Raw genomic sequence first — 57,671 nt, forward strand, 5'->3', positions numbered from 1 at the left:
TACAACTACTACCCCGGTAAATTGAAATTTATCAAAATTCAATTATGCTCATTCTACGAATATACTTATAAACTTCTAAATATAACGCCGTACTTTATTCATATAATTTATGTACTCTTCCCCGAATTTCTTTATGCACCATCTTTCTTCTGATAGGATAATCCAGTGAGCTGATATTTGAAAAACTAATAGTATTACAAGCAATATCAATGACTGAGTAAGCAGAACACAACCAGAAAAATAAACAAAATATGCCACATACATCGGATTGCGGGAAATCCGATAGAGTCCTTTAAGATTGATACCATTCTCCGAAGGTGTAGCAAAATTTGATACGGATATAAGACACAATAATACTCCTAATCCATACATCACCAAACCTACATAAAACCAGTATGAATCAGTCGTGATCTTCAGGAAGCACAGATATATAAAAATCAGTATGTTTGAAATCTGATAAAACCAGTATGCCGCTTTTTCTATTCCAATCAGTGGAGCGAAAAAAGCTGCACGTTTTAACGCCTTCTTGTCTAATATGCTTAAAATTCCAAACCTTATAATTATAAGTGGTATTACTGCGAAAAATGCATTCATATACCCACTCCTTCTTAAAATGAATAACAATATAAATAGTTAAGTAGTTCACAAAACTTTCTGTTTGTTTCATAAAAATTGACTGGAATATTCAATACTTCACAGTTAAATACCAGCGCTCCATGAGGAAATTATTTACCTGTTCTCTGTTATCTTCATTTATATCTATAAATTTCATTCTGTTATCTCCACAAATGTAAAATTTACGCACTGACCTTCTCGTCAACTACTGTTGAAACTATGCCCGCCTTATGACTCCCATCATAACATATAAATATTGGCTTGACGCTATTCAAAAAATCGCAGGGCATATCCGTCAGGGGTATTTATTGTGCACATTTTTGCTCCCCATGGTTGCATTTGAATCTCTGAAATATCTTTATATTTTTTTGCTTTGACATACTTATATAACGCTTCAATTCCTTGAACCTGCATGAATGCTACAACGCCACCCTTGGATTCTCCGCAAAACATATGGATACCTGTAAATGGTGCAATATGCAGTATTTCAACTTCTTTAGGTATGTTGTAAACACAGCCGTAAACACCCTTTCCATCCGTGCTCCGTTCATCAATTTCATAATACCAACCAAGAATCTCTTCAAACCATTTTGCAGTCTCGTCCATGTCCTGCGTGTAATATACCGGTCCTGTTTCCTTAACAACATAGCCTCTGTCAGCAAAAACTTTTAAACTATCCATTTTATTCCTCCGCTTCATAAACTTAACATTTAAACTAAAGATGTTCGCCAAATTTCTTAATATCATTCAGTTTTGTATAACAATCAGTTATACAAACAAGCACCAATTAACACCAAATTTATCTATAAAACCAACCATACATGAACTAAAAAAACATGATCCTAAGGGAAACAAAATTTTGCGTCTTTCTCTAACACTCGGAATGCTTTTTCAACAAGTTCTTTATCGGCTTCATTAAATTGCAAGCAAAATTGCATAGTATTTCCGGTTATATTCTTTTCTTCTGTAGACTCGGACAATGCCAATATTTGTCAAATATATCTAATTCAGCATGCAAATAACTTCCGTCTTCATTTTTATGCTCACTTATTAATTTAGCATCAAATGCTCTTTGATATAATTTTACTGCTTCAACACTACCCTTAGCATATACTTGCATCATTGATCTTATCATATACTCTCTCCTAATTTATTTAGCGCAAACTGTTCATCCTGATATCATCTAATTCTTCTGCTGTTACAAATCTTTTGTTTTCATTGTCATCTCATAGCAAAATCCGTTTTAATAACCTCTTGATAAGCCTTATTATCATAATGCTTTAGTATAAACAATCCTCTGTATGTATTAAATCTTCCTTTTGTGCCGGATTCAAGCGGAAAATGAATTTTTCCCGGATAGGCCTTTCCTCTGTTAATATAACCTTTTTTTAAAGCGTCTTTAACCATATTCAGTGCTTCCTGCATTCCGTTGTCATATGGATGTCCAATTTGTACAAAATACTCTAAGGCGCGAAAACAGTCATATTTCCAACGGCACGGATAGTGAAAGCTGATCGTATCAGAATGGATGCTTTTCCCGGTCTTAAACGATTTGAACAGTTGACGATTCAACAGATATTCCTGACCCAAAGCTGCCTGTCGCTTGATTTCATCCAAGCGATAAGTATATCCATATCTTTCATAATCAGCAAAAGCTTCCAACACAGAAATAGTTGTATGCACAGAACCCACGACAGAACGATTATGAACAGAATCCCATGCGCAATTCCACCCGCCATCGTTCATTTGATGCTCAAGAATGTAATCAACAATTTCATTTACCCTGAAATCATTTATTTTTCCATAGCAAACAAGGCTTAACAACATGGCTGACATACACATATCCTGATACCTTGTTTTAGAAATTTTGCCATGGTTATACCAGAGACCGTTCAGCACTTTTTTCGTGGCATCCTGATAACACGGGTTATCATAATAAATCTTCATATACTTTAACTCCAGCAATGTGTAAGTACTTGATATCCATTTAGGGGAATAAATACCTCCTCCCCACTCTTGTTCTAAAGTATCATATAAATCCAGATATCTGGCGATATATCCCCCGTTGTTATGATCAAAAGAACAATCCAGCAAATAGTTATTCGTCAAATACTGAATAACTATATCTCCCTCTAATAACCAATCAATTATTTTCATAAGCATTCCTCACTTACATTTTATATTCGGAACGGAACGATACCATATTGGAACCTCCATAATTATTAAAATCAACAGTATGCCAATCAATAACGAATCCATCCCTTTATTTATTGACTCAACCTTTTTAAAAGTATTGTATAGGGGTATTTCCCTCATACGATTCCCTCCTAACCTGTATACTATTCTGTTCTCTCAAAGTATTTGTTATCTGCCTATTTCTTTTCCCAAATAAGTGAATAGCGCCAAAATAGTTTACGTTTCACTTCTGCATCCGGAATATACTGTGCAGCGAGTGAGCGTATCTCCTTGAGTGTCATATAGCTGTCATGTTCTTCATGCCTTCTCCATACCTCCGTGGCATGAAGGTCATCCTTGTGCAGTTTTCCGTTTTTAAACACATTCATAATTACATTAGGCAGAGCCGCAAATCCCCAAATCAAATAGTCAGCAAGTGAGTCTGCTTTTGCTAAATCAAGCAAAAGCAGCTTACCGCCGAAACGCAGCTTATCCTTCGCAAACTTAAGCAGCCAATCATATGGCAAATGATGTGCTGTAGCTGTTGAGATTATAATATCGAGCGATGATGAAGCATAATCCATATCCAGAATATTGCCGCAAATATACTCAATATTTTCGGCAGCATTATTTGCACGGGCATATTCAATCATTTTATCAGCGATATCCACTGCTACCACCTTTTTTGCTGTTTTAGATAATAAAACAGACAACTCTCCTTTACCACATCCGATATCAAGACATGTCTCTGTCCCCGTAGGTACATACCTCAGTAGGTAAGGAAAATAGCAATTATTATGATTCCATTTCGGTTCATTATCCAGACCGGCAATTTCATTGAAATCCTTTTTGACTATATCATAATTTTCCATTACTAAACATCCTCCGCAAATCTCCAACAAATATCTTTCCAATAAATAATAAGTATATATGCTAATTTGATGAATTTAGTTTCGATAAAAAGTTTTTTTAATTCTAAACTAAGATAAATACTTGATTTTAAGTATCTATTCTTTTTAAATCTGTCAGTGCCTTATTTCTGTAATTCAAATCCTCTCTTGTACTAAACCCTTTGTGCTCCCAAAATGTGTTCCCTATATCATTATTTTTAAAAACTACAAGTGCAACCTTGTGAATACCTTCGCCTTTCAAGGCTTTTAATGCAGTGTCAATCAAGGCGGAGCCAATACCTTTGTTTCTATCTGCAATTGAAACCGCTGTATGGTGAATATAACCACGCCGACCATCGTTACCGGATAATATTACTCCTACGATTTTGCCGGATACAAGCGCAACAAAACAAGTATTTGGATTTCGCTTCAGGTATTTATCAATACCTGATTTTGAATCATCTATGTCGTTCAGACCCATTCCGGGCGTTGACATCCATAGTTCATATATTTCTTCATAATCATTAATAGTTAGTTTCCTTATTTCCATATTTTCACCTGTATAATTAGCTATCTTGATCAAATATCTTTGAAATCAATATCATACCTTGTGCCGTGACTAAAAAGAACTGCGTCTGTCAATCTGATACGTAGAATAATCGTATTAGGATTATTTTCATCTGTATGTCCATTGGAATACCATGCTGAAAATACTTTTCTCAGCTTTGTGGCAATTTCTATGTTTAGTTCATCACAAATATATCCCATGTTTTCACCAACACCATGAGCCGTAAACCATTCACCGCATATTGCAACCGTAGAATTTGCTTCTATCTGCTTAATCTTATTGGAGAGTGCATATGTGATTGTGTAAAATGCTCCATTTTCATAGTAACTGTTTACAATGCGTACAGCAGGAATATTACCGTCAATAGTAGCGAGTGAAATGAGTGTATCATGCCCGAATCGTTCATCCATAATTTCAAGTGATTTGGTAAGTTCGGTTTTCTTCATACTTATTTCTCCTTATCTTAATATAAATAATTCTTAATTCAAATTTTCAATATCTTAAATCTGTCAAGCTGATAAATTTAAATTTTCCGTCTCCTATTATAACACAATATTTCTTATCATCAGACCAGCCTTTTGTAGTTAGCATTAATGATTTGAAATTGAATACTAATATTTATATTCATCTACCCTATTTACCGATATGTTGCAACTAATTTCTTTTAAAATTAATTAGGTTGTTCATTTACTTTTTATTGGGTTTGCGTTTCAGCAACAGCAGTTTTTCTATGTCCGGAAAAAATGAATCATCGGTTAAATCAAGCAATAACCATTTCCCATCATGATAAGTTTTCGTTTCATCGTATAGTTTCTGAACTGCTTTAGAATACTCATTTCTATGGGCTTCAAATCTAACCCGTTCTTCCCGACCCAATATAACTAACAAACTGAAGCGATTTTCCATTGCATAGAAAGTACAGAGCGTCTTCCCGCCTCTGCGATATTTGTATTCATATACCCAATCTCTGTACCCCTTATTCCAAAGATGCTCCATATCATATTTTACATCAATGAAATTACATAATCTTGTCCACACATTAAATAAAGGCTGACCTATTAAGGCTATCATTTCTTTATCATTTGGTATATTATCTAACATATTCACCCCTCCCCTCATTTCAACCTGTTTTTTTGCTTATGAGCCGTAATTATTGTATAACTATAAGAATTTACTGTTATTTTACAATCACCTGCGTCTATGTACCAATTCTTGCCTTTCCTGATCATACTGCTATCAGGCTCTTCAATTTTATTCTTGCACCAACTGACAACATCGTCTACACCTAAACAAAGATTTCTTTTAATTCGTTCTATTCCTAAATCAGTTGTATGCAACTTATCCATGTTTAAAATCAGTTCACTTTTATCATTCATTTTTTGCACCATTTATTAACCTTTTAAATTCTTATTTGTCTATCAACTTTAACATCTGTTATTTTATTACTGCTTCTATTATCGCTCTGCAAACTCCACAAGGAGAATAATAATCAGAAGCATCAATAATAATACCGTTGTTTTCTGCTTCCTTTAACAGTCCCCTTATACCATTTTCCAACAATGCTTTTGTATATGGATTATTATACGGATTATATTCTTTTATAATATCAAGTATATTGTTCTCCATAATGTTTCCAATAGGAAAATTTACTTCCCCTCCTCTGAGTATGATTCACTTCCAACTTGATACACATACTCGGTTAGTTTCGTAACATTTATATCTCTAATTGTTCTAATCAAGATTAAGCTCGAAATATGGTTCATCTACAAAGCCTGTATCTTCATACTGCCTGAAACCACATTGAACAAGACCACATTTTTTTGTCATATTTAATGAAGCCTGATTGTCAGGGTGTACTGAAGCGTATATACATGTAGCCCTTTTGCCGTCCTTGAGCCATTCAACGTATGCCTTCAGAGCTTCTGTACCATATCCCTGATGCTGGTATTCTTTTGCAAGGTGAATAATCAGCTCAACATGAAATGGGTCATCCTCGTCAAGCTTTCCTCCACAAATGCCCAATAGCTTATCGTCTTTTATTACCGCAAAAATTGTGTTGCCGTACGTGTTATACTGACTGCGACCGTATTCTATAATTTGAGGAATTTTCTCTTTTGTAATCACGCCTCCACAGAAGTGCATTGTCTCACTGTTGCCCCAAACGTTGTTGAAAAGCTCGTCCAAATCCCCTTGCTCAATTAACCTAAAGCTTAATCTTTCTGATTCAAATATCATTGCTTTCTCCTATAAATTCCGTTTTATATGTCAGTGTGCCAAATTTGAAATTTATCTTCATGTTATTCTTATTAGTTCTGTGAAAATAATTTACATGGAATGGTTAAAAACACATCATTATTAATCTTAAACCCATTTTTCTCGTAATAATTTGATATTTTTCAACTCGCTATCGAAAGGAAAAACCAAAGTAATATGCGGCAATACCAAATCTGCCAATGGATCATATTTTTTACGAATATCATTAATAACATCAATATTTTCAAATTCAGGAAAAATCATAATAGTTCTTATACTCATAGTTGGTCTCCTTTATATTTAACCTCAAATATTGACCCTTCTCTTCGATAGCCAAGCTTTTCATAATATATGTCTACATCACTCATCACATATACAGATTGATCTGAAAAATCCTTGCACGCCTGTTCCATAAGCATTTTTCCAATTTGCTTTCCTCGATAAGTTTTTCTTACAAGCAAATCGTACACATAAATACCAAAACCGTCATCTTCACGACAGCGGGCATATCCGCATAGTATACTGCGATCATAAGCTAAATAAGTAACACTTGATTCCAATGCCCTTAAATATTTGGCATGTCCCTTTGCACCGTGATAATCGCTCCATTCATCTCCCTCTTCCTTTAACATGTCAAATAAGGGCATTTCATCTGCTGTAGAATATCTTTTTATAATCATTTGAACCTCCTTTGATATTCGCGAATATGAATAACTTGTGTTCATATTCCAATTTATATCATAAAAGCTGACAGGAATATTATAGATTACATCAAAATGTTTAAATATCATGTTCATGATAGATTAAAATTTGGTTGATTAGTATTCTGTCTGTTATATAATCAACCGGACAAATTGTAATTTCCGTAAAGAATGTACTTATTTGCTGAAGATTGAACCTCTATCTCTATATAGCGTTTTTGAAGTCAGGTTAATTAACAATTCCTCAGCTGCCGAAATGCTCGCTATACAACAAATAATAATTGCTGTTATTTCTTTTCCGAAAACAGAAAATAGAAAAGGAAAGAAAAATAATACTATACCTGTGACTTTATTGGCATAAGTATGTAAAAAAGCAAGCTGATGATACCTTGCAAAACCAAAAATTATTGAAAGCAAGCGTACTACAGCAATAACAACTATCCAGCAGATAATCCACAATGGAAAGTTTATAATTGGTATAAAAATTAACAACACAATACTAATAAATATCAAATCAGCAATACTATCTAATACCTGCCCGAATTTGCTGGAAACATCCATTTTTCTTGCAATATATCCATCTAAAACGTCACTAACTCCACACATAAAATAAAAGAAAAAGAAAAATGCTGAAAATGGTTTTACAAGCAACAAACTGACAGATGCGAATATTCTAATAATTGTAATGCAGTTAGGAACGTTTTTAATAGATTTCACCCCCGGTAATTATAAATAAAAGAAAATTCGTATTTAATTTCATATAAATCTTTTCCGCCAATATTTATTATTTGTTCAATATTGGTATTTCGCATACCCATTTTTTCATAGAATTTTCTTGCTCTAAAATTATCTTTTAGCACCCAGAGATAGAATTTGGCATATCCTAATTCCTCAAGTTTTTTTGCAGCAGAAGAAAATAAAATTTGACCAAACCCTTTCATCCAAAAATCCGGCAAAACATAAATAGCTCGCAACTCTCCTACATTTTCACAGCCCTCATCTCTGGCTTTCCCAAAGTTTACTAACCCAACTATAGTTCCATTATCCTCAATAACAAGAATATCTTTTGCCTTTATTTTATTTGGAGTACAGTTCTCTATAGTCAATGAATTCAGATATTCATCCGATATTATATTTTTATATGCTTCTTTCCACGAAAGACAATATATTATACCCAATGCATTACAATCTTGTTCGGTGGCTTGTCGTATCATTGTATCACACTCCTTAAAAAGTATAAATAATCCTATTTGCTCCTTATATTTTCATACTTATTCTTAACTATAATATCAAATTGTAATTTGTTTACTTCGTGTTATACTCATAATAGGCATTCCAATTGACAGTCATACGGCTCCTTTTCTACATGAGATTGATTATATTCAAGTGCTTCGACACAGCCCATTGCCCGATAAAACAACTGGCTTTCAACCGAAGAATGAGCTGAAATATACAGCTTTTTTGCGCCATATTTTTGCGCCCATTCCTTTGATAGCCTAAATAGTTTATTTCCAATACCCTTGCCCCGCATATCCTCCGAGACATGTATGCTTGATAAATCAAGGTATTCTTTATTTTTCCCAAACAAAACAGGCTCTACAGACGAAAATCCCTTCAATGCACCGTTTATGAATGCTCCAAATACAACACCGCCTTTTATTATCGTATTTATTAAGCAATCAATTAATTCACTATATTCGTCTTCATTCCAGTCATCTGTAAATACAACGTCTTTAATACACCACTTTCCATCAACTTTACGCCAGCACTTTGATACTGCTTGATGTCGTTGGAAATGAGAAAACAACTCACAATTTATCATTTCTGCTTTTAACTTTATTATCTTCACACTTTTCCTCTCAAAATATAAATAATCAGTAATTTAAATTTCTGCCTATAAATAGCAGGCTCACCATTGTCATGTGCTTTTATTGAATATGAATTAATATTCATAAGATTATTTTACTCCTCTAAAACTTAGATTTTTCATAGTTGTAAGGTACGCTCGTTCCTACTACTACATCTTCAATCTTATCAATAATCAGCCAATCGTCCATATTATCCTGATGATCAAATGCAAGCGGCGGCTCGATTTGCTGAACATCTCCGAATTCAACCAGACATAAGCATTTCTTGTGCCAGCGCTCTTTTTGTTTTTCAGTCAGGTTTAACTTGTCCTGATTGTCATTCAGTGTCTTTATAATCTCATCCTCAGTCAGTTTCACATAATTTTGAACATTTCTTACCATGGCAAATGAAGAAATATTCGATGTTCCTTTTTCCATAAAGTAGACCGGCTCACCTTCAAACACCCTGCTGTGAGGTATCTTGCGGCCGGCCGCTCCTCTTACTACCATTGTCTTGCTTCCGGATAAAATTTTATCTAAAACACGTTCACCTTTTTTCCCTGTATTATCACAATACACTAAATGTACCATTTTGTTCTCCTCTCATTCTTCTTAATTAATTACTGTTTTCTTTATGTATTTCATTGCATATACAAATAATCTGTAATAGATTTTACTTTTATTCAAAAGGGCATCATAAGTCCCTCTTCATTTGTTCCAGATAAAACGACTTATTGTTAACTGCACGCATAGTAGCTAAGATTCCATCTAAGTGATCGTACTCATGCTGTAATAGCTCTGAGAGATCGCCCTCCAGGTGCATTTTTTGAGGATTAAAATTCTCATCCAAATAAAAAATATCCGCATGTTTATACCGCTCTACCTTAACTATCAGCCCGGGAAAAGACATACAATCATCTTTCAATATATATTTTTCATTATCCGGAAAACTAATCACCGGGTTTACGAAAATATAGGGTTTATCTGTAAACATATATAGCAGCCTTTTCTTAATTCCTATCTGCGGTGCCGCAACTGCACGTCCTGCCCCATATTTTTTACGATAATTCATAAGAGTATCATGTAAATCTTTTACCCACTCCGGCAAAAAAGCAAGCTCCGCCTCCGTAATTTCTTCACTTATTTCATATAGCTGTGGATTGCCAAGTCTCAATATTTCTCTTATCATATACTTCATTATCTCCTTTTTTTTTACGTCTATGAGTTAAAAGCTTCTCTCTATAATTGAGTTTATTCTTCCATTAAGCAACTCAAGATCAAATTTAGAATTATTAAATTTATATTTGGTTAAATTAAGCGAATCATAAATCTCTTTCTCCAAAATATCTCTTGCTTTAAGAACTTTTGCCCTTTCAGATACAGCTTTCATAAAAGATTCCCTGATAGAGTTTTGTTCTACATATATTAATATTGGTTCTAATGGACCATCATGAGGATTAGACCCAGTCAGTGATCTCCAATATCCAATTACCTGTGTCACTGATACACAGTAATCATAATTTCCAACTTTACATGCTCCTAATATAAACAATCTGCAGTTGAAACTGCCAGGCGAATTTCTGCTTATCATCCTATTTATATGCAAATTGAAATTTGTAGTAAGGAGTTCGTGCATATAATTTCCTTGCCGATAATTGCTTCATCAATTAAATCTATTGCTGCAATAATATCTTTTGCATCTTTCAGCATCTGCGAAAGTCAAATCGAACTAATTTTTTTTTGTTAGGCAATACCGTCTCTTCATTGCAAACCATATTATAACCAATATCATTCATAGCTTTTATCGTAGCTTGTTCATCTATTTGATGATGTACACATTCCAAGTTGTCAAACACATGAATATACGGTGAATCTGATACAAACCCTGCATCAATATTGATTTGAATAACGCAGGAAACGTGTTCGGGTGCAACCCCTACAATCACTCTCTGGAAGCACTCATAACCGATATACTCAATTAATAGGTTTGCTATGATTAGCTGGGCATGTGGCAGATAACAGTTCTCACTTAGCAAATCAATACATATAGGTTGCATTATTTTTTTTAGATATGGATAACGTTCTTTACACGCTTTTAAATATTCTGAATTGATGTCCACCGCAAACAGTTTATCTACGCTTTGCGGTTTAATGTGTTCCAGTCCATTTCCGCCTGCTACGCCTAAAACCATAATGGTTTTGACAGGAAATTGAAGGAATTGTTTTTTCATAATTTGATTCAGTGCCTGCAACTGTAAGATTGAATCTAATTTCATATGGTTTTCATAATCTGATAGCTTGATTTCTTTCCATGGATTGCTCATATTTCACCTCGATAAGTTCCTATAAATATTATATAATTCTCACCACTGTCTATTAACTACATCTATGCTTCATAGTACAGGGAATTTTGAATCAAAATACACGTCAAATGAAAACCATTGATAATAAACACAAATATTCCTTGTATTTCCATTTGGATTTTGTTTAATAATTCTAAGTTTCCTCTTCATTCTTACTTCTCCCTCTTTGTCTAATATAAATAACTCTTAGTTCAAATTTTTCAATACCAACTTAAGTCTGTCAATCTGCCAAATTGGAATTTGAATAATTATTTTTCAATTTTTATTCTCATACCGTTCCCATTATAACCGAAGGGTACGGCTTCAAATCCGCAACTTTCATAAAATTTTTCCATACCTTTTATCGATATCAAGTTAATAGTACTATACTCTCCAGCAATTGTATTTTCTTTTATCTCATCTATTATAGAATTTACAAGCTTTTTTCCTATTCCTTTTTTCTGATATTTTGAATTTACCACTACATCAACTAAAAGATATGACATGCCATCTCCAATTGCTCTAGCCATTCCAACTGCAAAATTATCATATATAGCTTTTTTCACAATAGTGCTATTTTTTATAGCTTTTTCTACAACGATTGGATTTTTAGGTTCCCATCCAACTTGTTTTCTTAAATTATTATATTCATCAATATTTAAACTATCTCTTATCTCAATTCCTATTTCATTCATAAAATCACCTCGCTAAATTCCAATTTATCTATTCTCTCAACATCTTTGTATCTAACTATTTTTTTTCTGTCTGCGGCAGTTATTAAGTATTACTTAATAACTGCGTTTTCTTAAAACTCATTGTCAGTAAATATTCTTCAAATATTCTGCCGTTGAGCTGTAGATAGTAATTTCGTTTTCTTTTTTCCTCTTCATTACAACATCACTCCCGGAAAATCCACCATCAAGAACATTTGTTCTTTTATATTGTATGTTATGTTTTATAATTAGTCAAGTTTTTGAAGTTGCATAAAAGTATTCAGTTAGTCCACAAACATTACGAAATTAGAATTTACTATTAAAAATACCTATAATACTTTATCTCAACAATATTAGTACTCTCAACAAATCTTTTTTCTCCGGAATACTTATATCCATGCTTTTCGTAGAATAAAATAGCATTTCTGTTTTCTTCAACAACCCATAGATATATTATATTAATTCCTTTTTTTAGCTCTTGGTCATGAAAAAAATCTATCAGTTTTTGTCCAATTCCTTGATTTTGAAAAAAGAGCTCAACATATAACTCTTTTAGTTCTGTTATTTTATGTGTTCTATCAGTACTTGAATTCAAAATTCCTTTTACTATTCCATCATCATCAAATACTAAAATGTTTTCTAATAAAGTTAAATTATTTAAAAATTCCTTTGCTGTATCAATAACATTCAGCCGATTAAACGAAAATAAATCATCCTGAAATATTTGACGGTAATGACATCGTTTCGTGAAAACCAGTATTTCTGCAATCCTTGTAATGTCCTTTTCAAATGCTTTTCTAATCACTATTTCACCTCATTAATTCACAATTATACTGTTTTTCATTAAGCAAGAGATTTGAGCATAATAAGGCAAGGATTTTCATCATCCCACATCTCTCATAGGCAGTATTTTTACACGTAAAAGTTCCTTTTGTTTCGTAAGCTATTCAATTGAATTAACATTATCACCAATAGCCTCAACATTGAACACAACAGGTCGTATACCATCTGTACAGCACACTATAGTTTGTCCATCCTTGTTGTTCCATGGCTTAAAAGTAGAACCGGAGGACATTGCACTAATACTGCCATATATGTCAATCCATGCCCAAGGGCAAAACCCTTCCGGCATTTTCGCACTGCCTTCAAAGATAAATTCATTTCCTACATCCAGTAATGGACATGGTCCCACTTCTTTTCCATCTGTCAAGTACTCATCCGCAAGATCCGGATAGAATTTCTTGCATAGCACAGTAATTCTCACTTTTTTCATATACTTTTCCTCAAATCGAACAAAAAATTTGCAAATTCTCCTTAACATATCCGTATGTTAAAATGGAATTTATCTTATATTTTTCTTACCCGGACAATAATCACATCCGGTTTTTCTTTTATCCCATAGCTTTCCTCATAAAATCCGTCTATCACAAAGCCACTTTGAAAGCAAAGATCAAATATTTCTTGTAACGAGCGGTGATAATAGCACTGCTCTTTGGGTTGACCATTAATTGCTATGCCGTAATAACTATGTGCAGTTGAATATTTCTCTGTTAATGTCATAAAGCAAGGGTGTTGTGTTGCAAATACAAAGATGCCGTCCTCAGAAAGCAGCTCATTAACACATCGAAATAATTTTGTGATATCGGCAATATCCATAATTGCCATATTAGAAACTGCTTTCGTATATGGTCTGGTTCTTCTCAGCGATAATAATGCCTGCTCATCTGTTGCGTCAATAACGCAAAACTCTATTTTCTTACTGTATTTTGACTGCCTTTTTTGAGCAAGAGCAATCATCTTTTCGCTGTAATCAAAGGCAACTATGTCTGCCCCTTGTTCCGCAATATAGGCAGAGTAATTTCCATTTCCACAAGCAACATCCAATATAAAATCGTCTTCTTTTATATTCAAAAGCTCACTTACCTTGGGTCTGACAACCTCCCTATGGAATTGATTCGACTGTTCTCCCATACAGTCGTCCCAAAATTCGGCATTGGCTTCCCATGCTTCTAAGCTCTCGTCAACAGAATACCTTTTCATATTTTCATCCCCCTAAGTTAAATTCTAATTTATCAATTTCGTAGAATGCTCATAACATTATTCGGAAGAATGTTACAAACTTCAAATGCGCTTCACACATAGCGCCAACTTCTATATACAGTTGGACGCTATTGTCAGCAGTATCCAGTGGAACATTTGTAAAATAATTATCACTTAAAATTGGGAATTTATAGCTAATGTTATTCTTTATAATCAAATTTATTTTTAATAAAATAAATATATTTCATCATATTTTCATCTTCTTGTTTATTGTAGGTGTAATTAAAAAAGCTTGACACTTCTAATGCTAATAATCTAAAAAGCTCACAAGCGGTAAGAACAGATTCCCATATATTGTGGTAATCACTGTTAGAATAAGTTAATGTATACATTTCATAGAGGTTTATAGGTAAATATCTTTTATAATACTTACCCATTTTGCCTGCTGAAACGTTAAAATCGTTTTTTATTCCGATATACCACTCTACCATTTGATTTAACATATCACGCACATAACGGGAAAACATGTCCATGACATATGGCAGTTCGTCACGTGCAGTTCCTTTGGCAACATTGTTAAGACACCACCAAAATTCATTGCAAGTATTATGATATATTTCAGGAGTCGGTCTTTTTATAAAGAAAAATGATGGATTTGCTTCAATATCAGGTAAAAAACCTTTTTTATCAAGTAGAATTATAGCAGGTTCGCCACTGTAAATGTATGGGTATTTTTCGATTGTTAAATCAATTCGGTTTCCGTCGTGAAATAGCATAAGATAAGTAAAATGTCCGTCATTTGCCGGTGGTAAAAGCGGGTGTGTACTAAGCTCAGGTAATTGCATTACAGATGGTTTGCCAAAGTTTTCTTCTATCCACTCTAAATTATTGAAAAACGGCTCAACACTATCCACATAATATGTAATATCGTAATCCTGATATATATCCGTATGACAATCAGGATTTGCGCGGGAGCCAACCAAAACTACAGCTTTTATACGCTCATCAGAATTTGCAACACTAATGATTAAATCAAACATTTCTCTTTCTGTTCTCATTTTATATCTCCGTAAATATTTATTGAACCCTTTTATAATGTTTCCAAAAATCAATAGTTTCTTCTAAATCTGTGTCATCCTCAAATAATTCTAATTCTTTTGCAACTTCAATTGCAAAATCAACATAACCATTGGCTCTTGAAGTAATAACTTTGCTATCATTTATTACATCCTCATCTGTAGAATGCGTAGATTTTATATCTTGCAATATCCCGGCTTCATCCAACAAATCAACCCCTGCGCATATCCCGGCAATTAGAACATTCTTCTTTTTCAGTTCTTGTAATACGCTTTTAACTTCTTTGTTGTTGATAATTGATACATCTCCGCCAGGTATGATAAAACTTCTCACTTCACTTAAGTTTACTTTATTTAATGATGTATCAACATTAACAGAATATCCTTCTGTAGTACGTATTGCTTTTCCATCCAATGAGCATAATATAACTTCACATTTTGTAAAACTCATAAAATAATTCAGAATAACAATTTCATAAAAACAACTTGTATCGTATACCAAAAAAATATCTTTCATCTATTATCTCTCCTCAGATTATTTGAATCTGCCCTTTAGTTTTAACTATAATATCAAATTGGAGTTTACTTTTTAACTGATTTTTTGCGGAGTTTAAGTATAAGACCCTGCTGAACCGCAATATCTTGAAAAAGTGAAACTATTTTTTCTGCCTTCTTTTTTGTTGTAAGGTTATTGAATAAAGTATTTTCAGCAACATGTTTCATCACATTTTCTATATCCTTCAATGGTAAAAGATTTATAGCAACACAATAGAATGTTTTTCTGCGCCCATCATTATAATCTGACAGCAACATTTTCAGAATTTTGACCTTTTTGCGTTGTTCCTCACAGTAGGATTCTATTCCCATTTCCTGTGCCTTTATAGTATCTTTTAGCTGTCGTTGATGTGTAATAAACGAATCATATTCCTCTATATCTTTATATCTCCAGCAGGGATATTCAGGACAAAGAAAGCAGAATTCAACTTTACCATGTTGCAAGCTGCATTTTGCTATTGCACAAGATTGGTTGCCGACACCACCGCCACAGCCAGGGCAATATCCATCTAAGTACATAGAACATAACCCGCAGTTAAGACCGCAAAGAGAAAAAGACAAGTTTGTTCTGTTAAAATCTTTCATTTTTAAGTACCTCTCAAATTTCCTGTTTATCTCATAAAAACCGACTATAATATTAAATTTTCTCATTCCATAAGGAGTATCAAAAATCAGTTTAACAACTTCACAAGTATTATTATTACTATTATACTATGGAAGAAGTTGGATTGATAGAAATTTTTCATTAAAATGAATTTAACGATTAAAAAATGTTCACTATTATTGCTTTTGTGCTGTCTATAAGATACAATCATATAGAAATTCAAATTGTGAAAATAAAAATTCGAGGTGAATGATATGGATAAATTCAAAAAAGAAGAATTAACTGATGCGCTGCAAATCGTATCATCTACTATCAGTAAATGTGAAAAAATGCAGCTAAAATTTGAGGAGGGTACCTCTCAACACACACTCCTTAAGAACAGAATCAAAGCAATGTATATTTCAAAATCATTGCTGACAGATGAAAATGTTACGGATACTTATACAAAAGATGAATTAATAGAATCACTTAAACCAGTATCTTCTGTTATAAATAAATGTGAAAAGGCAAAATTAAAATTAGCTGGAGACACCTCTCATTATAAACGCCTTACAAGCATAATAAATGCAATGTTTATCTCAAAATCATTAATAACTGAAGAAATAAATAACAGAGACTAATATTAATTTATAGTTATATCTCTTGGATGAGGAGGAATATCTATTCTTTCCTCAATAATAGGTTCCCTCCTTATTTCTGAAATTGGAATCATTTCTATATAAAAATCGGTCGTTGTGTTAGAAAATAAACGTATGTTATATATAATATTAGCAAAATACCCAAAGGCCTCTACTCGTATATTGTAAGTAGAAAAGTTATATTCAGGTCCTTGAATTTGAGTTCCTAATTCATATAAAACAGGTAATTCTATTCTTAACGGATTTAATGTGGATATTAAATACATAATCGGAATATCTCTCTGCATACCATCAGTTACATATATTGTTACACCGAAATTAGATATTTCAGTTTCACCATTTTGAGTAAAAATATTTAATCTCAAAAACGCATATTCCTTGGAATTTTCCAATATACATACATATTGTTTTGGAAGTATGTTGTATGGAGAATATAAGTTATTACATTGCTTCATATAATAATCTAACAATTTTTGTTGATACATATCTTTCAATATATCCTTTCTTTGATTTTTTAAATTAAAAAGGTGTTACAGTAGTATTATATGCAATAAGGATATTTTGTTTATGATATAATTTTTTCTTTATGCTCATCAATAAAACGAGAGTACAAAATGTAATTTTATACTCTCATAGCTATTTTAAACCTCTATAACTTTTACTAAAACTCTTTTTTCTTATAGATTGACATTGATACTAAAATTGATAATACATATGTTATTATAGCTGCTATAGGCAGATATCTTAAAAACATTTCTATTGTTTCTTGCTCAGGTGCCGGAATTCCTAATTTAGGCAGCATTACTATAATGGCTACCGGTGTAAAAAATACTATCATCATGAGTATACGTCCTTTTTCAACACCGAATTTTAAAATTATCGGCAGGACAAAAGATATCATTATGATACCAACCGAGAAAGTTGTTAAATTAATCATAAGATTTTCATATAAAATAATTTCGGTAAATATAATGTTAGTTATCAATGCTAAAGTAAAAGCTGCAATTAGAAATATCAATCCTAAAACGTATTTACTCAGAACTATTGTGCCTCTCATCAGGGGCATCGTCAAAGCATATCTATCCCATTTATTTTTTTCGTCGTATGACAATGCAGTTATAGGAATCATAACAGCAAGCATAACTATCATTCCACCAAACATATCCTGATTTCCGCCTGCCATACCTACTATAAAGTAAAATAACAATATTAATAAATAAACCTTCGAAAGCTTCTTTAAATTTATTAAATCTTTAATAATAAGACCTATCATAAAACCTGCTCCTTTACATGAAATAACATTATATCTTCAATATTAGCTTTATCTATAACATAATTTCCCTTAACTTTGTTCTTAAATACTAATGTCTCAACACCGAATTTGTTTTTTCTTACCCCTTTGACCGCAGAGGTATCTATTTTTTCTAATTCCTCTTCTGAACATTTTAATATGCCGTATTTCTCTAATAATTCATCTTTAGGCTCTGAAAATACGATTTTACCCTTATGAATAAATGTTATATAATCACAGATTTTTTCTAAATCACTGATAATATGAGATGAAATAAATATAGAATTTGATTCATCCTGTATAAATTCTAAAAAAATATCTAAGATTTCTTCTCTTACTATTGGATCTAATCCACTTGTAGCTTCATCCATTATCAATATTTTAGAATCATGAGACAATGAAACAGCTATAGAAAACTTCATTTTCATTCCTCTTGAATAATCCTTTATGCTTTTATCTTCGGCAATTGAAAATTGCTTAAGTAATTTAAAAAATTTATCTTCATCCCATGTTTTATAAATTCTTTTCATGAATTTATTAATTTCTTTTGCATTTAAATTATCAGGAAAGCTTGATTCATCCATTACGACACCAATATTTTCTTTAATTGAATTAAAGTCAATTTTATTGTCCTGCCCTAACACAGTTATTTGACCTCTATCACGGTTTATTAAATCCATTATAAGCTTAATAGTTGTACTTTTTCCGGCTCCGTTTTCTCCTACAAAACCCATTATACAGCCCTGCGGCAGTTTAATATTAATATTGTCTAACTTGAAATCTTTATATTCTTTTGTTACATTAATTAACTGCAGTGCATATTCCATAATCATTCTCCTTCATAAATCAAAGTCATCATTTCAATCAATTCATCCAGCCTTAGACCGCAATTATTTGCCAAGCTAATAATTTCCTGCATATAATTTTCTATTTCTTTAAGCTGCTGTTCTCTGATTAAATCAATATTTTTACTCGCAACAAAACTTCCCTTTCCTGTAAAAGATACTATAAAGCCCTCTCTTTCAAGTTCTTCATATGCACGTTTTGTTGTGATTACACTGATTCTGAGTTCCTTCGCCAATATTCTCATGGATGGCAAAGCATCACCCTCATTCAATTCGCCTGATATGATAAGTGATTTTAGCTGAGAAACTATTTGTTCATAAATTGGTTGACCGCTTGAATTACTTATTATAATATTCATAAGCTAACTCCATTATTATTGTATATATCCATTATACACATTATACAGCCTTTGTCAACAATAAGCAGGGGAATGCATCAAATTTATTTGCTCGCTTTTGCTCGCATAAATTTGACATTCTGTGCATTTGACCTACCACCATTTGAACTGCGCTGTCGCTTGTACAAATGGGGTTAGGGCATAAAAAAATAGCAATTTTATTTGCTATCTTTCATGCTGTAATTTTATTGATTTTCTGTTTCTTTTAATGCTTCTTTTCTTGAAAGCTTGATTTTGCCTTGTTGGTCAATTTCAATTACTTTTACAAGGATTTCGTCTCCAACATTTAATACATCTTCTACTTTTGCAACTCTCTTGTCAGAAATCTGAGAAATGTGAAGAAGTCCGTCCTTGTTGTCTGTAAGTTCTACGAAAGCTCCGAATGCAGCTATTCTTACAACTTTTCCAAGTAATATTTCACCAACTTCTATTTCTTTAACAATATTTTCAATTATTTTCTTAGCTTTGTATGCATTTTCAACATTTTCAGCAGCAATTAATACTGATCCGTTATCATCAATATCAATTTTAACTCCTGTTTCTTCAATGATTTTGTTGATAACTTTTCCGCCGGCACCGATTACGTCTCTGATTTTATCAGGTTTAATAGTCATTGAAATAATTTTAGGTGCATACTTGCTTACTTCTTCTCTCGGTTTATCTATGCATTGAAGCATCTTGTCAAGTATGAACAATCTACCAACATGTGCTTTTTCTAAAGCGTTTGTTAAAATATTCTTGTCTATTCCATGAACCTTAATGTCCATTTGAATAGCCGTTATACCTTCTTTAGTTCCTGCAACCTTAAAGTCCATGTCACCAAGGAAGTCTTCCATACCTTGTATATCGGTTAAAACAACTACGTTGTCGCCTTCCTTCATTAAGCCCATTGCAACTCCTGCAACCGGCGCTTTAATAGGAACTCCTGCATCCATCAATGACAAGGTGCTTCCGCATACTGATGCCTGGGATGTTGAACCGTTAGAGCTTAATACTTCAGAAACCAATCTTATTGTATATGGGAATACTTCTACAGATGGTATAACCGGCTCTAATGCTCTTTCAGCCAATGCTCCGTGACCGATTTCTCTTCTTCCCGGACCTCTTGAAGGTCGAGTTTCTCCCACTGAATATGAAGGGAAATTGTAGTGGTGCATATATCTTTTTGAAGTTTCTTCGGATATTCCGTCTAAGGTCTGCTCATCACTTGATACACCAAGTGTGGCAACTGTAAGCACCTGTGTCTGGCCTCTTGTGAATATTGCTGAACCGTGAGTTCTTGGAAGCATTCCGACTTCACATGTTATTTTTCTTATTTCGTCAATTGTTCTGTTGTCAGGTCTGATACCTCTTAAAAGAATATTTTCTCTTACCTTTTCTTTTATTATGGAGTATAGAGCATCTTCTATATCCGATTCGTTCTCAGGGTATTTTTCTAAGAATATTTCTTTAGCTGCTGCCTTGAAGTTATCAATTTTTTCTTGTCTTGTAAGCTTATCTTCTTCGATGATTGCTTCATTGATTATAGGTGTTGCATATTGTCTGATTTCCTGTTCAATTGTTTCATCACATACAAATTTAACATAATCTGATTTTTCTTTACCGACTTGTGCTCTTATTTCTTCAATAAAATAACAAATCTTTTTTATTTCTTCATGAGCAAACAGAATTGCCTCGAGCATTTTTTCTTCGGTAATTTCATTTGCCCCTGCTTCAACCATCATTATTGCATCTTTTGTACCTGATACTGTTAAATTTAAATCTGTTAATTCTCTTTCCCTGCTGTTTGGATTAACTACAAACTCGTTATTTATAAGCCCTAAGTTTACGGCTCCCGTAGGTCCTTCAAAGGGTATATCGGATATGGATAATGCAATAGATGATCCAATCATTCCTGCTATTTCAGGAGAACAATCCTGATCTACAGATAATACCGTTACTGTTACTGACACGTCATTTCTGTATCCTTTCGGGAATAATGGTCTAAGTGGTCTGTCGATTAACCTTGATGTAAGTATTGCCTTTTCTCCCGGTTTTCCTTCTCTTTTTATAAATCCACCGGGTATTTTTCCTACAGAGTAAAGCTTCTCCTCAAAATCTACACTCAATGGGAAAAAATCTATTCCTTGCCTCGGCTCTTTAGATGCTGTTACATTTGCCATTATTACGGTATCGCCATACCTTACTATACAGTTACCGTTGGTAAGTTCTGCAATTTTGCCTGTTGTTACCGTAAGTTCTCTGCCGGCAAGCATGTATTTAAAAATACGTTCTTCCATTTTACCTCCTTTTAATTTAAGCAGATGGCCCAAATCTTTGATTTGGTGTCAGCCGCTTATGCTGTAAGTGAAAAAATAGAGCGGGACTCCCCGCTCCTTAATTATTATCTTCTTAATCCTAATCTTGCAACAATACTTCTGTATCTTTCGATGTCGTTATTTTTTAAGTAGTTAAGAAATCCTCTTCTTTGACCAACCATTTGTAACAGTCCTCTTCTTGAGTGATGGTCTTTTTTGTTGTCTTTTAAGTGTTCAGTTAGATTGTTGATTCTAAAAGTCAACATAGCTATTTGAACTTCGGGAGATCCTGTGTCCTTTTCGTTAATTCTGTATTGTTCGATAATTTGCGTTTTTTGTTCCTTTGTCATATTATTCCTCCATATTAATTATTATTTCACCATAATCCATGCAATACGTTGAGGATTCGTAAAACTTAGATTATGGAAATACAATAAATTCTACCATAATACTATATTTTTGTAAACATAAATTTAAAATATTTTTAATGGGCTCTGTCTAAGAAAACTATATCTTCATCTTGTTCTAAGTTATCAAAAATCAAAATTGAGTTATCTTTATTAGTATTGATGGTTAACAAAGCTTCCTTTCCGCCTGTCATAACCTTATATCTTCCGTCAGGAGGAATTATAATACTTGAATTATTATCTGCAAAAGCAATTTTTTTATTATAATCTATATTTAGTTCATTATTATAAATAGTATAATTGTTTATTAAAAGCTTGTTAACCTCTAAAATTTTTCCTTCATTTAATAAGTTTCTTACCAATGTAGAGCTTACAGCAATGCCATTATACTTAACGGGAAATATTTCTTCAACCTTATAATCATATGTGCCCATAAATTCCCTTAACGTGTTTACATTACCGCTTGCCTTGTGCCCGAAAGTAAAGTTATAGCCAACAACAATATTTTTTGCATTGTATTTGTCTATAAGAATTTCCTTTATAAACTGTTCAGGAGAATATTTTGATATGACTTCATCAAGTTCAATCTCTGCAACTTCAGTAACATTATATGATTTTAACAGCTCCAATTTAATGTTACTGCTGTTTATATATTTAATATTGTAAGTAGATTTTCTTAAATCCTTTCTTACAAATCTGAATGTTATAATTATGCTGTCTTGATTTTCTTCATTGCTTAGCCCAATCATTCGTCTAATCAGTGCATCATGTCCAATATGTATACCATCAAAATTACCGATGGCAATACAAGAGGGTCTTCTGTTATTCATTAGTTCCACCTATGTCTCTATATCAACATTTTTTCTACTTTTACCAAGCTGTTGTTTATCTTTTTACCGATTCCGATAAGCTCATCATTGCAATATATATAAAATTCCTCATCTTCTATTGTATAAGCTTCCGCATATACCTCATTGCCTGCTTTAAGCCGGTCATAATAATCTATATGAACATTTACTTTTTTTAACGGATAAACTTTATCAATAGGTATCAGGCATTCTTGTAACCTATTGTTGTCAAATAAGAATTTAAACTCACTTAAGGTTACGGAATTTTCAATATGTAAACCTTTTGTCTCGGTCCTTATTAAAACGCCCATATATCCTAATGTTCCTAATTTTTCGCCTATATCGTTACACAAGGTTCTCATGTATGTTCCCTTTGAGCAATTGACCTTCATAAGTACCTTGTTATTCTCGTATTTTATGAGGTTGATATCTTTTATATTGATTTCTTTCGGTTCCTTTTCCACCGATATATTTTGTCTCGCATATTCATACAGCTTTTTACCGTTTAATTTGACTGCTGAATACGCCGGTGGAATCTGCAGCTGTCTGCCCTTAAAATCCTCTAAAACATTTAATAATGTAAGTTCATTTATATTATTGAACTCTTTTTTTTCTATAATTTTTCCATAGCTGTCCTGAGTATCGGTTTTTTGTCCTAAAATCAATTCACAAATATACTCCTTGTCTTGATTCATGAGATATTCACTGATTTTAGTTCCTTTGCCGATACATACAACCATGACTCCGGAAACATTGGGATCTAATGTACCGGCATGCCCAACTTTTTTTGTATTCAATATTTTTCTTACCGAACTAACAACATCATGAGAGGTCATTCCGGTTGGTTTTAATATGTTCAATACACCATTCATCATTCTTGAAAATATTCCTTAAATGTTTCTATAAGTATTTTTTTAGTGTTCTCAATTGTTTCCTTTATTTCAAATCCTGCTGCCTTTGCGTGGCCGCCTCCGCCGTATTTTACCGAAATATTTGATACATCAATATTATTTTTCGACCTTAAGCTGATCTTTGTATCGTTTGAATCATATTCCTTTAAAACACAGGAAACTTCAACCTCTCCAATTTCTCTTAAAAATTCAACAACGCCGTCTATATCACCCATTTCCGCATTGTTTCTTTCAAGTATATCCTTTGTAATGCATGTGATCGCAAATTTATTGTTATAATAAAGCTCTAAGCTGCTTATACATTCTATATATGCTTTTACTATATTAGAAGGCTTAGAATTATAAATGATATTGTCAATTTGTGCTATATCAACCCCAAACTCTATCAGTTCTGCCGTTATTTTATGAGTTTCTCCGCTGGTGTTCGAATAGCTGAATTTACCTGTATCCGTCAATATTGCTATATATATATTGGTTGCTATTTGTTTTGTTAATCCTCTTCCGGAAGTTTTTAGTACATCATATAAAAGCTCCCCTGTAGAGCTGACTTCGGTATCAATTATATTTATGTCGGCAAATCCTTCATTTGTTTTATGATGGTCTATACAGACAGAAGTTTTTGCCTTATGAAAAACATCTTTAAACTTTCCCAATCTTTCTTTATCACTGCAATCCAATACAAACAACAAATCAAATTCTTCATTGTTGTATTCCTGTAACAGGACATCTTCGTTTATAAATTGTTTGTAATTATAAGGAATAATTCCATCAATACAAACAGTCAATTTTTTATCAAGAGGTTTTAAAAAATGGTACAGGGCCATTACAGACCCTATACAATCTCCGTCAGGTGCCTTGTGTCCTGCGATGCAGATATTTTTAGAATTATTTATTAAATTAAATATTTCCGTTACATCATTCATCATCAGATTCATCTTTCGGTTTCCTGCTTTCTTCATCTTCAATTACCTTGTTAATTAAACTTGACATATATATTCCCTTTTCTATGGAATCATCCTTTTCAAACAACAATTCAGGAGTTAAGCGCATTTTTATTCTTTTTCCAACTTCTCTTCTTATAAATCCCTTAGCACTTCTCAATGCCTCAAGAGTCGGTTCAATGTCGCCGTATACGGAAATATAAACTTTTGCATATTTTAAATCCTCCATAACATCAACATCCGTTACACTTAACAGTTCAGATAAACGAGGGTCTTTTACCTCGTTTCTAATAACTTCAGATATAACTCTTTTCATTTCTCCCGACAATCTGTTATTTCGTCTGTTTGACATGTTATACCCTCTTTCTAAATTTATCTTTTATTTATCTTTTTATTTCTTCCATTATATACGCTTCCATGGAGTCGCCTTCTTTTATGTCATTGTATTTTTCAATGCCGATGCCGCCTTCATATCCTGTATTTAATTCAGATACGTCATCCTTAAATCTCTTTAATGACGATATATCTCCTTCATGTATTACTATATCATTTCTTAATAATCTGATTTTTGATTTTCTTGTTATTTTGCCGCTTGTTACATAGACACCGGCTACTATACCTACATTAGGTACCTTAAATGTCTGTCTTACATCTGCTCTACCCTGAACTACTTCTTTATAAACAGGTGCAAGCATACCTTTAACTGCCTGCTGGATATCTTCGATAGCATTATAAATTATATTGTAGGTACGGATATCTACATTTTCTTTTTTAGCAAGATCCATTGCTGCAATAGAAGGTCTTACGTTAAAGCCTATAACTATTGCGTTGGAAGCAGATGCAAGCATAACGTCATTTTCATTGATTCCGCCTACGCCTCCGTGTATTGGATTAACCTTAACTTCATCCATACTTTGTTTTAACAATGATTGCTTAACAGCTTCTATAGAACCGCTTACGTCAGCTTTAATAATGATATTTAAATCCTTAACTTCACCTTTTTGAATTCTATCAAACAAATCATCCAATGATACCTTAGATGAAGCATTCATAGTTTCAAGGTGTCTTTTATTTTTGCGTTTTTCAGCAATATTTTTAGCATCCTTTTCATTATCCATGGCAACCAAAATATCACCGGCCTGCGGAGTTTCTGATAAGCCCAATATTTCTACAGGTACTGACGGTCCGGCTTGATTAATTCTTTTTCCCTTTGAATTAAACATCGCTCTGACCTTGCCGTGGGCACTTCCCACTAAAACAACGTCACCCTTGTTTAATGTTCCTTTTTCTATTAATACGGTTGCAACGGGACCTCTTCCTTTATCGAGCTTCGCTTCAATAATAGTACCCTTAGCGCTTCTGTTCGGATTTGCTTTAAATTCCTGTACTTCTGCTACTAAAAGTATCATTTCCAGCAAGTCTTCTATACCCATGTGCTTCTTTGCCGAAACAGGTACAAATATTGTATCTCCACCCCAGTCCTCAGAAATTATTCCTTGTTCTGATAATTCCTGTTTTACCCTGTCCATATTAGATGTTGGTTTATCTATTTTATTTACAGCAACGATTATAGGAACTCCTGCTGCCTTTGAATGGTTTATTGCTTCTATTGTCTGAGGCATAACCCCATCATCGGCTGCAACTACTATTATTGCTATATCCGTAACCTTGGCTCCTCTGGCTCTCATAGCAGTAAATGCCTCATGGCCCGGTGTATCAAGCAGGGTTATTTTCTTTCCGTTAATTTCAACTTGAGAAGCTCCAATATGCTGAGTTATACCGCCTGCTTCCTGAGCTGTAACAGCGGTATTTCTGATTGCATCCAATAAAGATGTTTTACCATGGTCAACATGACCCATAACCGTTACAATCGGTGGTCTTGGTATCATGTCAGCTTCATTGTCTACATCTTCCTTAGATAAAGAATCCTCTAAATTTTGAAGCTCATCTATTACTTCAATTTTTGATATCTTTGCATTGAATTCTTCACCGATTAACTCTGCAGTTTCAAAATCAATTTCCTGATTCATGTTTGCCATAATACCTAAAAGTATAAGCTTTGATATTACCGCACTTACAGGAACACCTAATTTGTCGGCAAAATCTCTTACCACAATCGGCTCTTCAATTTCTATGTTTTTAATTTTAATTTCTTTTTTTACCGGTTCTTGCTTTTGTTGTACCGGTGATTGGAATGGTTTTTTAGATTTATTTTGTTGGTTATTCTTTTTAGGGAATTTCTGATTAAAATCCTTAGCACTTTTAACTTCATCATTGTTTGTTTTTGGAGCAGGTTTTTGATGTACCGGTTTCTTAACAGGCGCAATCAAATTTTTATCTACCTTTTTAAATTTCGCATGATTTAAATCAATTTTTTCATCAACCAACGGTTCATCATCTATTATTTCAGTTTTTGCAGCCTTTGCGGGTTTTACTTTTTTATTATTGTTAATTATGTTTAAAGCTTTTTTTAATCTTATAACTTCTAAATCGGTTATAGAACTCATATGGTTCTTAATAGTAATTCCTAATTCTTGCTCGGCTAATACAACCAAATCTTTACTATTCATTTTTAATTCTTTTGCAAGTTCATATATTCTCATTAAGCCACCTCCGTTTATATATTATTAATTATATATGATGCTATGTTCTTATCAGTAATTGACAAAACACTCACCACCTTTCTCCCGAGACATTTTCCCAGGAATTCTTTCTCCCCGTATTCAATATACTTTGCATTATATTGGTCGCAAACAAATTGAACATTTTTTTTGGTTTTATCTGAAGCATCAGATGCTAATAATACTAATTCACTTTTATTGCTTTTAATATTTATTAACGTTGCATCGTAACCAATTGATATATTGCCGCCCTTTTTCGCTATGCCCAGCATAGAATAGATTTTATTCATTTTTTGCTATCTCAAGCTTTATAGATTCGTAAATTTCCTCAGGAATTTCCGCTTCAAGAGATTTTGATAATCTCTTTGATTTTATTGCTTTTTCAAAGCATTCAGTTTTTTTACAAATATATGTACCTCTGCCGTTAAGCTTACCTGTAGTATCAAAGAATATTTCATTTTCCTTTGTCTTTACTATTCGGCATAGTTCCTTTTTAGGAAAGCTTTCCATGCATCCGATACATTTTCTCATGGGAATTTTTTTTACTTTCATATTTCCTCCTCTGAGCTTCTTTCCTTTTCCTGAGATTCACTGATTATATCTATTTTCCAACCGGTCAGCTTTGCTGCCAATCTTACGTTTTGTCCTTCTTTTCCTATTGCAAGCGACAATTGATTATCAGGTACCACGGCAACGGCACTTTTTTCCTTTTCATTAGCTGTAACCCTAACTATTTTAGCAGGTCCTAAGCTGTTGGCTATGAATTTTTCAGGGTCTTTATCATAAATAATTATATCGATTTTTTCCTGGTTGATTTCATCTATGATGTTTTTAACTCTTACTCCCTTATTACCGACACATGAACCGATCGGTTCTACATTTGGATCGTGTGAAAATACGGCAATTTTAGTTCTTGAACCTGCTTCTCTTGAAATTGAATAAATTTCAATGATACCGTCATGAATTTCCGGAACTTCAAGTTCAAACAATCTTTTTACAAGATTAGGATGGCTTCTTGACAGCATTATGCTTGCACCCTTTCCGGAATTCTTAACTTCTACTATTACCGTCTTGATTCTGTCACCAGGATTGTATACCTCTCCCGGTATTTGCTCTCCGCTCGTTATTATACCTTCGATTTTACCAAGATCAACATAAATATTACCCTTGCTTTCTCTTTGAACTATACCTGTAAGAATGTCTGATTCTCTGCCGTAAAATTCGCTGAATATGGACTCTCTTTCTGCCTCGCGAATTTTTTGAAGTATTACCTGTCTTGCGGTTTGTGCCGCAATTCTGCCGAAATCTTTTTTCGGCTTAATTTCAATTTTTACAATGTCATCAACTTCATATCTGCCATCAATAGCTTTTGCCTCACCAAGAGAAATTTCCTGATTGGGGTTCTCAACGATTTCTGAAACCACTTTATCTTGAAATAATTTATATTCTCCGTTTTCTTCATCAATATCGATACTGAAATTAGTTGCTTTGCTGAAATTTTTCTTATAACCTGTTTCTAAAGCAGCCTTGATTGCTTCCAATACAACGTCCTTACGAATTCCTTTCTCTTTCTCTAATTCGCTTAACGCACTTAATATTTCCTTGTTCATAACGTCCTCCACTAAAAATCCTCTATAACTTTATTTATTTTAGAAATATCTTTAAGTTCAATTGTAATTATTTCTTCGGCTTGTATTACTACACTGTCTTCATTTTTTTCAATTAATTTACCCTTAAATGCCTTTTTACCGTCCATTGGTTTAAAAAGCTTAGCTTCTACTGTTTCACCTATATTTTTCTGATAGTCTGCATCGGTTTTAAAGGGTCTTTCAACTCCCGGAGAGGATACCTCCAAAAAATACTGTTCTTTTATCAAGTCAACCTCATCAAGCTTTTTATTAAGTACCCTGCTAATATCGGCCGTATCATCCACAGTAATTCCTCCGGGTTTGTCAATAAATATTCTTAGATATTTAAATGGTCCTTCTTTCACATATTCAATATCTACCAATTCAATCTCAGTATTATGTACTATCTCTTTAACTATCTTCTGAATCGAGCTTTCTATAGATTTTTTATTCATTTATTCTTCCTTTCCCAATACTTAGTACAATTAGAAAGAGTGGGCAACCCCACTCTTTCTGTCAAAAATAATCTTTTTTATATTATACCACAGTTATTTTAAATAATCAAATATAAATTTTAATTTTCACAAATTTTCAATACATATTATTTATATGTTAACTTAACTGTTGTCAAACGTTAAGCCGTTTAATTCATCACAGATAATCTTCCAATTCGGAAGAAATTTGTTCATATACGATTTAAAAATATCATTATGGTATCTTTCTAATAGATGTACCATTTCATGTACAACTATGTATTCGAGACATCTTGGATTTTTCTTGGCAAGTTCAAGATTTATCCAGATCCTTTTATCTCGTACATTACATGTTCCCCATCTGGTCTTCATAAGCTTTATGTTCCATTCATTTACTGTTACGCCGATAATCTTTTCCCATTTTTCAATATATTCGGGAATAATTTGCTTTAAATTATTCCTGTACCATTCAGTCATTATCTTTTCACGTTTTTCAGACGTACTGCAAGGTCTTACATATAAGTCAATATATTTGTTATTTCTAAGCTCAGCATGCTGTCTGCCTGTCGTTTCATATACATTTAACAAATAACTTTCACCAAAGTAATAATGACTTTCACCTGATACGTATGCTCTCTCGACTTGTTGTTCCTGTAAAGAATATTTTTTTCTTTGTTTTTTAATCCATGATAGTTTTGATTCTACAAAGAGCTTTATTGCTTTTTCATCCATCCTGTATGGTACAGAAAGGCTAACCCTTCCATCCGGAGGACGAACAGACAGATGAATGTTCTTTATTTTCTTTTTGACCAATTCTATATCTATGTTTTCTACAGTTATTTTGTCCATTATTATCTACTCTGCTTCATTAATGATTCCCATCTCTTCAATTTCAGCCAATCTTGCATAATACTCTTTATTCGGTAAACCGGTTATATCATTATTATAAGTATATCTCAAAGATAATCCATATGGATCCCAGTGTGAAACAGTACTGTTGTAGAAGCATTCATAGGCATCGCCATCGCCCTGACTGTATCCTATAAATGAACCGACCCATTTTACATTAACCATTGTCCTTACCCAGACACCGCTTCCGCTGTTACTTATATGCCCTGAATTAAAGCCGGTAAACCCGCCTATACCAAATGGCATATTTTCCAAGGAGCTTCTCTTGTAATCCTCGATTTCATCACTTGTAACAATACCCTTGACGCTGCAATTTACTATATCAGCACCATTGCTTCCTACAAATCCGCCAATCCAGCTTTCGCCGAAAACCTCAACGTCAGCATTACATTTAATGATTTCGCACCTTAGTTCTTCTCCGTTTAATTTATCTCCGCCATATGATTCACCTGCTAATCCTCCAACAAGCACAGTTCCCTTAACTGTACCGCTCACATAACAATTTTCTATTTTTGAACCATATATTCTGCCGGCAAGTATCCCGGATCCTACAGAGTAATTTTCACCCATATTTTCTATATCTGCATTTATAATGCTCAAATCCCTTACCTCTGCCTCCTGGCCTAATATGGAAAAAAACCCACAATAATTATTCATATATTCAGACTCGTCTGCTTCCGCAGCAATATTCAAGTTATTTATTGAATGATTATTGCCGTAAAGAATTCCGCAAAATCCTATTTTATTGGGTCTTCTGAGGTCATATTGTTCCATGTAATCCGGATATTTACCCATGGACATAAAATCAATACCGTTCATATCAATATCACACATAAGATTGTAGGTTGAACATATTTCACTGTACAAACCGCTGTTCACACGCTTTGACATTTCCACTACATCTTCAGGGCTTGATATATCATATGATTTTCCCACTAATAATTCACCATAGCCGTTATTTGTATATATTTCTTTTGCACTGTCCATATCATAGATATTTTCAACATGGATAATTCGGTACATCTGTTCTCCCGCCTCATATATGTCCGATAAAATATCCGGAATATCCTCTTCTGCCAATATATAAGGTACTGCCGTATACCTTACGGGATAAAGCCAATGCTTACTTCCGTCATCATTGTTGACAAACCTTCCGTACAATACATTTATTTGTCCATTTACATCACTAATTTCAAATGGTTCAAGACTGATGTCCGGATACTTTGGAAGGGGATAAAAATAGTTGCCGTTATAGCTTCCCTTTTTTATTAACTCCTTATCAATAAAGAGAGATGCAATTTCCTTTGCAGCTTCGTGTGGTATTGTAATAGTTGAATCATCAACAAATTTATCCTGCTTATTCAAATCAACCAACAAGCCCATGGCATATGTAATAGGTGTAGATTCATTAAGATCATATCCCCATGCATATTTTTCATTCATTACAGTAAATTCATGCACCTTTGAATAATCAGCTTCCGGCTCTTTCTTAATGCTGTTTTCTGTTGGTGATTCATTTGAAATAATATTACCCGCCTGTCTGTTGCATGAACACAAAAATATAAATGAAATTATTACTAAAATAAAATACTTTTTCATATGAAATGCCCCCGTTTTACACATTAAATATTGATATTTGGTTTGTTTTGTCCATATTTTTTAAGCTGCCGTGCTTTTCTAACACTTCGATGACGGTCTTGCTTACCTTTGCTCTTTTTATTATATCTTCAATTGATATAAATTCCCCGTTTTCTCTTTCCGCTTTGATGCTTGCTGCCGCATTGGCACCAACACCCTGTAATGCCGAAAGCGGAGGAAGGATGCCATCTTCTGTAAGTAAAAATTTGCGGTCATCGGATTTGTATAGGTCAACCTTTGTAAACTTATAACCTCTTTTATACATCTCAAATGCAACCTCAAGTACGGTTATCAGGTTCTTTTCTTTTGCTGTTTTATCATTACCCTTTTCTTCAAGAGTTTTTATATTGTTTAATATATTATTTTCGCCCTTTGTTATTATTTCCGCATCAAAATCTTCAACCTTTATAGTGAAGTATGTTGCATAAAACGCTTCAGGATAATGGACTTTAAAATATGCAATTTTTACGGACATGGTTACATAAGCTACAGCATGTGCCTTAGGGAACATATATTTAATCTTATTGCAGGAATCAATGTACCACTGAGGAACATCTTGTTTTTTCATAACCTCTTCGTCTTCTTCCCTGAGTCCTTTGCCCTTTCTTACACGCTCCATAATATCGAACGCCTTTTTCTTCTCGACGCCCTTTTGGATCAGGTAAACCATAATGTCGTCACGTGTGGAAATAACCTCACCAATGAGAGCATGTCCCTGTCGTATAACTTCCTGTGCATTGTTAATCCAAACATCGGTTCCGTGAGAAAGACCGCTTATACGGACTAAATCAGAAAATGATTTAGGTTTTGTATCCATAATCATCTGGCGAACAAATGGCGTACCGAATTCGGGTATAGCCAATGTTCCCGTTTCACAGTTTATTTCATTTAACTTAATTCCAAGTATTTCAGGGCTGGTAAAGATTTTCATAGTGTCAGAGTCATCTGTAGGCACATCCTTGCTGTTAACCTCAGTAAAATCCTCCAACATACGGATAATACTTGGGGTATCATGACCAAGAAGGTCAAGCTTTAATATACGTCCCGAAATAGAATGATAATCAAAGTGTGTAGTTATCGTTCCTGATTTATCATTGTTTGCAGGATACTGTACAGGTGTGAAATCATGTATGTCCTTGTCCCCCGGAACAATCATAACTCCGCCGGGATGCTGTCCGGAAGTACGCTTAACACCTAAGCAGCCTTGAATCAGACGATCGATTTCAGCTCTTCTTTTATTGACTCCCTTGTCTTCAAAATAATTCTTAACAAAGCCGTAAGCCGTTTTATCTGCTATGGTGCCTATAGTACCCGCTCTGTATACCTTACCCTTACCAAAAAGCTCTTCGGTATATTTCATGCAAATACCTTGTTCCTCTCCTGCGAAATTTAAGTCTATATCAGGCTCCTTGTCTCCTTCAAATCCCAGGAAAACTTCAAAAGGTATATCATGTCCGTCTTTAGTTAAATTTGTTCTACAGTTTGGACAGCTTTTATCCGGTAAGTCATAACCTGAACCATAGCTTCCGTCTTCAATAAATTCTGAATATTTGCAATTCGGACAAATATAATGAGGAACTAAGGGATTAACCTCCGTAATTCCTGCCATGGTTGCTGCAAAAGAAGAACCGACCGAACCTCTTGAGCCGACCAGATAACCGTCTTCATTAGACTTCCAAACAAGCTTTTGGGCAATAATATACATTACAGAGTACCCGTTACCGATTATAGAATTTAATTCTCTTTCTAATCTTTTTTCAACTATCTCAGGAAGCTTATCCCCATAGATGGATTTTGCTTTATCATTGCAAATATTTCTTAATTCTTCATCAGAGCCCTCGATTATAGGAGGAAATGTTCCTTTTGGTATTGGCAGTATGTGTTCAACAGAATCGGTAATTATATTTGTATTTTTAACTACTACTTCATAGGCACGTTCTTCCCCTAAGTATGAGAAATCTTCAAGCATTTCATCGGTGGTTTTTAAATAAAGCGGAGCTTGATTTTCAGCATCTTCAAAGCCTTGTCCCGCCATCAGGATTCTTCTGTACACTTCATCCTCTTCCTCTAAGAAATGAACGTCTCCCGTTGCTAAGGTAAGCTTGTTTAGCTTATCTCCTAAACTTAAGATTTTTCTGTTTATATCTTTTAAGTCTTCTACGCTGCTGACTCTTTCGTTGTTTACAAGAAACATGTTATTTTGAAGCGGCTGTATTTCTAAAAAATCATAAAATGCTGCAATCTCTTCTAATTTTTCGTCACTTGCACCGTTTAATACCGCACTGTAAAGCTCTCCTGATTCGCATGCTGTTCCTATAATTAGTCCTTCTCTAAGCAGTTTTAAGTTGGATTTTAATATTCTTGGTTTTTTATAAAAATATTGTATATGTGATTGGGAAACTAAATTATATAAATTTTTAAGCCCTGTATAATTTTTAACCAAAATATTTACATGATATGAAAATTGCTTTACTAAATCTATTTCTTCCTTTAAATTTTCATTAAGATTTCCTATTTCGTATAAATTTCTGTCATTTAATATGTTCATTAAATATATGAACAATTGAGCTGTTGCATTTGCATCATCAATTGCTCTGTGATGGTTTTCTAACTTTATACCGAGTTTTTTAGTCAGTGTATTTAATCTGTGATTCTTAACATCCTTTATAAGTGCCTTGGACAGTTCCAAGGTATCAAGCACTGATGGATCATATAATTCATTTAAGTTCACCAACACTTTATTCTTGATAAAGCTTACGTCAAAGCTTGCATTGTGAGCCACAAGGGCACTGTCACCGACAAAATTTAAAAATTCAGGTAACGCACTTGTTATTTCCGGTTGACCCTGAAGCATATCATCAGTTATAGATGTCAGCTCAATTATTTTTGCCGGTAAATTTCTATTGATATGAACAAAGGTTGAAAAGCTGTCAACAACTTTTCTGTTTACTACTTTTACAGCACCTATTTCTATAATGTCATCTGTTCTTGGATTTAACCCTGTGGTTTCTATGTCAAACACTACAAATTCACTGTCAATATTCAAATTGTCACACTTATGTACGATATTAACAGTGTCGTTTATCAAATAGCCTTCCATTCCATATATGACCTTGAAATTCTCATCAGCACATTCCATTGCCTCGGGAAAGCCCTGCACTACCCCGTGATCTGTAATAGCCATCGCTTTGTGACCCCATAGCTTTGCTTTCCTTGCATATTCTTTAAATCCGTTTATGCCGTCCATAGAGCTCATGCCTGTATGAAGATGCAGTTCAACTCTTTTTTCCTTTGAATTATCTATTTTGGATGGTTCCTCTTCTATTAACTGCATCCCGTTAATCTTAACAATAAGCTGTTTTTCATAATCATCGTTTTCTGCATTTCCTACAATTTGAATATATTTACCCTTTTCAAATCCATCATCTTCAAAATCTTTCGGACAAAAATATTTGCAGCTTATTGAATCCGTCAGATCTGTAACCGTAATAACCATAAGGACAGTCCCGGTTTTTAGCTCCCTCTTATCAAGGTTTATAATCTTTCCTTTTATGTTAACAATGCCTGAATCCGTTGTTATTTCTGAAATTTTAGAAAGAGGTATACTGAAATCTGTTTCGCTTTTCTTTCTTCTCCTTGAGAAATTACCTGTTTTTTTGTATGCTTCAGTGTTTGTTCTCTTTTCTGCTACAGTACTTCCATTGCTTTTTATTATTTCCATGCTTTTTTTAAGTTCTTCATCTAATATTTGCTGAGCTGTTATAGCTGCCTCACTGTCAGTTTCATCTAAAACAAGCTTTATATTATGAGAGCATTTGTAGTTTTTAAGAATGTTGGTTAATTTTTTTTCTATATTATTATTTTCTAATTCATTCATTAACAATGTATTGTTTGCTTTTATAACAAATTCATCGTTTCTAAATTCAATTTTTAGGCTTTCTGCTGCTTTTGAAAGTACTGCAGAATATTTTTTCATACAATAAAAAAAGTTATTTATAACTTTTTCTATAAATAATTTATTGTTGTTTGTATATGTATCATATAAATCATAATCTATATTTAATTCAATATTTACATTATATTGCTTTTGAATTTTATCTGTCACGTAATCCAATTCATAAAAATCAATTATTGAGCTGCTGACTGCATAGAATCTTACAATATTTTGACTTTTTATAACCTCGATTTTTTCAATTGATAAATCGTTTAAACTTTTATGTTCATCCGTCTTCAAAATATTATTAAAAAACATAATACTCTCCCATATCATCCTAATACTAATTCGCATTAAGTGAGTTCCCTGAAGCGAATTAAATACTGTTTTCTTATGTTGCAGACAAATATCTGTCCGCATTTTAAATAAAAACAGTATAATAAAGATTATACCACCAAAAAAAGCTAAATTCAATATGATAAAGACATATATAATATGGATTCAAAAAATCAATTTGACGTTTCGTTTGATTACGATTCGTAAAAATTTCGTAAATTTTCATGTAATCGCTTTACTAATTCCGAAAATTATGCTAAAATACTAAAAATATATTTTTCGCATTTTAATCTTTAGTATTTTTCAAAAATAATTGTCGAAATTATCATATCTCAATTCACTTTTTAAAATTCACATAAATATTTTTTATGAAATTTTTAATGTACAAGCAAAATATGGTTTTTTTGCGTTATATTTTTATTTATTAAATTGTTGAAATTGTAAATGATAATAAATAATATGATTGGAGTTGAACGTATGGATTGGAAAACATCATTAAAAAACAACATTACAACAGCAGAAGAAATCAATGAGGCACTAAATTGGAATTTGTCTGAAAAAGAAAAAATTAAATTGAATGAAATAGTTGACAGATATCCTATGTCGATACCTCATTATTACTTATCTTTAATTAATAAGAATGACCCTGAAGACCCTATCAGAAAACTGTGTGTACCTTCTATATTAGAAACAGACATGAGCGGAAGCTTTGACACAAGCGGCGAAGCAAGCAATACTGTTGTTAACGGTCTTCAACATAAATATAAGCAAACAGGAATGTATTTGTCAACCAACAGATGTGCTATGTATTGCAGACACTGTTTCAGAAAGCGTTTAGTAGGAGTTAATGATGATGAAATAAACAAAGATTTTGATGATGTGATTAACTATATAAAGGAACATAAGGAAATGACCAACGTTTTAATATCCGGTGGAGATTCCTTTATGAACAGCAATAAAAAAATCCAAAAAATATTAGATGAACTGACTAAGGTTGAACATTTAAGCTTTCTGCGGTTCGGTACAAGAACTCCGGTAGTTCTTCCTTCAAGAATTTACGGTGATGAAGAACTGTTAAGTATTTTAGAGCACTATAATAAAATAAAACAAATATATATTATTACACATTTTAATCACCCAAATGAAATTACAAAAGAATCCACTATGGCAATCGAATCGCTTAGAAGAATAGGTATTGTAGTAAGAAATCAAACAGTTTTATTAAAAGGTATAAATGATAATTCTGAAACATTAGCAAGCTTAATGAGAGGATTAGTTGAAATAGGAGTAAATCCTTATTATATATTCCAGTGCAGACCGGTATCTGGTGTTAAAAATCAATTTCAGGTGCCTTTCATAGAAGCGGTAGATATAATAGATGAAGCAAGAACAAAAATAAGCGGATTAAGTAAAAGCTTTAAATATGCAATGAGTCACCCTACCGGCAAAATTGAGATAATCGGTAAGTTAAATGAAAATGAAATACTCTTTAAATATCATCAGGCAAAATACGAAAAGGATCAAGGACGATTAATCAGTATTAAGGTTACACCGGATCAGGCATGGCTCGATAATATAATATAAGCAGATGACCAAATCTTTGATTTGGTTTCGGTAGTGATAAGTAAGTTATAAAGCGGAATGAAAATTTCGCTTTTTTATATAATATTAGAAAATAATAAATAATATTTGATAAAGTTTAAAAATATAATTATATGGTATAAATGTGGGAAGGCGGTAAAATTATGGGAAATATTTGTGAAATAAATATGACCTCAATTATTATAAGAATAGTTTTGGCAATGTTGTGCGGCGGACTAATCGGTCTTGAAAGAAGCATAAAAAGCAGACCTGCAGGTTTCAGAACCTATATGATTGTATGCCTGAGCTCTGCCCTGGTTATGATGACAAATGAATTTATTTTCAATAAATTCGGTGGCGGGGACCCTGCGCGTTTAGGAGCTCAGGTTATCAGCGGTATTGGTTTTTTAGGAGCAGGAACAATTTTGGTCACAAACCGCAGCCAAGTAAAGGGACTAACTTCAGCTGCCGGCTTATGGTCTTCTGCATGCCTTGGTCTTGCTATAGGAATCGGCTTTTATTACGGGGCAATTTTCGTTGCTGTTGCGGTCTTATTAATAGTAACATTATTTAAAAAAATAGAGGAATATATTACTTCAAACAATAAAACTATAACCTTATATACTTCGTTTTCATCCTTGGAGCATTTTGATAATTTTATAAGCTACATTCATAAATCTAATTATAAAATTGTTGACATTGAAATTTCAAAGGATGCTTCATTAAAGGAGTTGTCGGTAATAGCAATACTTATATTAGAAGCAAACAAAAAATTCAACCATACTGAAACAATACATAAATTCAGTTCTTTTGAAGGATTAATACATTTAGAGGAATTATAGATAAGCAGATGACCCAAATCTCTGATTTGGGTCATCTGCTTATCTATTCTAATTCTTCTTCTGAAGCTTCTTCTGTTTCTTCAGAAGATTTTCCTCTCTTTGTTTCAACTATTGATAAAACGATTTGTTCAGGGTTACCGTCCGGTACAATGCCCTGTGGGAATTCTATATTAGAAACATTAATATTTTCTGCTCCCTTTACATTTGAAACATCTACTATTACTTCGTCAGGTATATCCTGAGGTAATCCTTTAACTGATATTGTGTCAAGCTGTCTTAATGCCATTAGCTTACTATGTTCAAGTACATCTGCCCCTTTGATCCTGATTGGCAATTCAGCTCTGATTTCTTCATTTAATGATACCTGCTGTATATCTACATTCAGCATATTACGGCTAAGCGGCGAATAATAAATATCCTTTACCATTCCTATCATAGGTTTTTCACCTTGCATGACAAGTTTGAAAAGTGCATATCTTCCATAGGTTGCTAAGCCCTTTCGAAGTTCCTCAGCTTTAACTGCAACTGAAATTGATTCCTTACCCCTGCCTGAAATACTTCCCGGAATATATCCGTTATTTCTAAGCTTTTTGCTCGTTCTTGAATTTGTAACAGCTCTTCTTTCAATGTTTAAAATTCCTTGTTGCATTGTATCCTCCTTTTAATGCGTTAATTAATCTATAACACCCCGCTATATTTATGTATAAAAATAAGTTGAATTTTTAAAGAAATTCAACTTATTTTATTGTATATTAAATTATACTACAATTTTACAATATTGTCAATCCATTTCCAGATTTTCGATTTCCTCCAACAGCGTTTTAACAATATCTTCTTCTTTAACTTTCCTTATAATTTCACCTTTTTTAAACAGCAGTGCTTCTCCTGCTCCGCCTGCAATGCCTATATCGGATTGTCTTGCCTCTCCGGGACCGTTAACCGCACAACCCATTATTGCAACTGTTATTGGCTTATTGACGTTCTTTAACCCCTCTTGAATTTTTTTGGAAAGCTCAATCAGCTCTATTTTTGTTCTGCCGCATGTTGGACAGGTAATATAGTTTATACCAAAATTTCTGAGCTCCAAGCTTTTTAGAATTTCTCGGGCAACCTTAACCTCCTCTTTCGGGTCGTCAGTTAAAGAGATTCTCAAAGTATCTCCTATACCATCTGCTAACAGGGCTCCCACACCAATGGCTGATCTTATACTTCCCTCAAATAAGGTTCCTGCATGAGTGATACCTAAATGAAGAGGGTAATCTCTTTTTTGAGCCATATTCCTATATGCCTCAATTGTCATTTTAATGTCTGTTCCCTTCATTGATATAACTATATTATTATAATTCAAATCTTCTAAAATTTTCACATGCTCCAGCGCTGATTCAACCATACCTTCAGATGTTACTCTACCGTCATATTTTTTCAATATTTCTTTGTGAACACTACCTGCATTAACTCCTATTCTTATTGGAATGTTTCTTGGCTTTGCCATTTCAACAATTTTTTGAACCCTTTCCACGCTGCCTATATTGCCGGGATTTATTCTTAATTTATCAATTCCGTTTTCTATGCTTTTTAGTGCAAGACGATAATCAAAATGAATATCCGCTACTATAGGTATATGTATCTGCTTTTTTATTTCTTTTATTGCATCTGCATCTTCCATATCAGCAACTGCAACTCTTATAATTTCACAACCAACCTCTTGTAACCGGTGTATTTGATTAACGGTTGCTTTTATGTCTTTTGTAAAGGTATTGGTCATGGATTGTACAGAAATAATTGCATCGCCGCCTATTTGAACATCTCCAACCATAACCTTTGTTGATTTTCTTCTGATTATTTGATCCATATTGCCTCCCGAAACGATAGATTTGCAATAGAAAAGCAATTGATTAGCAATTGAGCAGCAATGACTAATCTTTCGTTTATCCATTGCTTATCCATCGCATATCCATTGCTTATCCAATGATTATTCTATTGTTATATTCTAAATATTCTCAATATATCTTTATACGTTATAAACAGCATAAAACCAATTAATACAACAAAACCTATAAAATGAATGTATCCTTCTTTTTCTGCAGGAATTTTTTTACCTCTTACTCCTTCCACTAATAGAAAAACCAGCTTGCTGCCGTCAAGTGCAGGTACGGGTAATAAATTCATAAATCCAAGGTTTATGCTGATAAATGCAGCTAAATTTAACAGTGATAACAATCCGCTCTCCGCTGCTTCTCCAACCATTGATATTACCATAATAGGTCCGCCTAAGGCATCACTGCCCAATTTTCCTGTTACTAACTGACTTATTGTTTTAAACATTAATTCTATATAGTAAACAGTTTTATAAGCTGATGATGAAATTGCGGTTGTAAAGGATTTTTCCAGCTGGGTATTAAATTTGACGCTGATTTGTCTCTGTGGAATAATATTAAAATCAATTATTTCACCCTTTCTGTCAACTGTAACCTTTACCGGATTTCCCTCACTTGCTTTTTCCACTTCTGAAGTTAATTCTTCCCACGAGTTTATATTAACATCATTTATTTTTATAACCTTATCGCCATCCTTTATTCCTGCCTTGTAAGCAGGAGAGGTAACGTCTGATGGCGAAACGGTTGTTGTTGTCTTACCATCCACAATTACAGTTGATATACCAACCATTTTTCTGTAGTTATTCTCTATTGTCGCTTGCTTTAGCTGTCCGTTTCTTTCATACTCTACAGTATAATGAGTATTGTTCGGATTAACTATCTCATAAAAAATATCTTCCCAGATATATGCTCTATCACCGTTTATTGATACTATTTTGTCGCCGCTCCTGAGTCCCGCTCTGTATTCGTTTGAATTTTCATCGATATAATCAATATGATTACCATAAACTCCGAAAGAAAATGCGATGATTATAAATAAAGCAAGTGCTAAAGCGTAATTCATCAAAGGTCCTGCGGCGATTACTTTAGCTCTTTGCCATATTGTCTTGGTGCTAAAGCTTGTTGAGGTTCTTACTTCCTCTTCTTCGCCTTCCATTTGAACGAATCCGCCTATTGGTATTGCTCTTATGGAATAAATTGTACCTTTTTTTTCTGTTTTTATTAAAGTAGGACCCATGCCTATTGCAAATTCATATACCTTTATACCTACACTTTTTGCTGCCTTATAATGACCATATTCATGTACAAGTACAATTGCAGAAAATACAAGTATAGATGCAACTATTGTCAACAAATTATACCTCCTATAGGAAATGCTGAACAAAGTAATAAACAATCGGAGCTACAAAAAGAACACTGTCAAATCTGTCTAAAATTCCACCGTGCCCCGGAAGCATGTTGCCAAAATCCTTTATTCCGGTTTCCCTTTTAATTTTTGAAGCTGTAAGATCGCCTGCCATTGAAAAAACAGATGCGCTCACACTAAATATTATAATGTAAATATATTTATTTATTCTTAAATAATAGAAAAACAAAAGTGAAAATATAGTGCATCCAATGATGCCGCCAATAGCTCCTTCTATGGTTTTATTAGGACTTACTTCAGGATAAAGCTTATGTCGACCTAATAATTTTCCTGTAAAATATGCAAAAGTATCGGTTCCGAAAGCAATAATATATACAAGCCATACATAGGGTGAGCCGTTTAACATCATCATATGATACATGAAAAACACCGCATATGTTCCTATAAAAATGATTTTGGCTAATTTGCCAACATCAACTTTTTTAGTAAATACAAATATCAAAAAATTCAATGATATGTACAAAAATAGAAAGAAATCAAAAAAATGACGATATTCTGTTATTTTTTCAATAAATAAAGCAATAGCAAACAAATAATTGACAATTGCTCCGTAATCAAAGCCATTGTTAAAGTAGACCTTTGAAAGCTCATAAATTACAATACAAGTAATGCCAAAATACACAAAATCATATATATCTCCGCCTAAATAGGTCACCAATGCAATAAAAGCTCCGCCTGCTACTCCTGTAATCACCCTTTTTTTCATCACGACACCGCCTTAATTTCCGAATCTCCTTTTTCTGTTCTGAAAATTATGAATAGCTTTTATTAGTTCTTCCTTATTAAAATCCGGCCACAAAACATCTGTAAAATAGAATTCTGTATAAGCAAGCTGATACAAAAGAAAATTGCTTAAACGAATTTCACCGCTGGTTCTTATTAAAAGATCAGGATCCGGCATTCCGCTTGTAAATAAATAATCCTTAAATTTTTCTTCGTTTAACTCATCTATATTAATATTGTTGTTTTCAAAATCGTTTATTATGCTTTTAACGGCATTTATTATTTCGTCTCTTGAGCCGTAGCTTAAAGCAATATTTAAGTGAAGTGTTTTATTATTCTTTGTCAAATCTATGGAACGTTTAACTTCAACTTTAGTTTTTTCAGGCAAATCTTCTATATTTCCCATTAATGTTATTTTAACATCATTTTTATGTAAATAATCAAGTTCCTTTATTATGAATTCTACCAGTAAATTCATTAAGTAATCAACTTCTTTTTTATCTCTTCTCCAATTTTCGGTCGAAAAAGCATATATAGATAAATACTTTATACCCAAAGAAACACAATTTCTAACCAAGTCTGTTACTCGTTGTGCCCCTTCTTTATGTCCAAATTTTGCAGGCAGGTTTTTTAATTTGGCCCACCTTCTGTTTCCATCCATTATAACTGCAAGATGCTCGGGAATTAATCCTGATATCACTTGTTCTTCTTGATTCATTTAAACATCTCCTTAAATACGCGGAATGCATACAAAAAATACAGCTCAGGCCTATTTAAAATCATTAGGCCTGAATTTTGCTTGCGCTTACAGCATAAGCGACCGACACCAAATTAAAATTTGGGGTATCTTGCTTAATAGTATGAAACATATAATGTAACGAAACCATCTGAAACATGTTGTCTGATTACATATGGTTTATTTAAATCGTTAAACTTCTTATTAGTTCCGATTACCTTTTTTATATTAATAACTCTGTAATTATTATCTTCAAAAAATTTCAGTGCATCCTTTAATGGATAACCTGTTAAATTATCCATACTAAACCTCTAATATTTCTTTTTCCTTTTCCTTATAGATGTCATCTACAAGCTTTATGTATTTATCTGTAACTTTTTGTGCTTCTTCTTCAGCTTTTTTAAGATCATCTTTAGTTAATTCACTTGCTTTTTCAAGTTTTTTAAACTCTTCAATAGCATCTCTTCTGATGTTTCTGATAGCAACCTTAGAGTTTTCCGTTTCTTTTTTTACTACCTTCAATAAATCTTTTCTTCTTTCCTCTGTTAAAGGCGGAACAGATAATCTAATGAGCTTACCGTCATTAGACGGGTTAATACCTAAATCAGATGTTAAAATAGCTTTTTCAATGTCCTTAACCAAACTGCCATCCCACGGCTGTATAACGATAGTTCTTGGGTCCGGCACAGATATATTTGCTACTTGATTTATAGGAGTCATAGTGCCATAATAGTTTACCTGAATTTTGTCAACTAATTTTGGATTAGCTTTGCCAGCTCTGATTGCAGCTAACTCATCCTTTAAAAAAGAAATTGATTTTTTCATTGTTTCTTCTGAGTTTCTAATTAAATCTTTATACATCTCATACCTCCTTTATTATTGTTCCTATATCGTCACCCATAATTATTTTTTCAATATTTTCCGTATCTTCAATTCCAAAGACTAATATAGGAATTTTATTATCCATACATAAAGATGTTGCGGTTGAGTCCATTATTTTCAGACCCTTGTTAAGAACATCAATATATTTAAGTTCATCATATTTTATTGAATTTGGATTTTTATTTGGGTCGTCGGAATATACACCGTCAACTCCATTTTTTGCAAGAAGTATAATATCTGCATTTATTTCCGCCGCTCTTAATGCCGCGGTTGTATCAGTTGAAAAGTAAGGATTTCCCGATCCTCCTGAAAATATAACAACTCTGCCTTTTTCTAAATGTCTTACGGCTCTTCTTCTGATATATGGCTCTGCTATTTGTCTCATTTCTATTGCAGTTTGCACTCTCGTTTCAACTCCTATTTTTTCAAGAGCATCCTGTAATGCCAAACTGTTTATAATAGTTCCCAGCATTCCCATATAATCCGATGTTGTTCTGTCCATTTCCTTAGCGCTTGCTCCTCGCCAGAAATTTCCGCCGCCTACTACTATGGCAACTTCTACACCCATTTCACTGATATTCTTTATAACATTTGAAATTCTGTTAACTATTTTCGCATCAATACCGTGTCCGGCATTTCCTGATAAAGCTTCCCCGCTTACTTTTAAAACAATTCTTTTATACTTAAGGTCCATAAATTCCTCCAAGGTTTATTTGTATTAAAGGAGAACCTTAAAGTTCTCCATTATAAGATATATTTACCTCAGGACTATTGACCCATTTGTTTTGCTACTTCTTCAGCAAAATTTTCAGATTTCTTTTCTATTCCTTCACCTACTTCATATCTTTGAACACCGGCAACTTTTATATCCTTACCTATATTTTTAGCAGTGTTTTCGATATATTTTTTAACAGTGATATCTCCGTCTTTTACATAAGCTTGTTCTAACAAACAAACTTCCTTAAGTTCTTTTTGTAATCTTCCTTCAACCATTTTTTCTACAATGTTTCTTGGTTTGCCTTCATTTAAAGCCTGAGCAATCAATATTTCTCTTTCATGAGCTATGAATTCCGGATCAACGTCATCTGTAGAAATATATTTAGGATTCATTGCTGCTACCTGCATAGCTAAATCTTTTCCAAGAACTTCAAGAGCTTCCTTATCACCTTCTGATTCTAAAGCAACTATTACAGATATTTTACCGCCTGCATGTATATAAGCTACAACAGCACCGTTTTCAACTTTTTCAACAGCGAATCTTCTGATTGTCATATTTTCGCCTATTTTAGCTATTTTATCTGTCAAAGTTTCCTGTAAAGTTTTTCCACCCTCTACTTTAATATCTTTTAAAGCTTCTACATCTTTAACTTCTTGATTTAATACTACTTTAGCAGCAGTTTCTACAAAATTTTTAAATTCTTCATTTTTGGCAACAAAGTCTGTTTCTGAGTTTACTTCTACAACAGCACCTTTTTTACCGTCTTCTGATACCAAGGCGTATGTAAGTCCTTCAGCAGCTATTCTGTCAGCTTTTTTAGATGCCTTTGACAATCCTTTTTCTCTTAAGTAATCAATTGCTTTTTCAATATCTCCGTTTGTTTCTGCCAATGCTTTTTTGCAGTCCATCATGCCTGCATTCGTTTTGTCTCTTAGTTCTTTTACCATTGAAGCTGTAATTTCCATTTAATAACCTCCAGATTTAAAAAAGCAAGGTGTAAGGAAAAAATTCCTGACCCCTTACTTTGTTTTCTATTTTATTATTCTTCAAAACTTTCTTCTACTTTTTCTAATTCTTCTTCCGCTACATCATCTTCTTCAGGTTCTTCTTCAGTGAACTGAACACCTTGTTTTCCTTCAAGAACTGCGTCTGCCAATGTAGCTGTCAGTAATTTAACCGCTCTTATAGCATCGTCATTTCCCGGAATAACAAAATCAACTTCATCAGGATCACAGTTAGTATCTACTATTGCTACTACCGGTATTCCTAATATTTTAGCTTCCTGAACAGCTATTTTTTCTTTTCTTGGGTCTACAACGAATAATGCACCCGGAAGTTTTTCCATATTTTTAATTCCGCCTAAGAATTTTTCCAATCTTTCAGCTTCATTTTTTAATTTAATTACTTCTTTTTTAGTAAGAAGAGCAAAAGTTCCGTCTTCTTCCATTGCCTTTAAAGAATTTAATTTGTCAATTCTTTTTCTGATTGTAGAATAGTTTGTAAGCATACCGCCCAACCATCTTTGACTTACAAAGTGCATTCCGCATCTTGAAGCTTCTGTCTTAGTTGATTCTTGTGCTTGCTTTTTTGTTCCGACGAATAATACCTCATCGCCGTTTGCTACAACTTCCTTAATAAAATTGTAAGCTTCATCTACCTTATCGCTTGTTTTTTGCAAATCGATAATATAGATTCCATTTCTTTCTGTAAAAATGTACTCTGCCATCTTTGGATTCCATCTTCTTGTTTGATGACCAAAATGAACACCTGCTTCAAGCAGTTTTTTCATGCTAATAATAGCCATAATTTTCCTCCTTTTGTTTTTACCTCCAGAATTTTCAACTCATTCAAAAGACCTTTCGGCACAACTCTTGCATGATCTAATTCTGTGCGTAATTATGATTAAGTATATCATAGCTGTTTTTATTTGGCAATATATAATTAATTATTTTTTGCATAAATCTAAACGATATTTATCATCCAAAGCAAAGCAACGAATCTCACTATGAATTCGTATGGAGATTCTTCGCTATCGCTCAGTATGACACAATATCAAATTTTACAATTTTTATTTATACATGTCGGCTTATTATCTTTTATAACCATCATTTCACCGCAATCCGGGCATTTTTGATTAGTCGGTTCAAGCCAGGACATATATTTACAATCAGGATAATTGGTGCATCCGAAAAATCTTCTTCCTGCCTTAGAAAACTTAACGGCTATTTTCCCGCCGCAAAGAGGACAGTTAACATCTATAGTTTTTAATATAGGTTTTGTATTTTTACAATCGGGATAATTCGAGCAAGCTAAGAATTCTCCGTATCTACCTTTTCTCTTAAGCATTTTGGAACCGCAGTTTTCGCATATTTCATCGGTTTCCTCAGCTTGTTCGCCGGAATTTAACGGCTTTGTATTTTTACATTCGGGATAATTGGGACATGCTAAAAACTTACCGTATCTTCCCTTTTTTATCACCATAAAGGCACCGCAGTTTTCACATTTTACATCGCTTACTTCATCCTTTATCTCAATTTCTTCCATTTCCTTTTCGGCAACGTCTAACTCTGTTTTAAAACCACAATAAAAATCTTTTATTACTTCGTGCCATTCCTTTTTGCCTGATGCAATTTCATCTAAGCTGTTTTCCAATTCAGCAGTAAATTTTTCATTAACTATATTAGAAAAATATTTTTCCATCATTTCAGTTACTAAAAATCCCATATCCGTAGGAATCAGATAGTTTTTATCCTTAACAATATAATCCCTGCTTGTAATTGTGGTAATGGTTGGTGCATAGGTACTTGGTCTTCCTATACCCCTTTCCTCTAAATCCTTAATTAAGCTTGCTTCCGTATATCGTGCCGGCGGCTGTGTAAAATGCTGTTCCGGTAAAACCTTGGCTATTTCCAGCTGTTCTCCTGCTACAACGTTGGGCAGAAGCTTGCTTTCAGATTCATCACTGTATTTGTAAACTGCTTTATAACCGTCAAAAACCAGAACCTTGCCATTTGCTTCAAATATGTTATTATTGTTATTTAACAATACTTTTGTTACGTCATATTCTGCATCAACCATCTGAGAAGCAACAAATCTTTTCCATATCAGATTATACAATTTATATTGATCATTAGTTAAGCTGTCTTTTATTAATTCAGGATTTCTGAATACAGATGTCGGTCTGATAGCTTCATGAGCATCCTGCACCTTATTTTCACTTTTTTTAGATTTTGAATATGTCCGGTTTAAAAAACATTTTTCTCCGAAATTTCCGCTAATATATTCTTTGGCACTTGCAATTGCTTCATCTGATAATCGGAAGGAATCTGTTCTTATATATGTAACAAGACCGATACTTCCTTCTCCCTTTATGTTTACACCCTCATAAAGCTGCTGAGCAACCATCATTGTTTTTTTAGCTGTAAAATTGATTCTTCTGTTAGCCTCCTGCTGCAAGCTGCTTGTAGTAAAAGGTGCACTTGGCTTGGAATAGCTTTTTGTTTTATCTATTTTAAATACATTTATTTTTTCTTTATCAAGATTATTTAATATTTCATTAATATCATTTTCATTTTTTATTTTGACCTTGTTAACCTTGTCGTTATTATAATTTCCTACATATTTGGCAGTAAATTTCTTTTTTTGCTTTTTAACCTCCAATTCAAGCGACCAATATTCTTCCGGCTTGAATTCCATTATTTCTCTTTCTCTGTCGATAACTAACTTTAATGCAACAGATTGAACTCTTCCTGCACTTAAACCCTTCTCTATCTTTTTCCACAACAAAGGGCTGATGTTATAACCAACCAGTCTGTCAAGAATTCGTCTTGCCTGCTGTGCATCAACTAAATCTATATTTATCTTTCTTGGATTTTTGCTTGCCTTTTTAATTGCATCCTTCGTTATTTCATTAAATTCGATTCTTATTTCTTTATTTTCATCTAAATTTAAAATTTTAGCCAAATGCCATGAAATTGCTTCGCCTTCCCTGTCAGGGTCAGTTGCGAGATATATATTTTCGGCTTTTTTGGCTTCTTTTTTTAATTCCTTTATTACATCACCTTTTCCCCTGATAGTGATATAATTTGGCTCAAAATTATTTTCAACATCAATACCTAATTTACTTTTAGGTAAATCTCTAATGTGTCCAACCGAAGCTTTAACAGTAAAATTTTTGCCTAAAAATTTACCTATCGTCTTTGCTTTTGCCGGAGATTCAACTATTAACAAATTATTCATTATTTCCTCCAATACCGCTTGCATGTATAAAAAATCATATATAACATATAATACATTTTTTTATTTGTCAATAGAAATGACTTTATAAGATTTAAAAGAATGGCTATAATAAATATATATCAGAAATAATAATTTAAAATGAGGTGGTAAAAATGAAGGATTATTTTGATAATTTTGATGTAATTGAAAAAAATCTTAAATACATGGTTGAAAATCATGGTGAAATTTACGAAGCATATGAAAATTTCGGAAAATTGGTTCATGAAAATGGTGGTCCGCTAAATGAGAAAACTCGATGGCTTATTAAAATTGCGCTGTCCGCTGATTGCCAAAATCCATATTCCTTAAGAACTCATATGTTGAAAGCTCTAAAAAGCGGCTGTACTAAAGAAGAAATTGAACATACTATATTATTGGTTGCACCAACATGCGGTTTCCCGAAAACAATGCACGCAATGCTCTGTTTAAGAGATGTGTTGGAGCACGAAAGAGAAACCCTGTCATTTTAAAACGCTGTTTTTGTCATCCCGAACGGGTTAATGAATATAATAGTACAAATAACCTTAAAGCAGGTGGTATTTTGAATAGTAAAAACTATTATACTTTCAGTGAATATATGAAAAATAACGATAATGAATTAACTGCTTCGATGGAAGATTATCTTGAAATGATTTACAGATTATCATCCGACAAAGGATTTACAAGAATAAACGAGTTAGCCGATGCTCTGAATGTCCACCCTCCGTCAGTCACAAGGATGGTACAAAGGTTGGGAAAGCAAAATCTCCTGAAATATGAACGATACGGCGTTATAATGCTAAAGGAAGAAGGCAGTGTTTTAGGCAAGCTGTTAATAAGCCGCCATAATACGATAGAAACATTTTTAAAATTGATGGGAATTCATGATAATATATTATTAAAAGAAACAGAGAAAATAGAACATACCTTAAGCCCGGAAACTGTTCAATGTTTCGAGAAATATATTTCTTTTATAAACAATAATCCTGATATATTAGAGAGGTTTAATAATTACAACTCATAAGGAGAATTGTTCGCTTGTTTACGCTCAGAATGACAAAACCACTGTCATCCTGAACGCAGTTAAGGGACCCATTTTTTATTCAATTTTTTTCCAACAGGTTACTTATAGCGGCAGCTGCCTCAGCATACTTGAAAGTACTTAAAGGAGATATGATTGTTTCGCTGATTCCATTAAAAATTTTCGAGCTTAATACTTTCTTGACGTAAGGATATGCCCAATCAGCAACCTCATCCTTATCACTGTAATTATCAATTCTGTTGTCATCGGCAAAAGATATTTCTGCATAATCCATCGCTCTTGAATACATAACCATAGCTTCCTGCCTTGTTATGTAATTATTTGGTCTGAATGTGCCGTCAGTGTAGCCTTCAACAATGCCGCTTTGAACTGCTAAGCCGATTGCTTCGGATATATTGCTGTCCGGGCTTACATCAGAAAATTTATTCGATTCTAAAGTATCCTGCTTTTCAATTTTTAATGATTTGGTTATGTATTCTGCAAATTCACCTCTTGTTACGGAACCTTCGGGATTAAACGTATCAAGATTATTTATTATATTCAAAGAAGCCAAATATTGAACTGTTTCCTCAGCCCAATGATTTGTTAGTAAATTTACTCTTTCCGGATTTAAAATAACAGTCAAAGCGTTTAATAATACCTCATCAGGGTCATGACTTAATTCCCATATCATTGCGCCTCCAAGGTTGTTTGTTTTTATATAATCCGCCTTTGAACTTATTGATTGTTCATCATCATAGGATATGAATGATGAACCGTTAAATAGCCACGGAACCATTGATTCATCATCATAGTACCTTTTATAATCGGAATCATTTAAATATTTAGCAATTGTGTTGAAACTAACCGACTTGGCATTCTGAAAGCTTTGGTAAAGCCCATTATTATCGTTTTTAACTCCATTAAACAGATAACCGTAAAAAGGAATTCCTATAACTATTTTTTCCTTAGGAAATCCACTTTTTTCCCATGCCTTTGCGCTAGCATCTATGCTCCATTTATATTGAGGACTTGCTTGCGTATTGTTATATAGAGGAGAATTAAAATCAGTATATGCATCCCACGAGCCACGTATGTCGTATGTCATTATGTTGGCGTAATCTATGTATTGATGTATTTTATCAGGCTCTACATTGTTTAAATAATAGTTGCTTGCTCCTCCTGCTATGGATAACAAATAATGTTTATTATCTATTTTCCCTTGCTCATCTAATTTTTCTCGTATCTTTTCAAGTAAAAGTGTAAAATTTTGTTTATCCGATGCCCTGTTAGTATTTGCAGGTAATCCTCCGCCAACCGGATACTCCCAATCTAAGTCAACTCCGTCTATATTATACTTAGTTATAATGTCAACACAGCTTTCGGCAAATGCTGTTCTTGAGCTTTCTGTTTCTGCAGCATCGGAGAATTTATCCGACCAATTCCATCCCCCTACAGATATAAGTATTTTTAAATCGGGATTTATTGATTTTAATTCGTTGAGAATTTTTAAATTAGCAGGATCCTTGTCCGGATATCCTAAAACTATTTTATTGTTTTCGATATTTGCAAAAGCATAATTTATGTGGGTAAATTTTCTTGCATCTAATTTATCGGGTGTAAATCCCGAATAAGATGACCAAGCGGTATAATATCCAATTACCTTATATTCCTTGCTTTTATTTTCATCACCGTAAACTAAATTGTAATTAATAAAAAACGTTGTCAGAAATATAATCAACAAAAAAATAATTAAGCTTTTTGTATGTATTTTTTTCATATGTATGTAACGCCCTCCCTATAATGTTAAACATATTATATAAAAAAATAATTAATTATCATACGAGTAAAAAATGGTACTCCTTTTTAATCTTAGTTACATAGCCATAATAATCCATACAAGAATAATTTAAGTTTATACCATTCACTGATTATCAACATATAATATAAGCAAATGACCCAAATCTTTAAACAGATTACCCAAATTTTTAATTGGTGTAAGTCGTTTATGCTGTATGCGAGATTTGGTGTCAGTCGCTTATACTGTAAGTGATATAAAAATACAAATTACGGGTGATATTATGATTCATAATAATAATTTAGTTAATAATAAAAACAAACATATTTTTAATTTACAAAACCAAAGAGGAATTGAATGTATTACTATCGGTAGGTTGGCTCCGGATTTTATTGCTTTGTCTACCCATGGTTATGTAAGATTATCAGACTATAGGGGTAAGTGGATGTTATTGGCGAGTTATCCCTTTTCATTCGGTTCAGTTTCAACAACCGAAGTCATAAGCTTGGCACAAGAGTATAATGAATTGGAAAAGAGAAATGTTCAAGTATTGGCATTAACAACAGACAGTAATTCTGCTAATTTAGCATGGGCATATGATATTTATCAAAAAACCGGCATAACGATCCCATTTCCTATAATTGACGATACCAACATGCAAATCTCCGAAATGTATGGAATGCTAAATCCTGACAGAATGTATGGTGAAACTGTCCGAAATTCTTTTCTAATTAATCCTGAAGGCAGAATAAAATCTATATTAATACTGCCTATCTCCTGCGGAAGAAGCGGAAAAGAATTGTTAAGAATAATTGACTCACTTCAAATAACCGAAGAATACAACCTTCAAACTCCTGCAAATTGGAATTTAGGAGACCCTTTGGTTCTTCCGGTTCCAAACACTTACGAAGAAATTTTAGAAAGGGAGGTTAATCAAGAAGAGCTAAACATTAACTGTCCGTTCTGGTACGTTTGTTATCAAGATATGCCGGAAACCTCAGCAGAAGGTCCTCGATAAAAAATTGGGGTCAGATTATCTGCCCCCAATCTAAAAAAAGCAAAAAAAACATATATATATTTAGAAAAATATGGTATAATGTAAAAAATAATCATGGAGGTTTTATGCTTTCTAAAATCAAAACATGTGTTCTTTATGGTCTTGAAGGATATGAAGTTGATGTGGAAACCGACATATCCGGGGGTATGCCTGTTTTTAATATAGTAGGTCTGCCGGATATCTCTATACGCGAATCAAAGGAAAGAGTACGCTCTGCAATAAAAAACAGCGGCTACAGCTTCCCTGTCAGTCGAATAACAGTTAACCTTGCACCTGCTAATCTAAAAAAAGAAGGCAGTCAAATAGACCTGCCTATTGCTTTAGGGATACTTTGTGCAAGTAAAATCATAGAAAAAGATATGGAAGATAAAATATGCGTTATCGGTGAGCTTTCGTTAGACGGAAGAATTACAGCAATAGACGGTGCTTTAGCTATGGCTATTGCTATAAGAAACAACAATTTCACTAAAATTATTATTCCTTCAGAAAACAAAAAGGAATGCGGTGCTATAGAAGGTATAGATGTAATCCCCGTTGAAAGCTTAAAAGAATTGATTTGTTACTTAAAAGGTTTTAAACACATTGAACCATACAAGGTTATTTATGATGATACAGAATATAAAGAAGAATTTTTAGAAGATTTTTCTGAGATAAAAGGACAACCTGAATTAAAAAGAGCAGTAGAAATTACAGCTGCCGGAATGCACAACATACTGTTTTTGGGTTCACCCGGCTCGGGAAAAACTATGATTGCCCGAAGAATTCCTACAATACTACCTGATTTAACTTTTGATGAATCTTTAGAAGTTACAAAAATATACAGTATATCCGGTCTCTTAAATAATAAAGGGCTAATCAAAAAACGTCCCTTCCGTTCTCCACACCATACATCGTCAAGGATAGCCATGGCCGGAGGTGGTTCAAAGCCAAGCCCCGGTGAAGTTTCATTATCACATTACGGTGTTTTGTTTCTTGATGAAATTCCTGAGTTTCCTAAAAACGTAATTGAGGTATTAAGACAGCCAATGGAGGATGGAAATATTTCTATATCCCGGGTAAACGGTTCCTTTACATTCCCGGCAAAATTCATGTTGGTTGCATCTATGAACCCCTGCCCTTGCGGTTATCTGGGTGACCCTAACCATGAATGTTCCTGCAACCAAAGTCAGATAAACAAATACTTAGGTAAAATTTCCGGACCATTGTTAAATAGAATTGATATACAAATAGAAGTTTCACCTGTTAAATATGAAGATTTGAAAAATGATAAACCGGAGGAATCATCGGCAGAAATAAAAGGACGTATTATTAAAGCAAGAAATATTCAAAAAAAGAGATATGAAAATATCGGAATACTTACAAATTCGGAACTGAGCGGTAAACACATATCAAAATACTGCAAAATTAACAAAAGCTCAGAACAGCTTTTACGTGATGCCTTTGAAAGATTAGGACTCAGTGCAAGGGCATATAACAAAATATTGAAAGTTGCAAGAACAATAGCTGATTTAGAATGTAGTGAAAATATTGAAACAGTACATATAGCGGAAGCAATACAATACAGAAGCTTAGACCGTAAATATTGGAGGTAATATGGAAAGTTTAAATATAAATCAATTGACACTTGCGTGGCTTAATTCAATAAACGGCATTTCCAACAGAAAAATTGATAGTATATTCGAATACTTTAACGGCAGCACAAAAGATTTGTGGGATAATTTTGAAGTTGAAAAATACAATTTAAAAACCTTATCAAATAAATTAATTGCAGGCTTGTCAAATTCTAAAGACACCTTCAAAGAAAAATTATTAAAAAAATTACATGATGAAAACGCACAAATAGTTACCGTATTTGATGAAAACTATCCTGAAAAGTTAAAACAAATATCCGGTGCTCCGTACATTTTGTATTATAAAGGCAGCTTAGAAGATATTGATAAGCTGTCAATTGCTGTAGTCGGTTCGCGCAAAGCCACCGGCTATGGTAAATGGGTTGCTGAAAAGCTTACTCGTGAGTTATCCCAATTAGATGTCAATATAATCAGTGGTTTGGCTTCCGGAATTGATACCATTGCTCATAAAACTGCACTCGTCAACAATGTTAAAACTGTTGGAATTATTGGGTGCGGTATAAATATAGTTTATCCAAAAAGCAACGAAAAGCTTTATCATGAAATAGTGGAAAATGGAGGCACTATAATTACGGAATATACTTTTGGCATGGAGCCGATGCCTAACAATTTTCACGACAGAAACAGAATAATAAGCGGGCTCTCTGACGGTGTATTAGTGGTTGAGGCACAAGAAAAAAGCGGTACCTTAATAACGGCAGGACATGCTGCCAACCAGGGAAAGGAAATATTCTCTGTTCCCGGCAATATTGACAGCTTTTTCAGCAAAGGAACAAACAGCTTAATTAGAGACGGAGCTAAAATAACTACTTCAATAAATGATATAGTAGAAGAAATCTTAGAATTAAAAGAAAGAGTAAATAAAAAGCAAAATTTTATTGATTATAATGATCTTTCAGAACAAGAAATAATAATATTAAACTCTCTTCAATCAGGCAGTAAATCAATATTTGAAATTAATGAAGAAACTTCTCTTGACATTAAAATATTGCTAAGCCGCCTTACATTCTTAGAGATGAAGGGAGTTATTAAACAGATTCCCGGCAACAGGTTTACATTAGGCTGACGAAAACGTTCACTCTGCAAGGCGCCGGAAGGCGGGCAACGGTCGCGTATTCAACATACGTGAGATTGACCGGCTGAACGGCAACGCAGCAGGCGGGCGTTTTCGACAGCCTATATTAGTTCTTTAAAGGATTTAATATATATATCACTGATTAACTCAATATTTTTTCTTTTATCATGAAAAAACTTGTCGTATACTCCAATTGTATAAAAATTTGCTTCTTTGGCAGTGATTAATGCAAAATCAGCATCTTCATAAACTGCTATTTCCGATGGCTCTGCTTTTAACTTTTTAGCAGCATAATAAAATATATCAGGTTGATTTTTACCGACGCCGACTTCATCACAGCTTGAAATAAATTCGAAAAAATCAATAATGTCCAGACGTTTCAAGGCAGCTTCTATCATATTTAACGGAGTGGCTGAAGCAATACACATTTTAACATTATTATTTTTTAATTTTATCAAATACTCTTTTACATATGGTTTTAGTTCCAATTCATTTTTATATTTTGCTTCCATTATAATACTCATTTCATTAAGTATTTCATCCACACTTAAATTAATTTTAAAAGCTGTTTGAAAATATTCGGCAGATTCCCTTAAGGTCATTGGCTTTATTATATCGTTTAAATTATCCGGTACTTTAACTCCCTTTGGGTACAGTAAATCCCTTCCTAAATTATTCCATGCTTCCATTGATTCTAACAGTGTACCGTCTAAATCAAAAATTGCAAATTTTAAATTTTTCATTTTTCCTCCAATTTCATAAACAATCAAAATAAATCGTTCTTTATTTTCCATTTTATCAAACTATTTATGATTATAATATCATTTTTATATGAAATAATAAAGATGAAACAAAAATTCTAATTTTATGTTTCAAAACTATTTTAAAGAGGTGTATTTGTACGAAAAATAAAATTGCATTTTTATTAATAGCACTTTTGGCTCTGACAAATGTGTCAGCTATTGCTATGGTTCAAACCGCTCCTCCTGTTAATACCAATTATGAACAAAAGGTTGTTCAGTTAGTTAACGCAGAACGACAAGCGTATGGATTGCCTGCTCTTTATTATGATCAAGCAATTTCAAATGTAGCAAGAACCAAGTCACAGGATATGGCAGTTAACCGTTATTTCGACCACTATTCACCAACGTACGGTATGGCAAGTGACATGCTGTTAAGCTTCGGTATAACCTGGGCTGCATGGGGTGAAAATATCGCCTCGGGACAGGAAACGCCTGAAAAGGTTGTAAGTGAATGGATGGCTTCACCTACACACCGCCAAAATATTTTGGCAAAGCATTTTACTTTTTTAGGTGTAGGATATTACGTTGACTCATCAGGAACACCTTATTGGACACAAATGTTCACTACAGATGACAAATAGTAAGCAGACGACCCAAATCTCTGATATTGTCGGTCACTTATACTGAAAGTGAACACAAAAAAACTGCGTCTCAAGCGAGATGCAGTTTTTTCATCTATTTATTATTTCTTAAAAAATCAGGTTTTGGCATCATAAACAACCGAGGCTCCTGTAAATAGTCCTGAACTTT

Annotated in this window: 69 protein-coding genes (1 of these 69 only partly in view); 9 read left to right on the forward strand and 60 right to left on the reverse strand. The window is 33.3% G+C overall.

The features are described 5' to 3' along the window. Positions 1–75 precede the first annotated feature (75 nt). The 28 genes from RT412_RS10015 to RT412_RS10150 all read right to left on the reverse strand — a co-directional run bounded on the left by RT412_RS10015 (position 76) and on the right by RT412_RS10150 (position 16,360). Positions 76–594 carry a methyltransferase gene (locus RT412_RS10015; protein WP_313343122.1) on the reverse strand — a complete coding sequence of 173 codons (519 nt, stop codon included), beginning with the start codon at positions 592–594 and terminating at the stop codon, positions 76–78. A 288-nt stretch (positions 595–882) separates the two neighbouring features. Continuing rightward, positions 883–1,296 carry a VOC family protein gene (locus RT412_RS10020; RefSeq protein ID WP_313343125.1) on the reverse strand — a complete coding sequence of 138 codons (414 nt, stop codon included), beginning with the start codon at positions 1,294–1,296 and terminating at the stop codon, positions 883–885. A gap of 268 nt (positions 1,297–1,564) precedes the next feature. Beyond that, on the reverse strand, positions 1,565–1,750 hold the full coding sequence (locus RT412_RS10025; protein WP_313343127.1) for a hypothetical protein: 186 nt from the start codon (positions 1,748–1,750) through the stop codon (positions 1,565–1,567). 86 nt (positions 1,751–1,836) lie between these two features. Beyond that, entirely contained in the window at positions 1,837–2,772 is a 936-nt protein-coding gene (locus RT412_RS10030) for a hypothetical protein (RefSeq protein WP_313343129.1), read from the reverse strand. A gap of 9 nt (positions 2,773–2,781) precedes the next feature. Next, the gene (locus tag RT412_RS10035) at positions 2,782–2,931 is read right to left on the reverse strand and encodes a hypothetical protein (protein ID WP_313343132.1); all 150 of its coding nucleotides are present in this window, start codon (positions 2,929–2,931) and stop codon (positions 2,782–2,784) included. Between the two features lie 56 nt (positions 2,932–2,987). Further along, positions 2,988–3,662: a class I SAM-dependent methyltransferase gene (locus RT412_RS10040; protein WP_313343135.1), complete on the reverse strand. Its 675-nt coding sequence runs from the start codon at positions 3,660–3,662 to the stop codon at positions 2,988–2,990. Positions 3,663–3,789: 127 nt separating this feature from the next. Next, positions 3,790–4,230: a GNAT family N-acetyltransferase gene (locus RT412_RS10045; protein ID WP_313343137.1), complete on the reverse strand. Its 441-nt coding sequence runs from the start codon at positions 4,228–4,230 to the stop codon at positions 3,790–3,792. Between the two features lie 29 nt (positions 4,231–4,259). Next, positions 4,260–4,694: a pyridoxamine 5'-phosphate oxidase family protein gene (locus RT412_RS10050; RefSeq protein ID WP_313343139.1), complete on the reverse strand. Its 435-nt coding sequence runs from the start codon at positions 4,692–4,694 to the stop codon at positions 4,260–4,262. Between the two features lie 241 nt (positions 4,695–4,935). Beyond that, positions 4,936–5,349 carry a DUF3788 domain-containing protein gene (locus tag RT412_RS10055; RefSeq protein ID WP_313343141.1) on the reverse strand — a complete coding sequence of 138 codons (414 nt, stop codon included), beginning with the start codon at positions 5,347–5,349 and terminating at the stop codon, positions 4,936–4,938. Positions 5,350–5,363: 14 nt separating this feature from the next. After that, on the reverse strand, positions 5,364–5,624 hold the full coding sequence (locus RT412_RS10060) for a DUF3781 domain-containing protein (RefSeq protein ID WP_313343144.1): 261 nt from the start codon (positions 5,622–5,624) through the stop codon (positions 5,364–5,366). 58 nt (positions 5,625–5,682) lie between these two features. Beyond that, entirely contained in the window at positions 5,683–5,874 is a 192-nt protein-coding gene (locus RT412_RS10065; protein WP_313343147.1) for a hypothetical protein, read from the reverse strand. Positions 5,875–5,979: 105 nt separating this feature from the next. Beyond that, positions 5,980–6,483, reverse strand: coding sequence for a GNAT family N-acetyltransferase (locus RT412_RS10070; RefSeq protein WP_313343149.1), 504 nt, complete (start codon positions 6,481–6,483; stop codon positions 5,980–5,982). A gap of 126 nt (positions 6,484–6,609) precedes the next feature. Further along, on the reverse strand, positions 6,610–6,783 hold the full coding sequence (locus RT412_RS10075; RefSeq protein ID WP_313343152.1) for a hypothetical protein: 174 nt from the start codon (positions 6,781–6,783) through the stop codon (positions 6,610–6,612). Then, positions 6,780–7,181 carry a GNAT family N-acetyltransferase gene (locus tag RT412_RS10080; RefSeq protein ID WP_313343155.1) on the reverse strand — a complete coding sequence of 134 codons (402 nt, stop codon included), beginning with the start codon at positions 7,179–7,181 and terminating at the stop codon, positions 6,780–6,782. Before RT412_RS10080 ends, RT412_RS10075 begins: the two co-directional genes overlap by 4 nt. A gap of 198 nt (positions 7,182–7,379) precedes the next feature. Continuing rightward, complete coding sequence (locus RT412_RS10085) at positions 7,380–7,919, reverse strand: CDP-alcohol phosphatidyltransferase family protein (RefSeq protein ID WP_313343158.1); 540 nt, start codon at positions 7,917–7,919, stop codon at positions 7,380–7,382. After that, positions 7,916–8,416, reverse strand: coding sequence for a GNAT family N-acetyltransferase (locus tag RT412_RS10090; protein ID WP_313343160.1), 501 nt, complete (start codon positions 8,414–8,416; stop codon positions 7,916–7,918). The genes RT412_RS10085 and RT412_RS10090 overlap by 4 nt, the downstream gene beginning before the upstream one ends. Before the next feature lie 107 nt (positions 8,417–8,523). Beyond that, positions 8,524–9,024 (reverse strand): GNAT family N-acetyltransferase, encoded by a 501-nt coding sequence (locus RT412_RS10095; protein WP_313343424.1) that lies wholly within the window; start codon positions 9,022–9,024, stop codon positions 8,524–8,526. Between the two features lie 148 nt (positions 9,025–9,172). Beyond that, on the reverse strand, positions 9,173–9,640 hold the full coding sequence (locus RT412_RS10100) for a hypothetical protein (protein WP_313343163.1): 468 nt from the start codon (positions 9,638–9,640) through the stop codon (positions 9,173–9,175). Positions 9,641–9,743: 103 nt separating this feature from the next. Continuing rightward, entirely contained in the window at positions 9,744–10,238 is a 495-nt protein-coding gene (locus RT412_RS10105) for a peptide deformylase (protein ID WP_313343166.1), read from the reverse strand. Positions 10,239–10,274: 36 nt separating this feature from the next. Then, positions 10,275–10,640 (reverse strand): hypothetical protein, encoded by a 366-nt coding sequence (locus tag RT412_RS10110; RefSeq protein WP_313370315.1) that lies wholly within the window; start codon positions 10,638–10,640, stop codon positions 10,275–10,277. 112 nt (positions 10,641–10,752) lie between these two features. Beyond that, entirely contained in the window at positions 10,753–11,373 is a 621-nt protein-coding gene (locus tag RT412_RS10115) for a methyltransferase type 11 (protein ID WP_313343171.1), read from the reverse strand. Between the two features lie 287 nt (positions 11,374–11,660). Next, entirely contained in the window at positions 11,661–12,086 is a 426-nt protein-coding gene (locus RT412_RS10120) for a GNAT family N-acetyltransferase (RefSeq protein ID WP_313343174.1), read from the reverse strand. 337 nt (positions 12,087–12,423) lie between these two features. Continuing rightward, on the reverse strand, positions 12,424–12,909 hold the full coding sequence (locus tag RT412_RS10125) for a GNAT family N-acetyltransferase (protein WP_313343177.1): 486 nt from the start codon (positions 12,907–12,909) through the stop codon (positions 12,424–12,426). Between the two features lie 138 nt (positions 12,910–13,047). Then, entirely contained in the window at positions 13,048–13,377 is a 330-nt protein-coding gene (locus RT412_RS10130; protein ID WP_313343180.1) for a TIGR04076 family protein, read from the reverse strand. 74 nt (positions 13,378–13,451) lie between these two features. After that, positions 13,452–14,144, reverse strand: a complete 693-nt coding sequence (locus RT412_RS10135) for a class I SAM-dependent methyltransferase (RefSeq protein ID WP_313343183.1) — start codon at positions 14,142–14,144, stop codon at positions 13,452–13,454. Between the two features lie 200 nt (positions 14,145–14,344). Further along, entirely contained in the window at positions 14,345–15,202 is an 858-nt protein-coding gene (locus RT412_RS10140; RefSeq protein WP_313343186.1) for an aminoglycoside 6-adenylyltransferase, read from the reverse strand. Between the two features lie 19 nt (positions 15,203–15,221). Beyond that, entirely contained in the window at positions 15,222–15,737 is a 516-nt protein-coding gene (locus tag RT412_RS10145) for a DJ-1/PfpI family protein (RefSeq protein ID WP_313343189.1), read from the reverse strand. A 65-nt stretch (positions 15,738–15,802) separates the two neighbouring features. After that, a complete protein-coding gene (locus tag RT412_RS10150) occupies positions 15,803–16,360 on the reverse strand; it encodes a DUF3795 domain-containing protein (protein WP_313343192.1) in 558 nt (185 codons plus the stop codon). A gap of 273 nt (positions 16,361–16,633) precedes the next feature. Between RT412_RS10150 and RT412_RS10155 the strand changes: the two genes are divergently transcribed. Further along, positions 16,634–16,999: a hypothetical protein gene (locus tag RT412_RS10155; protein ID WP_313343194.1), complete on the forward strand. Its 366-nt coding sequence runs from the start codon at positions 16,634–16,636 to the stop codon at positions 16,997–16,999. A 2-nt stretch (positions 17,000–17,001) separates the two neighbouring features. On the opposite strand, the gene RT412_RS10160 is transcribed toward RT412_RS10155, so the two are convergent. The 18 genes from RT412_RS10160 to RT412_RS10245 all read right to left on the reverse strand — a co-directional run bounded on the left by RT412_RS10160 (position 17,002) and on the right by RT412_RS10245 (position 36,476). Beyond that, positions 17,002–17,502: a hypothetical protein gene (locus RT412_RS10160; protein ID WP_313370313.1), complete on the reverse strand. Its 501-nt coding sequence runs from the start codon at positions 17,500–17,502 to the stop codon at positions 17,002–17,004. Between the two features lie 176 nt (positions 17,503–17,678). After that, entirely contained in the window at positions 17,679–18,290 is a 612-nt protein-coding gene (locus RT412_RS10165) for an ABC-2 transporter permease (RefSeq protein ID WP_313343199.1), read from the reverse strand. Continuing rightward, on the reverse strand, positions 18,287–19,135 hold the full coding sequence (locus tag RT412_RS10170) for an ABC transporter ATP-binding protein (RefSeq protein WP_313343201.1): 849 nt from the start codon (positions 19,133–19,135) through the stop codon (positions 18,287–18,289). The genes RT412_RS10165 and RT412_RS10170 overlap by 4 nt, the downstream gene beginning before the upstream one ends. Positions 19,136–19,137: 2 nt before the next feature. After that, positions 19,138–19,512, reverse strand: a complete 375-nt coding sequence (locus RT412_RS10175; protein ID WP_313343204.1) for a GntR family transcriptional regulator — start codon at positions 19,510–19,512, stop codon at positions 19,138–19,140. A gap of 224 nt (positions 19,513–19,736) precedes the next feature. After that, the gene (locus tag RT412_RS10180) at positions 19,737–21,830 is read right to left on the reverse strand and encodes a polyribonucleotide nucleotidyltransferase (protein ID WP_313343207.1); all 2,094 of its coding nucleotides are present in this window, start codon (positions 21,828–21,830) and stop codon (positions 19,737–19,739) included. A gap of 104 nt (positions 21,831–21,934) precedes the next feature. Further along, positions 21,935–22,198: a 30S ribosomal protein S15 gene (gene rpsO, locus RT412_RS10185; RefSeq protein WP_179238067.1), complete on the reverse strand. Its 264-nt coding sequence runs from the start codon at positions 22,196–22,198 to the stop codon at positions 21,935–21,937. Positions 22,199–22,332: 134 nt separating this feature from the next. Beyond that, entirely contained in the window at positions 22,333–23,085 is a 753-nt protein-coding gene (locus RT412_RS10190) for an FAD synthetase family protein (protein WP_313343210.1), read from the reverse strand. Between the two features lie 17 nt (positions 23,086–23,102). Next, positions 23,103–23,978 carry a tRNA pseudouridine(55) synthase TruB gene (gene truB, locus RT412_RS10195; RefSeq protein WP_313343213.1) on the reverse strand — a complete coding sequence of 292 codons (876 nt, stop codon included), beginning with the start codon at positions 23,976–23,978 and terminating at the stop codon, positions 23,103–23,105. After that, entirely contained in the window at positions 23,975–24,973 is a 999-nt protein-coding gene (locus RT412_RS10200) for a bifunctional oligoribonuclease/PAP phosphatase NrnA (protein ID WP_313343216.1), read from the reverse strand. Before RT412_RS10200 ends, truB begins: the two co-directional genes overlap by 4 nt. Next, the gene (gene rbfA, locus RT412_RS10205) at positions 24,930–25,307 is read right to left on the reverse strand and encodes a 30S ribosome-binding factor RbfA (RefSeq protein ID WP_313343219.1); all 378 of its coding nucleotides are present in this window, start codon (positions 25,305–25,307) and stop codon (positions 24,930–24,932) included. Before rbfA ends, RT412_RS10200 begins: the two co-directional genes overlap by 44 nt. A 31-nt stretch (positions 25,308–25,338) precedes the next feature. Then, positions 25,339–27,558, reverse strand: a complete 2,220-nt coding sequence (gene infB / locus RT412_RS10210) for a translation initiation factor IF-2 (RefSeq protein ID WP_313343222.1) — start codon at positions 27,556–27,558, stop codon at positions 25,339–25,341. Positions 27,559–27,572: 14 nt separating this feature from the next. After that, on the reverse strand, positions 27,573–27,866 hold the full coding sequence (locus RT412_RS10215; protein ID WP_313343225.1) for a ribosomal L7Ae/L30e/S12e/Gadd45 family protein: 294 nt from the start codon (positions 27,864–27,866) through the stop codon (positions 27,573–27,575). Next, positions 27,859–28,128, reverse strand: a complete 270-nt coding sequence (gene rnpM / locus RT412_RS10220; protein ID WP_313343227.1) for an RNase P modulator RnpM — start codon at positions 28,126–28,128, stop codon at positions 27,859–27,861. Before rnpM ends, RT412_RS10215 begins: the two co-directional genes overlap by 8 nt. Then, positions 28,125–29,186 (reverse strand): transcription termination factor NusA, encoded by a 1,062-nt coding sequence (nusA, locus tag RT412_RS10225; RefSeq protein ID WP_313343229.1) that lies wholly within the window; start codon positions 29,184–29,186, stop codon positions 28,125–28,127. The genes rnpM and nusA overlap by 4 nt, the downstream gene beginning before the upstream one ends. 11 nt (positions 29,187–29,197) lie before the next feature. Beyond that, the gene (gene rimP, locus RT412_RS10230; RefSeq protein WP_313343232.1) at positions 29,198–29,659 is read right to left on the reverse strand and encodes a ribosome maturation factor RimP; all 462 of its coding nucleotides are present in this window, start codon (positions 29,657–29,659) and stop codon (positions 29,198–29,200) included. Between the two features lie 162 nt (positions 29,660–29,821). Continuing rightward, positions 29,822–30,526 (reverse strand): SprT family zinc-dependent metalloprotease, encoded by a 705-nt coding sequence (locus tag RT412_RS10235; RefSeq protein ID WP_313343235.1) that lies wholly within the window; start codon positions 30,524–30,526, stop codon positions 29,822–29,824. A 6-nt stretch (positions 30,527–30,532) separates the two neighbouring features. Further along, a complete protein-coding gene (locus tag RT412_RS10240) occupies positions 30,533–32,185 on the reverse strand; it encodes a hypothetical protein (protein ID WP_313343238.1) in 1,653 nt (550 codons plus the stop codon). 16 nt (positions 32,186–32,201) lie between these two features. Further along, on the reverse strand, positions 32,202–36,476 hold the full coding sequence (locus tag RT412_RS10245; RefSeq protein ID WP_313343241.1) for a PolC-type DNA polymerase III: 4,275 nt from the start codon (positions 36,474–36,476) through the stop codon (positions 32,202–32,204). A gap of 495 nt (positions 36,477–36,971) precedes the next feature. Here RT412_RS10245 and RT412_RS10250 point away from each other — a divergent pair, with 495 nt between their 5' ends. Together RT412_RS10250 and RT412_RS10255 are read left to right on the forward strand one after the other, a co-directional pair. After that, positions 36,972–38,078, forward strand: a complete 1,107-nt coding sequence (locus tag RT412_RS10250) for a KamA family radical SAM protein (RefSeq protein ID WP_313343244.1) — start codon at positions 36,972–36,974, stop codon at positions 38,076–38,078. 161 nt (positions 38,079–38,239) lie between these two features. Further along, positions 38,240–38,917 carry an MgtC/SapB family protein gene (locus RT412_RS10255; protein WP_313343247.1) on the forward strand — a complete coding sequence of 226 codons (678 nt, stop codon included), beginning with the start codon at positions 38,240–38,242 and terminating at the stop codon, positions 38,915–38,917. Positions 38,918–38,960: 43 nt separating this feature from the next. Here the strand turns inward: RT412_RS10255 and RT412_RS10260 are convergent, their stop codons facing one another. From RT412_RS10260 to topA, 11 genes are all read right to left on the reverse strand, one after another. Next, positions 38,961–39,566: a 50S ribosomal protein L25 gene (locus RT412_RS10260; RefSeq protein WP_313343250.1), complete on the reverse strand. Its 606-nt coding sequence runs from the start codon at positions 39,564–39,566 to the stop codon at positions 38,961–38,963. 132 nt (positions 39,567–39,698) lie between these two features. Beyond that, the gene (ispG, locus tag RT412_RS10265; RefSeq protein ID WP_313343253.1) at positions 39,699–40,769 is read right to left on the reverse strand and encodes a flavodoxin-dependent (E)-4-hydroxy-3-methylbut-2-enyl-diphosphate synthase; all 1,071 of its coding nucleotides are present in this window, start codon (positions 40,767–40,769) and stop codon (positions 39,699–39,701) included. Between the two features lie 131 nt (positions 40,770–40,900). Further along, complete coding sequence (gene rseP / locus RT412_RS10270; RefSeq protein ID WP_313343257.1) at positions 40,901–42,148, reverse strand: RIP metalloprotease RseP; 1,248 nt, start codon at positions 42,146–42,148, stop codon at positions 40,901–40,903. A 10-nt stretch (positions 42,149–42,158) separates the two neighbouring features. Continuing rightward, positions 42,159–42,926, reverse strand: a complete 768-nt coding sequence (locus tag RT412_RS10275) for a phosphatidate cytidylyltransferase (RefSeq protein WP_313343260.1) — start codon at positions 42,924–42,926, stop codon at positions 42,159–42,161. A 12-nt stretch (positions 42,927–42,938) separates the two neighbouring features. Next, positions 42,939–43,661, reverse strand: a complete 723-nt coding sequence (locus RT412_RS10280; protein ID WP_313343263.1) for an isoprenyl transferase — start codon at positions 43,659–43,661, stop codon at positions 42,939–42,941. Between the two features lie 134 nt (positions 43,662–43,795). After that, positions 43,796–43,981, reverse strand: coding sequence for a hypothetical protein (locus RT412_RS10285; RefSeq protein WP_313343266.1), 186 nt, complete (start codon positions 43,979–43,981; stop codon positions 43,796–43,798). Between the two features lies 1 nt (position 43,982). Then, on the reverse strand, positions 43,983–44,540 hold the full coding sequence (frr, locus tag RT412_RS10290; protein ID WP_313343269.1) for a ribosome recycling factor: 558 nt from the start codon (positions 44,538–44,540) through the stop codon (positions 43,983–43,985). A 1-nt stretch (position 44,541) separates the two neighbouring features. Continuing rightward, positions 44,542–45,255 (reverse strand): UMP kinase, encoded by a 714-nt coding sequence (pyrH, locus tag RT412_RS10295; RefSeq protein WP_313343272.1) that lies wholly within the window; start codon positions 45,253–45,255, stop codon positions 44,542–44,544. Positions 45,256–45,329: 74 nt separating this feature from the next. Further along, the gene (gene tsf / locus RT412_RS10300) at positions 45,330–46,244 is read right to left on the reverse strand and encodes a translation elongation factor Ts (protein WP_313343275.1); all 915 of its coding nucleotides are present in this window, start codon (positions 46,242–46,244) and stop codon (positions 45,330–45,332) included. 74 nt (positions 46,245–46,318) lie between these two features. After that, a complete protein-coding gene (gene rpsB / locus RT412_RS10305) occupies positions 46,319–47,083 on the reverse strand; it encodes a 30S ribosomal protein S2 (RefSeq protein ID WP_313343278.1) in 765 nt (254 codons plus the stop codon). 248 nt (positions 47,084–47,331) lie between these two features. Beyond that, complete coding sequence (topA, locus tag RT412_RS10310) at positions 47,332–49,518, reverse strand: type I DNA topoisomerase (protein ID WP_398439282.1); 2,187 nt, start codon at positions 49,516–49,518, stop codon at positions 47,332–47,334. 152 nt (positions 49,519–49,670) lie between these two features. Here topA and RT412_RS10315 point away from each other — a divergent pair, with 152 nt between their 5' ends. Together RT412_RS10315 and mntR are read left to right on the forward strand one after the other, a co-directional pair. Next, positions 49,671–50,027, forward strand: a complete 357-nt coding sequence (locus RT412_RS10315) for a carboxymuconolactone decarboxylase family protein (RefSeq protein WP_313343281.1) — start codon at positions 49,671–49,673, stop codon at positions 50,025–50,027. A 71-nt stretch (positions 50,028–50,098) separates the two neighbouring features. Continuing rightward, positions 50,099–50,560, forward strand: a complete 462-nt coding sequence (mntR, locus tag RT412_RS10320) for a transcriptional regulator MntR (RefSeq protein ID WP_313343284.1) — start codon at positions 50,099–50,101, stop codon at positions 50,558–50,560. Positions 50,561–50,639: 79 nt separating this feature from the next. On the opposite strand, the gene RT412_RS10325 is transcribed toward mntR, so the two are convergent. Then, complete coding sequence (locus tag RT412_RS10325) at positions 50,640–52,337, reverse strand: glycosyl hydrolase family 18 protein (protein WP_313343287.1); 1,698 nt, start codon at positions 52,335–52,337, stop codon at positions 50,640–50,642. Between the two features lie 301 nt (positions 52,338–52,638). Here RT412_RS10325 and RT412_RS10330 point away from each other — a divergent pair, with 301 nt between their 5' ends. From RT412_RS10330 to dprA, 3 genes are all read left to right on the forward strand, one after another. Then, positions 52,639–53,373, forward strand: coding sequence for a redoxin domain-containing protein (locus tag RT412_RS10330; RefSeq protein ID WP_313343289.1), 735 nt, complete (start codon positions 52,639–52,641; stop codon positions 53,371–53,373). Positions 53,374–53,477: 104 nt separating this feature from the next. Next, positions 53,478–55,004 carry a YifB family Mg chelatase-like AAA ATPase gene (locus RT412_RS10335; RefSeq protein WP_313343292.1) on the forward strand — a complete coding sequence of 509 codons (1,527 nt, stop codon included), beginning with the start codon at positions 53,478–53,480 and terminating at the stop codon, positions 55,002–55,004. Position 55,005: 1 nt separating this feature from the next. Beyond that, on the forward strand, positions 55,006–56,109 hold the full coding sequence (gene dprA, locus RT412_RS10340; protein ID WP_313343295.1) for a DNA-processing protein DprA: 1,104 nt from the start codon (positions 55,006–55,008) through the stop codon (positions 56,107–56,109). 110 nt (positions 56,110–56,219) lie between these two features. On the opposite strand, the gene RT412_RS10345 is transcribed toward dprA, so the two are convergent. Further along, on the reverse strand, positions 56,220–56,861 hold the full coding sequence (locus tag RT412_RS10345; RefSeq protein WP_313343298.1) for an HAD family phosphatase: 642 nt from the start codon (positions 56,859–56,861) through the stop codon (positions 56,220–56,222). Positions 56,862–57,070: 209 nt separating this feature from the next. On the opposite strand from RT412_RS10345, the gene RT412_RS10350 reads away from it, so the two are divergent. Then, positions 57,071–57,502: a CAP domain-containing protein gene (locus tag RT412_RS10350; RefSeq protein WP_313413263.1), complete on the forward strand. Its 432-nt coding sequence runs from the start codon at positions 57,071–57,073 to the stop codon at positions 57,500–57,502. A 94-nt stretch (positions 57,503–57,596) separates the two neighbouring features. On the opposite strand, the gene RT412_RS10355 is transcribed toward RT412_RS10350, so the two are convergent. Beyond that, positions 57,597–57,671: the end of a manganese catalase family protein gene (locus RT412_RS10355; RefSeq protein ID WP_313343303.1), read on the reverse strand. Its footprint extends 534 nt past the window's final position; the window shows 75 of its 609 coding nt (coding positions 535–609); the start codon falls outside the window, past its right edge; its stop codon occupies positions 57,597–57,599.

Source organism: Sedimentibacter sp. (assembly GCF_032080165.1).
Lineage (GTDB): Bacteria > Bacillota > Clostridia > Tissierellales > Sedimentibacteraceae > Sedimentibacter.

Excerpts from the sequence above, each read along its gene's own strand:
- RT412_RS10015 (WP_313343122.1), bottom strand. The coding sequence starts at position 594 with ATGAATGCATTTTTCGCAGTAATACCACTTATAATTATAAGGTTTGGA.
- RT412_RS10020 (WP_313343125.1), bottom strand. The coding sequence starts at position 1,296 with ATGGATAGTTTAAAAGTTTTTGCTGACAGAGGCTATGTTGTTAAGGAA.
- RT412_RS10025 (WP_313343127.1), bottom strand. The coding sequence starts at position 1,750 with ATGATAAGATCAATGATGCAAGTATATGCTAAGGGTAGTGTTGAAGCA.
- RT412_RS10030 (WP_313343129.1), bottom strand. The coding sequence starts at position 2,772 with ATGAAAATAATTGATTGGTTATTAGAGGGAGATATAGTTATTCAGTAT.
- RT412_RS10035 (WP_313343132.1), bottom strand. The coding sequence starts at position 2,931 with ATGAGGGAAATACCCCTATACAATACTTTTAAAAAGGTTGAGTCAATA.
- RT412_RS10040 (WP_313343135.1), bottom strand. The coding sequence starts at position 3,662 with ATGGAAAATTATGATATAGTCAAAAAGGATTTCAATGAAATTGCCGGT.
- RT412_RS10045 (WP_313343137.1), bottom strand. The coding sequence starts at position 4,230 with ATGGAAATAAGGAAACTAACTATTAATGATTATGAAGAAATATATGAA.
- RT412_RS10050 (WP_313343139.1), bottom strand. The coding sequence starts at position 4,694 with ATGAAGAAAACCGAACTTACCAAATCACTTGAAATTATGGATGAACGA.
- RT412_RS10055 (WP_313343141.1), bottom strand. The coding sequence starts at position 5,349 with ATGTTAGATAATATACCAAATGATAAAGAAATGATAGCCTTAATAGGT.
- RT412_RS10060 (WP_313343144.1), bottom strand. The coding sequence starts at position 5,624 with ATGAATGATAAAAGTGAACTGATTTTAAACATGGATAAGTTGCATACA.
- RT412_RS10065 (WP_313343147.1), bottom strand. The coding sequence starts at position 5,874 with ATGGAGAACAATATACTTGATATTATAAAAGAATATAATCCGTATAAT.
- RT412_RS10070 (WP_313343149.1), bottom strand. The coding sequence starts at position 6,483 with ATGATATTTGAATCAGAAAGATTAAGCTTTAGGTTAATTGAGCAAGGG.
- RT412_RS10075 (WP_313343152.1), bottom strand. The coding sequence starts at position 6,783 with ATGAGTATAAGAACTATTATGATTTTTCCTGAATTTGAAAATATTGAT.
- RT412_RS10080 (WP_313343155.1), bottom strand. The coding sequence starts at position 7,181 with ATGATTATAAAAAGATATTCTACAGCAGATGAAATGCCCTTATTTGAC.
- RT412_RS10090 (WP_313343160.1), bottom strand. The coding sequence starts at position 8,416 with ATGATACGACAAGCCACCGAACAAGATTGTAATGCATTGGGTATAATA.
- RT412_RS10095 (WP_313343424.1), bottom strand. The coding sequence starts at position 9,024 with ATGATAAATTGTGAGTTGTTTTCTCATTTCCAACGACATCAAGCAGTA.
- RT412_RS10100 (WP_313343163.1), bottom strand. The coding sequence starts at position 9,640 with ATGGTACATTTAGTGTATTGTGATAATACAGGGAAAAAAGGTGAACGT.
- RT412_RS10105 (WP_313343166.1), bottom strand. The coding sequence starts at position 10,238 with ATGATAAGAGAAATATTGAGACTTGGCAATCCACAGCTATATGAAATA.
- RT412_RS10110 (WP_313370315.1), bottom strand. The coding sequence starts at position 10,640 with ATGATAAGCAGAAATTCGCCTGGCAGTTTCAACTGCAGATTGTTTATA.
- RT412_RS10115 (WP_313343171.1), bottom strand. The coding sequence starts at position 11,373 with ATGAGCAATCCATGGAAAGAAATCAAGCTATCAGATTATGAAAACCAT.
- RT412_RS10120 (WP_313343174.1), bottom strand. The coding sequence starts at position 12,086 with ATGAATGAAATAGGAATTGAGATAAGAGATAGTTTAAATATTGATGAA.
- RT412_RS10130 (WP_313343180.1), bottom strand. The coding sequence starts at position 13,377 with ATGAAAAAAGTGAGAATTACTGTGCTATGCAAGAAATTCTATCCGGAT.
- RT412_RS10135 (WP_313343183.1), bottom strand. The coding sequence starts at position 14,144 with ATGAAAAGGTATTCTGTTGACGAGAGCTTAGAAGCATGGGAAGCCAAT.
- RT412_RS10140 (WP_313343186.1), bottom strand. The coding sequence starts at position 15,202 with ATGAGAACAGAAAGAGAAATGTTTGATTTAATCATTAGTGTTGCAAAT.
- RT412_RS10145 (WP_313343189.1), bottom strand. The coding sequence starts at position 15,737 with ATGAAAGATATTTTTTTGGTATACGATACAAGTTGTTTTTATGAAATT.
- RT412_RS10150 (WP_313343192.1), bottom strand. The coding sequence starts at position 16,360 with ATGAAAGATTTTAACAGAACAAACTTGTCTTTTTCTCTTTGCGGTCTT.
- RT412_RS10155 (WP_313343194.1), top strand. The coding sequence starts at position 16,634 with ATGGATAAATTCAAAAAAGAAGAATTAACTGATGCGCTGCAAATCGTA.
- RT412_RS10160 (WP_313370313.1), bottom strand. The coding sequence starts at position 17,502 with ATGTATCAACAAAAATTGTTAGATTATTATATGAAGCAATGTAATAAC.
- RT412_RS10165 (WP_313343199.1), bottom strand. The coding sequence starts at position 18,290 with ATGATAGGTCTTATTATTAAAGATTTAATAAATTTAAAGAAGCTTTCG.
- RT412_RS10170 (WP_313343201.1), bottom strand. The coding sequence starts at position 19,135 with ATGGAATATGCACTGCAGTTAATTAATGTAACAAAAGAATATAAAGAT.
- RT412_RS10175 (WP_313343204.1), bottom strand. The coding sequence starts at position 19,512 with ATGAATATTATAATAAGTAATTCAAGCGGTCAACCAATTTATGAACAA.
- RT412_RS10180 (WP_313343207.1), bottom strand. The coding sequence starts at position 21,830 with ATGGAAGAACGTATTTTTAAATACATGCTTGCCGGCAGAGAACTTACG.
- rpsO (WP_179238067.1), bottom strand. The coding sequence starts at position 22,198 with ATGACAAAGGAACAAAAAACGCAAATTATCGAACAATACAGAATTAAC.
- RT412_RS10190 (WP_313343210.1), bottom strand. The coding sequence starts at position 23,085 with ATGAATAACAGAAGACCCTCTTGTATTGCCATCGGTAATTTTGATGGT.
- truB (WP_313343213.1), bottom strand. The coding sequence starts at position 23,978 with ATGATGAATGGTGTATTGAACATATTAAAACCAACCGGAATGACCTCT.
- RT412_RS10200 (WP_313343216.1), bottom strand. The coding sequence starts at position 24,973 with ATGAAGAAAGCAGGAAACCGAAAGATGAATCTGATGATGAATGATGTA.
- rbfA (WP_313343219.1), bottom strand. The coding sequence starts at position 25,307 with ATGTCAAACAGACGAAATAACAGATTGTCGGGAGAAATGAAAAGAGTT.
- infB (WP_313343222.1), bottom strand. The coding sequence starts at position 27,558 with ATGAGAATATATGAACTTGCAAAAGAATTAAAAATGAATAGTAAAGAT.
- RT412_RS10215 (WP_313343225.1), bottom strand. The coding sequence starts at position 27,866 with ATGAATAAAATCTATTCTATGCTGGGCATAGCGAAAAAGGGCGGCAAT.
- rnpM (WP_313343227.1), bottom strand. The coding sequence starts at position 28,128 with ATGAAAGTAAAAAAAATTCCCATGAGAAAATGTATCGGATGCATGGAA.
- nusA (WP_313343229.1), bottom strand. The coding sequence starts at position 29,186 with ATGAACAAGGAAATATTAAGTGCGTTAAGCGAATTAGAGAAAGAGAAA.
- rimP (WP_313343232.1), bottom strand. The coding sequence starts at position 29,659 with ATGAATAAAAAATCTATAGAAAGCTCGATTCAGAAGATAGTTAAAGAG.
- RT412_RS10235 (WP_313343235.1), bottom strand. The coding sequence starts at position 30,526 with ATGGACAAAATAACTGTAGAAAACATAGATATAGAATTGGTCAAAAAG.
- RT412_RS10240 (WP_313343238.1), bottom strand. The coding sequence starts at position 32,185 with ATGAAAAAGTATTTTATTTTAGTAATAATTTCATTTATATTTTTGTGT.
- RT412_RS10245 (WP_313343241.1), bottom strand. The coding sequence starts at position 36,476 with ATGTTTTTTAATAATATTTTGAAGACGGATGAACATAAAAGTTTAAAC.
- RT412_RS10250 (WP_313343244.1), top strand. The coding sequence starts at position 36,972 with ATGGATTGGAAAACATCATTAAAAAACAACATTACAACAGCAGAAGAA.
- RT412_RS10255 (WP_313343247.1), top strand. The coding sequence starts at position 38,240 with ATGGGAAATATTTGTGAAATAAATATGACCTCAATTATTATAAGAATA.
- RT412_RS10260 (WP_313343250.1), bottom strand. The coding sequence starts at position 39,566 with ATGCAACAAGGAATTTTAAACATTGAAAGAAGAGCTGTTACAAATTCA.
- ispG (WP_313343253.1), bottom strand. The coding sequence starts at position 40,769 with ATGGATCAAATAATCAGAAGAAAATCAACAAAGGTTATGGTTGGAGAT.
- RT412_RS10275 (WP_313343260.1), bottom strand. The coding sequence starts at position 42,926 with ATGAAAAAAAGGGTGATTACAGGAGTAGCAGGCGGAGCTTTTATTGCA.
- RT412_RS10280 (WP_313343263.1), bottom strand. The coding sequence starts at position 43,661 with ATGAATCAAGAAGAACAAGTGATATCAGGATTAATTCCCGAGCATCTT.
- RT412_RS10285 (WP_313343266.1), bottom strand. The coding sequence starts at position 43,981 with ATGGATAATTTAACAGGTTATCCATTAAAGGATGCACTGAAATTTTTT.
- frr (WP_313343269.1), bottom strand. The coding sequence starts at position 44,540 with ATGTATAAAGATTTAATTAGAAACTCAGAAGAAACAATGAAAAAATCA.
- pyrH (WP_313343272.1), bottom strand. The coding sequence starts at position 45,255 with ATGGACCTTAAGTATAAAAGAATTGTTTTAAAAGTAAGCGGGGAAGCT.
- tsf (WP_313343275.1), bottom strand. The coding sequence starts at position 46,244 with ATGGAAATTACAGCTTCAATGGTAAAAGAACTAAGAGACAAAACGAAT.
- rpsB (WP_313343278.1), bottom strand. The coding sequence starts at position 47,083 with ATGGCTATTATTAGCATGAAAAAACTGCTTGAAGCAGGTGTTCATTTT.
- topA (WP_398439282.1), bottom strand. The coding sequence starts at position 49,518 with ATGAATAATTTGTTAATAGTTGAATCTCCGGCAAAAGCAAAGACGATA.
- RT412_RS10315 (WP_313343281.1), top strand. The coding sequence starts at position 49,671 with ATGAAGGATTATTTTGATAATTTTGATGTAATTGAAAAAAATCTTAAA.
- RT412_RS10325 (WP_313343287.1), bottom strand. The coding sequence starts at position 52,337 with ATGAAAAAAATACATACAAAAAGCTTAATTATTTTTTTGTTGATTATA.
- RT412_RS10330 (WP_313343289.1), top strand. The coding sequence starts at position 52,639 with ATGATTCATAATAATAATTTAGTTAATAATAAAAACAAACATATTTTT.
- RT412_RS10335 (WP_313343292.1), top strand. The coding sequence starts at position 53,478 with ATGCTTTCTAAAATCAAAACATGTGTTCTTTATGGTCTTGAAGGATAT.
- dprA (WP_313343295.1), top strand. The coding sequence starts at position 55,006 with ATGGAAAGTTTAAATATAAATCAATTGACACTTGCGTGGCTTAATTCA.
- RT412_RS10345 (WP_313343298.1), bottom strand. The coding sequence starts at position 56,861 with ATGAAAAATTTAAAATTTGCAATTTTTGATTTAGACGGTACACTGTTA.